A 57671-nucleotide genomic window follows, 5' to 3' on the forward strand; every position below is an offset into this window, starting at 1 on the left:
GCAGCTCTAACATAGCGAGTACGCCACTCGGTCGCAATCACCGAGTAACCTACATAACTTGCAATTGATACCGCTGTTAATACTGAGAACCATATACCGTAGTTAAACCATAAAATACCGATAACCAAACAAATTTCTAACAAGGTCGGTACAATATTAAACACCATAAAGCGCATCAAAAAGTTAATGCCAGACGTGCCTCTATCTATGTCTCTTGATAAACCACCTGTTTGCCTATTTAAATGAAAGTCTAACTCTAAACTATGAAGATGCTTGAAAACTGATAACCCAATACGTCTAATGGCCCGCTCTGTTACTCGACCAAATAAGGTATCTCTAATTTCTGCAAACAGCACGATAGAGAGCCTTACAGCACCATAGGCTGCTACTAAGCCAAAAGGAACAAGTAATACGTTATTTTCTAATTGCTTGTCCAAGGTATCGACTATGTCTTTAAGAACAAATGGTAGATAGACACTGGCTAATTTAGTTGCGATTAAACATCCAATGGCTAAGGAGATACGCCCTTTAAATTCCAACAGGTATGGAATAAGTGAAGAGAAAACCTGCCAATTAAATTTCTCTGGCTCTTGATGAGTAGTACTGGAACGACGCATATTAATCTATTTACTTGGCTTTTGGGCACTTTAACCAGTTGTTACAACAAACACAAGCCAAGCTAGTATTTCACTGATATGCTAAGTGCAAAGACTCATTAATAATTAGGAATGTTGTAACGTGCTGGCATTATTAAAAAATACCATCGACCGCTGTTTGTTCACCGCTGCATTTATTATCGGCGTCCAACTTCCTGCCTTTATTTACGCTTATAGCCAACGACTCGCTGGTCACTATGAGGAAGCAAAAGCTAACTTGGCCATGTATGAACAGCTCGCTCAGGCTCATTTTAATGGAGACATCACCAAACTTATCGAAACTTATCAACAAAGTGACGTAGCAGCTATTAACGAAACCGGCCATATCGTCCAACAGCTAGTAGAGAGAGTTGATTACCTCTATTCTCTAATTAGCCAAATCACCGTACCAGATTATATAACCCAAGTTCAGCATTTAGCGCTTTACTCAGATAAATCAATTGCGCAGCAAACACTAGCCGACTTTAAGATGTCAATTCCACTAACAATGGAGTCTCTTGTAACAGGCGCATGTTTTGCCGTCTTAATCAGTATTTTGTTTTACCTTTTCAACACCTTAATCGGCAAAATATTCAAGCGAAATCATGGTCGAGACAATATCGACTTGATAAAGGAATAACAATCGCTTTAATAATGATATTAGCCAGTATTTTAAACTGGGTATTTTTCTCGCATGTCAGCAACAGTCATTGTTAGAAAGGAATTTAGTGCGCTCATATCGATATCACTTAGTCGATTGATGTATAAGCAAGATTTGGAGATTTTCACTTTACCCAATTTCGCAAGATGCGCTTCGTAACCATCAAACCCTTGCATAATATATAAGGTCATCGATTGTTTGCGTGGAGAGAAGCCGGTTATCATCCATTGCTGTTCTTTGCCTTTGCTATTTCGGTAACTATAGCGATCAAATCCAACAATTGATGACCCCCACATTTGTGGTTCACATTGTGTGATATTTTTGAATAAGTCTAAAAGCATAAACGCGTCGTTACGACGCGTTTCATTTTCAACACTTTTGAGGAAAGCCTCGACGTCACCAGAATTGGGCGTCGTTTTTAAATCGCTCACGATTTTTGCTGGTAACAAGAAAAGGCTATCGAAATAACCTTTTCTTTGTTAGCTAACTAACCGTTGCCGTCTTCGACGCGACTTTTAAGTTTTTGACCTGGTCTAAACGTAACCACTTTACGAGCAGAGATAGGAATATCTTCACCTGTTTTAGGGTTACGACCTGGGCGTTCACTTTTTTCGCGTAGATCAAAATTACCGAAGCCCGACAGTTTCACCTGCTCACCGGATTCTAAAGTTTCACGAATTTCTTCGAAAAACTCTTCGACAATATCTTTCGCGTCACGTTTACTTAGGCCAACTTTTTCAAATAAATGTTCTGCTACTTCTGCTTTGGTTAGCGCCATTGCTTAATCCCTCAGTGATGCATTAAGTTCATCTTTTAACGATTCAACTACACGATTAACAACGTCGGAGATATCTTTTTCTTCAAGCGTCTTGTCATTATCTTGTAGCGTTAACGCAATGGCCAAACTCTTGTAACCGTTTTCAATGCCATTGCCTCGGTATACATCGAACAAGTTTAGATCAACTAAATAATTTCCGCCAACATTTTCAATGAGTTGTAACACTTTTTTTGCTTCAACTGATTCTTCAACGATAACAGCAATATCGCGTCTATTGGCTGGAAAGCGCGAAATATCTGAGGCTGTAGGAATTTCAAGTGCTGAAATTTCCGCCAAAGTTAATTCAAATAAAACCGTACGACCATTTAGGCCAAGTTTTCTTTCAATTTCAGGATGTAAGGTACCAAGGTAACCCACCAGAGTCTCACCACGGTAAATTGCAGCAGTTTGACCTGGGTGCATTGCACTGTGTGTTGCTTGCTCAAAACGATATTCACTAGCTGCTGCGGTACGTTGTAATAACGCTTCAACATCAGCTTTAATATCAAAGAAGTCAACCGTCGCTTTTTCCAAATCCCAGTGCTCAGCATGACGACCACCAGTGATAACACCAGCAAACATAGCTTGCTGACGAACACCATTCTCAGCGCTATTGTCAGGGATAAACCTAAGGCCTGTTTCGAACAAACGCACTCGAGATTGTTGACGATTTTGGTTGTAAACCGCTGATTGTAATAAGCCTGTAAATAGACTTACGCGCATTACTGACATTTCAGAAGAGATCGGGTGTGGAAGCACCATCACTTCTTGTTCAGGGTGCAAGATCTGTTGAACTTTCGGGTCAACAAAACTATACGTAATCGCTTCTTGATAGCCACGAGCAACTAAAGTCTGCTTAAGGCGTTTAAGCGGAAGATTCGCTTCCTTTTGCTCACGCATAGTCAAAGTAGCTGTTGGTGATACATTTGGAATATTGTTGTAACCAAATACGCGTGCTACTTCTTCCGTTAAATCTTCTTCAATCGAAATATCGAAACGGTACGCTGGAATTTGCGCAGTCCAAACGTCATTTTCAAACTGAACATCAAATCCTAAGCGCTCTAAGATTTCAGTCACTTTGGCATCTTCAATGTGGTACCCAATGCGACCATCAAGCTTATTGCGACGCAAAGTTACTTCTTTCGTTGCCGGAATGTGTTCTTCAGAAACCGCTTCAACGATAGGACCTGCTTCACCACCTACAATATCAAGTAATAACTGAGTTGCTCTTTCCATAGCATCGCGTTGCAATTGTGGGTCAACGCCGCGCTCGTAGCGATGTGACGCATCTGTGTGCAAGCCGTATTGACGTGCTTTGCCTAAAATCGCAAGAGGAGCGAAAAATGCACTTTCTAAGAAGATATCAGTTGAAGACTGTGTAACACCTGAGTGTAAACCACCAAAAATACCCGCCATTGCTAACGCTTTGTTGTCGTCTGCAATAACCAGTGTTTCTTCACTTAATGTCACTTCATTTTCATCAAGAAGTACTAGCTTTTCTTCTTTGTTAGCAAAACGAACATTAATATTGCCATCAATTGCTGACAAATCGAATGCATGCATTGGGTGGCCTTGCTCTAAAAGCACGTAGTTTGTAACGTCAACCACAGGGTCAATAGAGCGAACACCACAACGTCTAAGTTTCTCAACCATCCACAACGGAGTTTGCGCTTTGACATTAATATTCTTAATCACACGACCTAAATAACGAGGACATGCTTCAGGAGAAGACAAAGTAATATCACATGTTTCATCAATAGAAGGAGCCACTGCTGTAATTGCAGGCTCGTTAACTTCTAAACTATTTAAAACACCCACTTCACGCGCTAAGCCCTTAAGGCCTAAACAATCGCCACGGTTTGCTGTTAAATCTACATCGATAGTTACATCGTTAAGATCTAAATATTCACGAATATCGGTGCCAATTGGTGCGTCTAATGGCAATTCAATAATACCATCTGCAGATTCAGCTAAGCCTAACTCTGACTCACTACAAAGCATCCCGAAAGACGGCTGACCGCGTAATTTCGCTTTCTTAATTTTAAAGTTACCAGGAAGTACAGCACCTACCATAGCAACCGCAACCTTTAGACCTAAGCGACAGTTAGCGGCACCACATACGATATCTAAAAGTTCACCATCTTCAGATGCTGAACCAACATTGATTTTTGTTACTTGTAATTTGTCTGCATCTGGGTGTTGTCCACATTCAACAACTTCACCCACAACTACACCAGAAAACTCACCAGCGACAGGGTCAACACCGTCAACCTCTAAGCCAGCCATCGTAATTTGATGTGCTAATTCTTCAGACGAATTGGCAGGATTAACCCACTCACGTAACCAAGATTCACTAAATTTCATGTTGAGTTGTCCTACTTAAATTGTTTCAAGAATCGAAGATCGTTTTCGAAAAATGCACGTAAATCGTTCACGCCATAACGCAACATAGTTAAGCGCTCGACCCCCATACCAAAGGCAAACCCCGTGTACTCTTCTGGGTCGATTCCTACAGCTCTAAGGACATTAGGGTGAACCATGCCACAACCTAATACTTCTAACCATTTACCGTTTTTACCCATCACATCTACTTCTGCTGAAGGTTCAGTGAATGGGAAATATGATGGGCGGAAACGAATTTCTAAGTCTTCTTCAAAAAAGTGATGTAAGAAGTCGTGCAAAATACCTTTTAGGTGGGTAAAAGATACGTTCTTGTCTACCATCAAGCCTTCTACTTGGTGGAACATTGGTGTATGCGTTTGATCATAATCGTTACGATAAACCTTACCTGGAGAGATAATTCTCAATGGTGGTTTTTCCGCTTCCATCGTACGAATTTGTACTCCAGAAGTTTGCGTTCTCAATACTAACTTCGGGTTGAAGTAGAAAGTATCGTGATCTTGTCTTGCTGGATGATGCTCAGGAATGTTTAACGCATCAAAGTTGTGAAAATCATCTTCAACTTCTGGGCCTTGCTTAACTGAAAAGCCTAAATCACCAAAAAAGCTTTCAATGCGCTCAATTGTGCGTGATACCGGATGAAGACCACCGATTTCATCGCCACGACCTGGCAATGTTACATCAATTGTTTCTGCTGCTAGTTTCTTATTTAACTCTTCGTTGCGAAGAAATTCACCACGCTCGTTTAACAACTTTTGTACTTGTTGTTTTGCCTGGTTAATAACTTGGCCCGCTTTCGGCTTTTCTTCTTTTGGTAATTGGCTTAAACCTTTCATTAACTCGGTAAATTGACCTTTCTTACCTAAAAAGCTCACGCGAACTTGATCCAGCTCAGCAGGATCGGTTGCAGCAGCTATCGCTTGCTCTGCTTGCAAAATAATATCGTCTAAGTTCATGAGTTCCTCTGAAACAGCGCTAAAGCATCGTAAAACGTGCTTTGACTAGACTTATGGTGATTTTAAAAATGGGGTAAGATTCTACACAAAATATAAGTAGAAATGTAGTAAAAACAACAGATTTAACAAAATGGTCTAAATCTGTTGTTTTTGAGTGGTTAAAATTGAATTTTGGCGGTGCACCCAGAGTCAGATATACCCGCTTTTTTGTTGTCTTCTAGGCTAAATTGCCATCCGTACTTTTGACAAACATCTTTAACAATTAAAAGGCCAATGCCAAAACCTTCGTAGCCTCTAGACTGATTATTTAACCCGACACCGTTGTCAGTCACTTGAATACCCTCGGAAGTAACTGAACATGTTACTTTTCCGCCAATACTACTGTTAACCGCATTGATTAAAATGTTTTCAATCACTGCCCTCAATAGCAATGGCTCAGCATTCAATGAAAAATGCCCCTGAAGCTCATAAGATACCTCACATTGATTTCCTTGTGCCTTTAAGTCAATTCCTGTGGCGATATCGCTAATCAACGACTCTGAAACGTCAACACTGCCATTATCGTCAGTTTGCTCTCGAGCAAGTAATAAAAATGTACTTGTTAATTGTTCTAACTGTTCTACGGCGTTAGCAATTTGTTGATGTTGTTTATTTGTTTCAATAGATTGCTTCTTTAACACACTTAAACTGCCACGAATAACCATAAGTGGCGTTCTTATTTCATGGCTTACGTAACGAGTAAACGACTTCTCTCGGGCAATTAACTGTTCTATGTTTTTTCGGTATTGATTGATAGCATCTAGAGTTTGTTGTAACTCTTTAGATTCAATGTCGCCAAGATTAATCTCATCGAAATTATCTGGAGACATTGACTGAAGCCTTGCCGACAAAGACGCTAAGGGAACAGAAATTCGAGAAATTCTGTTGAGGATTAATCGAGCCATGATAAGACTGAACACTAACGCTAATAAGGTCAGGCTTAAAAACAAATAGGTAAACTCATCATCATTCCACTCGATTTCAGTGGTGTCTTCAACAACATATGCAACGATAGATTGACCATCGGCCAAGGTTAAATCTTCAGCAAAAATAACATATTCTTTGTCGTTTTCAGCATGATGTGTAGTTACCCCTCGCCAATCAGCACTAATAATTTCGTGGACAGCGTCAGGTAACAACGCATAGTCGTCGTAAACTTTAGTCAAAGGATCTACATCTATTTCGCCTTTTGCACCGAGCTGAAATATTTTTATATGCTCAGGCGCCACTATCATCATACGATTACTGGTACTTCTATCTTCAGAATAAAGTACGGTACTCACAATAGTTATGCCGTAAAAAATCAACAAAAAAGTAATGCAAAGAAAATAAACAGAAGCGACTAAACGTGCTAACGATTTAGGTTGTTTCATCATCTACTACCAGTTTGTAGCCTTTTTTAGGCACGGTTTTAAGCATGTCAAACTCAAAAGGCTTATCCAGCTTGGTTCTTAATTGATAGACGTGTTTACGCAAAACATCATCATCTGGCGGGTCATCAGGCCAAAGTTCTTCTTCCATCGCTTGACGCGATACCATATTGGGGAAGTTTTCCATTAAACACTTAAGAATACTAAAACAACTGTTATTTAGCGAAATGGGCTTTCCCTCTCGGGTCACTTCATAGGTTTTGCTGTTTAAGACTAAGCTACCACATGTTAGCTGACCGTCAGCGAAATTCGCTTGACTGCGTCGTAATACCGCCTCTATCCGGGCTTCTAATAGTTCTAGATCAAAAGGCTTAACAATATAGTCATCAGCTCCAGTTCTAAGACCGGTTAACATATCGTGATTTGTATCTCGTGCTGTTAGCATAATAATGGGGGTTGTTACCCCTTTTGCTCTCACTAAATCGCATAAGGTAATACCGTCAATGCCAGGAAGCATGATATCTAAAATGATACAGTCGAATTCTCCGGTTAATGCTAACTGAAGGCCCAAAGTACCATTGGCAGCATGATCTAGTTCAACATTGGATCCCTCAAAGTAATCATAAATAACTTGGGCTACTTCTGTTGTATCTTCAATTAAAAGTAACTTCACTTATACCTCTTGATAAAGCACAGGTTTAGGCCTAATACTGACATTCAAATAGTACCCGCTTTCTATTCTTACTCACTTCATGACAGTCTTGAGCAGTAAATGACGATATACTTTGTCGTTCTTTTAGACCAACGATCAAAAACATTTTGTTAGCGGTTCTCTTTACTTTATTGAGTTCCAGCAAAGAATCAACTTTTTGCGCTCGGCCTTGGCTGTAAAACTGCGCAGAGAATGGCAACTTTTGCCAATAAACAATAGGAACATCAGGTTGGCTTTTAATTGCAGCTAACGTGTCTTTTTCTGAAACTTTCGACCAACTGCCGGACGCGATATAAACAATGGCAAGAATTAGCACTAGAAGCGTGACTACACTGACAAAACCAACTCTGCTTTCACCTTGGTAAAATAAACAAATTAACAGGGCTAGCCCGCCAAAGCCTGGTAATACGTATATAGGCAAAATATTACCCGCCATAGTAAATAAGATCATTGGACTTACCATCCAACTTAACGCAAACCAAAATTTATTCCGCTGTTGAGTTAACACCCGACGCGTCTTGGTAACACGAAATAGCGACGCCAACAAAACAAATGACCATGGAAAAGCTGCTGCTAACCAATAAAGCCAAATCTTCCCTTTTGGTTCTGTATGGGCAGTTCCATATAAATCCCCTTGCCACCCGGGTTCAACAAAGCGGTAAAAGTGCTCACCTAAGATAAAATATTCGACAAAGCCTGGCGTTGCTTGTTCTGCGAGAATGTACCAAGGTAAGGCGATAACACTTAGAATGATTATCCCAGAAAACCAAGGTAATGTTTTTATTAACTCAAAAATCTGTTTCGTTACTACAGACCAGATAAAAACTGCAATCCCCACTAAAACAACGGCAACTGGTCCCTTTGCCAACAACCCTATACTTAAAGCGACGAAAAACAGATAACCTGCTAGCTTATCTCCTTGGCTAAATTGCCAGATACTTGTCATGGCTAATGTCATACTTAATAACAGTAAAGTGTCGGTCATTATCATCCCTGACGCGATAATAAAACCTAAACAACTGGCTAACACGACCACCGATAAAATGGCTTGCTTTTCACTCAAAAATTTTTGAGAAAACTTGAAAAAAATCAATAAAGTAAGAACACCTGCAAGCAGGTGTGGCAGCCTTCCGGAAAATTCAGATTCGCCAAATAAACTAAAACCAGCAGCAGTGATCCATGTATGTAACGGGGGCTTTCCCCAAAAAGGTAACTCATAGTTAAAATGGGGGGTTAGCCAATTCCCTGTTTCATACATGATACGAGCGATTTCACCATAGCGAGCTTCAGTCGTGTCATATAGTGGATAAAGCGCCAATGAAACTAGGCGTACAGCAACAATGCTGATAACAATAAATAGCAGTTTTTGCTGGTAACTTAACTTTCTAACCATGTTGCCTTACCTTGACAACATCACTTGAAATTTTAGCGGTTTTCTCTTCCATCACAATATAGGTCGGACGCTGTTTTGTTTCGGTAAAAATTCGACCGATATATTCGCCCATAACACCGATAGCCAGTAATTGGACACCGCCTAAAACAAGTTGAACAAGCATCAATGATGGATATCCTGCAACGCTCTCACCAAATATTAGCGTTTTGCTTAGAATTACCATACCGTAAACAAAGGCAATGGTTGATAATAACAGACCGCTCCAAATCGCGATGCGCAATGGCTTTACACTAAACGCAGTGATACCACTCAAACCTAATTTAACCAGTTGCCAAAAATTCCACTTTGTTTCGCCAGCAGCTCGTTCTGGACGGTCAAATAGCAAGGTTTTTTGTACAAAACCAGGCCAAGACATTAAGCCTTTCATATACCGATTTTTCTCTGGCATTTGCCTGATTTGCTCAATTACGTCACGCGAAAGTAAGCGAAAGTCACCAACATTTTCTTCCACTGGGCTATCAGCTAACCAGCTGAGTAATCGATAATAAATTTTTGCAGAGCCTTTTTTAAATGCTGATTCGCCATGCCTAGCTTTTCGCTTCATGTTTACTACGTCTACCCCTTGCTGCCAGCAATCAATCATCTCACTAATAAGTTCTGGCGGATCTTGTAAATCAGCATCAAGTAAAATAGCGGCATCCCCATGAGCAAGGTCAAAGCCGGCAGTCATGGCAGCTTCTTTACCAAAATTTCGACTAAGGTTAACGTTTCTTACGGTAAGATTTGGCTGAGGTAACAAGCTTTGCATTAACTGCCAAGAGCTATCTTTACTTCCATCGTTGATATAGAGCACTTCAAAATCAACTTCAGTAATCATGGATGTTGCACTTTCAAGCCTTTGGTGAAAAAGGTTTAGCACTTCTTGTTCGTTATATACGGGAACAATGATAGTTACCAAAGGACGAGACTCTTTGTTAAACAAGGCTAGTTTCATAACCACTCCAATACTAGATTTTGGATAATTGTGGCATGAGCGATGTCTATCAAATGTCACCCTAATTAGACATTTTTGAGACATTTAGTTTGTTAACTTAAATCACCTAAGTTTAACCTTTTACAATTTTATGGTCTCAAGATTTGCATTGGTGGGTGGGTGTGGTTTTATTGTCGATATTCTTACCTTCAATATATTAATATTCTTTGCGCTTGATGTGACGTTTGCTCGTATACTCGCGTTTTGGTGTGCTGCTAGCGTTACTTGGTATGGTCATCGCCATGTTTCTTTTAAGGTATTAACAGGGTCAGCATTCTACCAATGGCTAAAACACTTCAGCGTTTGTCATGTAACGGGGGCATTAAGCTTAGCGATTTTTTACTTAAGTTATGCAACCATTGGCATAAATTTAAGCTTGATCTTAGGTATTGCTGTAGCGACCATACTCAACTTTTTGGTGGGAAAATATTTTACCTTTAAACGCTCAAGTAAAAACATAGCAGTGGCTAACTAGGGCGTGTTGATCTTTCAGGGTTAAATTTTGTTCGAATTAAATGCATTTTTGTCGCGGCACTTGTGATACGCATAGTTATTCTGCGCACAAAACAAGTAACAATGAGAAAATGCATTTAAACGAATCCAGAGGACAGCATTTATCATGCCTTTCTACTGCGTTATCGCTTATTTAGGTGGAATAACCACATGACATAAGCTCTGTCTTGTATAAAAACATCATAAATTGCTGCAAAAATAGCCTCGAAAGATCAACACGCCCTAGCTACACTTTTCGAAATTTCCGCAGGGTGTGCCTTGATGAAACACCATTTGCCAGTGGTTATCATTCTTTTGCCATAACGAACATCGCTGTGAATAATGAGCAGCGTGCTCACCATGCTTTAACATTTTTGAACGATATAATAGCTGGGCACAATTGGGAGCAAGTTGTTTTAATTCGAATTGCGATGCACTAATTTTCGGCGGAACCTCGAGAGGCAAACGCTCAAGTACCTCTTTTTTACCAAACCGATAACCACTAGCGCCAATTTCTTGAAAGTCATCAGCAATAAGCTGGTCTAGCTTCTCAGATGATAATCGTACTTCTTGCGAAAATAGTGCTTTTTCCAAAGAAACAATCAAAGCGCTTAGTTCTTGTATATCAGTCATAAGTTTATCTCTGCTAGTTTTTATTGCGTTTAACGGCAATGACTATACTGACAATTATCATACTGGGTATCACTTGAATAATCGGCCCCCAAAAAAATTGCCCGACAAACGCTTGGATCCAATTATCAAAAATATCGTAATGAGTGCCGATATGCCACGTTTTGGTGATCCACCACAAAATAAACACGGGAATCCGTGAAATTAACGCTAAAATAAGTAAGCTCAATAGCAGCAGTTTATGTGGTGAAGGATATGAGTAATGTTTCGTTGCCCAATAAACCGAAACAGCAAGGGACCACCATAAAAGACCTATAGGAAACACAAGGTAATCTGGCACGCCTGCCAGTTCAAGTCCAAACCTAATCGGCGTAATTAATAAAGCAACAACGACAGGAAATTTGGCTAGATGCCATGCTTTTTTAAAAATATCCAATCGTTTACATCCTTTTTCGCCCACGTAGAATTAACAGCAATACATTTTATCGACTACTTATAATTAATGGAGTTTTGATGTTAAAGTCAATAAAAAGGATAAGGCGATACGTCACAAAATGTTTCGAATCGCCTTTGTTAACTTACTGATTAATAGCCTTTCTTTTGCATTCGCGCGCCAGACTGCACATCCTTGTACATTTTAGACAGCGCTTTGTCTTTTGCTCTTTTTTCTTGCAGCGAAGCACTATTTCTAAATTGTTCAGCTTTCAATTTAAGAAAGTTGTCAAACCTGCGTTGCTCTAACTCACCTACCTCAAGAGCCGCTCGAATAGCACAACCAGGCTCATTTTGATGAGAGCAGTTGTTAAATCGACATTGCGAAATCAAAAACTCCACTTCGGCAAAAGTTTGTTCAACTCCCTCAGCGCAATCAGCTAACTGCAGCTCTCTCATACCTGGGGTATCAAGCAATAACGTGCCGTTTGGCATAAAGTGTAAAGAACGAGAGGTTGTTGTATGCCGCCCTTTTGAGTCATCTTCACGTATACCCGACGTTAATTGCACTGTATCCCCCAATAAAGTATTGACCAATGTAGATTTACCCACACCTGAAGAACCAAGAAAAGTCAGTGTATTGCCCTGCTTGCACCATGCTTTTAAAGGTTCAATACTGGTTGAATCCATCGTATTTACGGCAAAAACAGGTAAATAAGGATCGAGCTTTTGTACTTGCTCCAATTGTTGTTGAAACTCATCGACAAGGTCGCACTTGCTAAGCACAATCACTGCCTCTATTTTCGCTTCGTTAGCAATAGCTAAGTAGCGTTCGATTCGATTTAAATTAAAATCATCATTTAACGAACATACGATAAACATAGTGTCGATATTTGCAGCGATTAACTGCTCTTCAACTTTACTGCCAGCCGCCTTTCTTGAAAGTAACGAACTTCGCTCTAAATACCTAACAAATTGATTGTTTTCATCTAGTAAAAGCCAATCACCCACTGTGAGTGAAGGGAGGTTTTTAGTGATAGCTAAATGAATTTTCTCCGTTTCTAGCTGAACCTGGTAGCCGCTCCGATGATGAGCGATAACTCTGCCAATAGCAGTTCCGTCCAGTTCATCCAGCGTTAGTTGCTGCTGAAAAAAACCTTTCCAACCAAGCTGACTTAACGAGATTGGCGACAAAGCTACTGTATTTATGTTTGTGTTTGAATATGTTGTATTCATTGTTATTCCCTAGTCACTGAATCAAGCGTTCAGTGTTATTGCAGGTAACCTGCTAATTAAATTTAGGGTAATGAAAAGCATTAGCCCCGGTTTGTGTTTAAGGAATACACACCGGTACTGACGAAAGGAAGAGTTTAAACGTTAGCGTTAGCAGCTAGGCGTTCTATAAATTAAAAAATTATGTTCTTTTTGAAAATTCTTAATATGAATTAACTCATTCCACTTATGCAGTAAGCCCAGTGTGGTTAGTTAATACAATCATCAATTTCTCCTGTCGGTATCTGTTTTCTTTAAAAATCAGTGTTTAGTGTAACACGGAAGTCACAATTGGCCACTGGTATATGGTGACAATTTGTTAACGCCCTCTACTAGCTCATTCAACTTGCGACAAAACTGCAGGTAATTTCAGGCCTATTATTTGGCAACTTTACCTAGGTTTTACTCTCCTTTACGTATTCTTTACATTGCTTTTATTAAGATAGAGAACAACTAGAACAAGTCATCAGTTTTTATGGAACAAGTATTTAAAACGATATTTAGTGCCCTATTGTCGTTACTAAGAGCACTTTAGCGATACCTGCGTTTACCATTAGCCGTTTGTTATCACGACTTCTTTAGCGTAGCTTTCGCGATCTATATCAATAACCTCGACGGTTAACGAGATATCCGATAATGGTAACGCTTTTAATTGGTTTAAGACTTCATTAGACAAAGCCTGCTTTTGTTCTAAGGTTCTTCCCGAAAGAATTTTTAACGCAACGTGAACAAAACGCTTTTCTTCTCCTCCTGAAACAAAATGTTCAACTGGCACAGCTCTTACTTTTATATCTTTGCCGCCTTCATTAAATAGATTCGACGCTAAAGTACCATCAAAAACCGCCTTTAAAATAGGCTCAGGTGACACATCTTTGGCATGTTCGATTACACAATGTGGCATGTAACATTATCCTTTTTCTTATAGGTTTTATTTCAACCTATTCGTACTTAAATTTGATCGCAGAAAACAAAAAAGCTCGGCGATAGCCGAGCTTTTAAGTGACACTCATTCAACTGAGTTTATCAAATTACTGATTAAAGTAAGCTTGATAATATTGTGTTGAATGTTTCGCTTGGACGCATTGCTTTGCTACCAAGTTCAGCGCTTGGTGCATAGTAGCCAGCGATATCTTGTGCAGGGCCTTGAGCATCATTTAACTCAGCAACAATTTTCTCTTCTTGCTTAGTTAATGCTTGTGCAACTGCAGTAAATGCTGATTTTAACTCTTCGTCATCACCTTGCTCAGCTAGTGCTTGTGCCCAGTATGTCGCTAAGTAGAAGTGAGAGCCACGGTTGTCTAACTCACCTACTTTACGAGATGGTGACTTATTCTCATCTAAGAATTTACCTGTCGCAGCGTCTAACGTATTTGCAAGAACTTGCGCTTTTGCATTACCGGTGTTGTTGCTTAAGTGCTCTAAAGAAGCAGCAAGTGCTAAGAACTCACCTAAAGAGTCCCAACGTAAGTGGTTTTCTTTTTCGAATTGCTGAACGTGCTTAGGAGCTGAACCACCTGCACCCGTTTCGAATAAACCACCACCGTTCATTAGAGGAACGATAGAAAGCATTTTAGCTGACGTACCTAGCTCTAAAATTGGGAATAAATCTGTGTTGTAGTCACGTAATACGTTACCTGTTACAGAGATAGTGTCTTCACCTTTACCACAACGCTCTAAAGAGTGCTTACACGCTTCTGTAGGCGCTAAAATACGTAGGTCTAAACCATCTGTGTCGTGGTTTGGAAGGTATGCGTTAACTTTCTTGATGATTTCTGCATCGTGAGCACGATTTTCATCTAACCAGAAAACTGCTGGTGTATTTGATAAACGTGAACGTGTAACGGCTAACTTAACCCAATCTTGAATCGGCGCGTCTTTAGTTTGACACATACGGAAGATATCACCTTCTTCAACATCTTGAGAAAGTAATTCATCACCTGTAGCAATATTTACAGAACGAATAACACCAGTGCCTGGTGCTACGAATGTTTTGTCGTGTGAACCGTATTCTTCAGCTTTCTTAGCCATAAGACCAACGTTAGGCACTGTACCCATAGTTGTTGGATCGAAGGCACCATTTTCACGACAGTAGTCAACTACTGCTTGGAAAACGCCAGCGTAGTTACGATCTGGGATCATAAACTTAGTATCTTTTTGCTTACCATCTGGGCCCCACATTTGACCAGAAGCACGAAGTGCCGCAGGCATAGAAGCGTCAATGATGATGTCACTAGGAACGTGTAAGTTTGTGATACCACGGTCTGAATCAACCATAGCTAGTGGTGGTTGAGTTTGGTAAACCGCTTGTAAATCTGCTTCAATTTCAGCTTTTTGTTCTGCTGGTAAACGATCGATTTTCGCGTAAACGTCACCGATACCGTTGTTTACATCAACACCTAATTGCTCGAAAGTTGCAGCGTGCTTAGCAAATACGTCTTTATAGTATACTTTTACAGCGTGACCAAAGATGATTGGGTCAGAAACCTTCATCATAGTCGCTTTCATGTGAAGAGAAAGTAGTACGTCTTCATCATTTGCTTTTGCTGTTTCAGCTTCAAAGAATTCAACTAATGCTTTCTTGCTCATGCGAGATGCATCGATAACTTCTTTATCTTCTAGAGCAACCTTATCTTTTAGTACTGTGATGTCGCCATTTTCAGCAACAAATTCAATACGCATGTCAGTAGCGCCATCAACTGTCATTGACTTTTCACTGCCGTAGAAGTCGCCTTCTGACATGTGAGCTACGTGAGACTTAGAATCTTTTGACCAAGCGCCCATTGAATGTGGGTTTTTCTTAGCGTAGTTTTTAACAGCACCTGGTGCACGACGGTCAGAGTTACCTTCACGTAATACTGGGTTAACTGCAGAACCTAGTACTTTTGCGTAAGTTAATTTAATTGACTCTTCAGCTTCGTTTTGTGGCTCTTCAGGAAAGTCAGGTAATGCATAACCTTTGTCTTGAAGTTCTTTAATCGCCGCTTTTAATTGAGGGATTGAAGCTGAAATGTTTGGTAATTTAATGATGTTAGCTTCAGGTGTTTTAGCAATTTCACCTAATTCTGTTAAAGCATCACCAATGCGTTGCTCTTCCGTTAAGTATTGTGGGAAGTTAGCAATAATACGACCCGCTAAAGAGATATCACGTGTTTCAACGTTGATCCCAGAAGAAGCAGTGAAAGCTTGAATAATTGGAAGTAATGAATGCGTTGCGAGCGCAGGCGCTTCATCAGTAATAGTGTAAATGATTTTAGACGATTCTTTAGTCATTTCTTGTCCTACTTGTGTCAGCGAGTAAGCAACAAAACGAATATAAATTCACTCATGTATTGTTTTTATTCAGATTGTTGATATAAATTGTTGCGCGCGAATAGTATAGGAATAACCCCTAGAACTCAAGTATTTGCTCTAAAGCAGACGTATCCACGGCATAAAAAAGCAACGTATCCTACCCTATTTAGGTGATTTTTGATAGTGCCTATCTTTGCAAGTAAGTGACTTACTATAGTTAACTCCTGTATTTTCAAATTTACTCAAGTGTTAAGAAATTCGAACAGTAGCGCTTTAATCATTTCAAATGATCCCATTTTCGAGATTTTTACATTGTTGTTACAGTTTCGAAAATGGGACTTAGGCTTTTACACACAGACAATAAACTATGTAACCAACTGTTATAAATAAACTTATTCAAGTTGGCACCATAATCGCTCTACCAGTTCAACATTAGATTAATGAGCGAATAGTAAATGGATATAGTGCGTAAATCCCCTACTTCCCGTAAAAAACTCCCGACAATTATTGGCGCATGCTTAGGCCTAGTAGGTTTAGTTTCTGCCGTGGTGTATGCCTTAGATTCAAAACACGTTGTTTCATCAGACAATGTTTTAGTCGATAGAGTACAACGTGGCGAGTTCTCTCTCGATATAAGAGGAATTGGTGTATTGGTACCCAAAGATATTTACTGGGTAGCAACTGAAGTTAATGGACGGGTCGATAAAATATTTATAAAAGCAGGCGCCGCGGTGAAAAAAGGCGATCCTATAATCTCCCTGTCAAATCCAGCTCTGGTGCAACAGCTTGAAGAAAGCCAATGGGAACTCGAAGAAATTAAAGCACAATTAAATGCGCAAACCGTTTCTTTAGAATCTCAAGTATTAGATCAAGAAACCTTGGTATTTAACTCAAAGCTAAACTATGAACGTGCACTGTTAACACTCAATGCTCAATTAACTTTAATAGACAATGGCACGGCTACCATTTCAAAAATTGAACATGAAGAAGTCAAAATTGAGGTAGAACAACTCCTTCAACGTTGGCAGTTAGAGAAAAAACGTTTTACTAAATCACAGGAAAACCTCACCGCGCAGAAAAAAGCTTTTGCCGCACGCTTAAATAGAATGCAGCGCAGTGTTGATCGCATGCAGCATTTAGTTGATAGCCTGCAAATTACCGCAAGCATCGACAGTATAGTGCAAGAAATGCCGCTAGAGCTTGGTCAGCAAATTGTTGCGGGTAGTAATATCGCTCGTCTCGCTAATAACGATGTTTATATTGCAGAACTTCGCGTACCAGAAAAACAAATTTATCAAGTTGCCCTTAATCAAGAAGTCACCTTAGACACTCGCACAAGCTTAATGTCAGGCTTAGTTCAGCGTATTGACCCTGCAGTCGTTAATGGCTCAGTTCAAGTAGATATCGAAATTCAAAGTGAGCTACCTAAAGAAGTTCGCCCAGAGCTAACCGTGGAAGGAGAAATTCACGTCGCTAAGTTAGACGACGCGCTATACATCAAGCGCCCCATGTTTGCTAAAGCAAATGATGCAGGTTCGGTGTATCTCGTTAACCCAGAAAATAACAATGTCACCCTGTCGCAAGTAACGTATGGACGTGCTTCGCAAACACATATCGAAATTAAAAATGGTCTTTCTGTAGGAGACAACGTGGTAATATCCGACGTGTCATCGTGGAAAGAAAAACAAATACAAGCAATACAATAAGGAAAGATGATGCAAAACGACGCAAAAAAAACACTAGTATCGCTAAATGAGCTAGACAAAGTTTTCTTTACCGATGACGTAGAAACTCACGCTTTATCGAGCATTGAAGTCAATATCAACAAAGGTGAATATGTTTCAATTTCCGGCCCTTCTGGTTGTGGTAAGTCAACCTTATTATCCATTTTAGGATTGCTCGATACCCCAACAAAAGGCAAATACATTCTGGCAGGTCACGATGTTAGTAATTTAGACAAAGACGAACGTGCTAGCATTCGAAACGAAAAAATAGGTTTTATCTTTCAGGCATTTAATCTTATTAGTGACTTAACCGTTGCAGAAAACGTTGAATTACCTCTTTCGTACCGTACCGATATTTCAAAGCAAGATCGTAAAAAGATGGTGCAAGAAGCACTGGAAAAAGTTGATATGCAGCACAGAAACAACCACTTTCCTTCGCAACTATCTGGTGGTCAACAACAACGTGTTGCAGTAGCAAGAGCCATCGCGGGTAATCCAGACATTATCCTAGCCGATGAGCCAACAGGTAATTTAGATTCTAAAAATGCAAGCTCTGTTATGGAATTGCTAGACAAATTACACCAAGGTGGCGCTACCATCTGTATGGTAACCCATGACCCTCGCTCTGCAAGCCGTGCTGAACGTAATATCGAGATCTTCGATGGAAAAGTTGTTGCCGATAAAACAACACAACAGCCAAGTGCTATCGCTATTTAAGTCGAGGTAAGTAAGTTATGTCTATAGAATTAAAATATTCGCTTAGGATGCTGCTTAAAAAGCCTTTCTTTACCGCACTTGCGGTAATGATAGTAGCGGTAGGCCTGGGCTTAACATTATATTGTTTTACGCTATTAAATAGCCTTGTTTTCAAGCCGCTTTACTTAAATGGTGAAAACCCGGTTATCGCCATTGAAGGTGAATTTGACCAAAACCATCTGTTTAGGCGCCCTGTCGACCCTTATCACGTAAACCTATTGGCGGATAAAACCGGCATATTTAAAGACTACGGTTTTTATACCGAAGGAACTACCTTCATTGGCGGTGCATCAAGCCGTCATAGTGCTTTATTTACCGCACAAAAAATGAATGCTAGTTACACCAGCTGGAATGTTTTTAACTTTGCTAACGTTCAACCATTACATGGTCGAGGTTTTATCGAAGATGACTTCGCTGAAGGTGCTGAACCTGTTGTTATATTGAGTTATGACGTATGGCAAAATTATTTTAATGGCGACCCTAACATTATCAATGAAGAACTGGCTTTAGATGCTTCACCCGGTCGTATTGTTGGTGTTATGCCACAAGGTTTTGCTTTTCCTGAACGTGCAGAAATATGGCAACCTGTTGGCAACAGTTACGTAAAGCCTGAGAAAGAATCCTACGGCAGCATGTACGTGTTTGCTCGACTAAATGATGGTAAATCGATGGCGCAATTGCAATCAGCGTTAGATGCTTTCAATAAAGAAGTCGCAGAAACCATTCCCGAAGATTTTCGCTGGAGAATTCCTGCTAACAATAACTATTTACAAGCTAAGCCATACAAACAAGCGAGTGTAACCCAGTATTACAACGTATTTATGGCGTTACTAGTCGTGGTATTTTTGATACTGCTTCTTGCCTGTATCAACGTTAGTAACTTATTGCTAGCTAGAGTAAATGAGCGAATTAAAGAGGTAGCTATACGTGTCGCTTTGGGTATTCCGCGTAAAAAGTTAATGCGCCAAATGCTTTGGGAAAGTGTCGTCATTTGTTTATCCGGCGGCTTGATCGCCATATTGTTTGCCGCATATGGTGTAGAGCTTACCAACCAAATGTTTAACAACGCCTTTGCCGTTAACAATGAGAAACCTTTTTGGTGGACCTTGTCTATCGACGGCACAGGTATCGCTATTTTAGTGGTTGCTGTTGCAGCAATGATCTTAATAACAGGCTTGCTACCTGCTATCAAAGCCATGTCTAACGACTTTAATGCAGTTATTCGTGATGGTACACGTGGTGCATTAAGTAAAGGTGCAGCAAGAACAGGTAAAGCACTGGTTATCTCAGAAATTGTTTTATCGTGTGTGGTATTGGTGATGGCCACAATACTGCTTTCAACAGGGTATTTTGCTAGCAAAGCAGACTACGGCGTAAAAACAGAATCACGCTTAACGGCTCAGCTACAACTACCACCAGAGAAATACCCTGTGCGCCGAGACACCGATGACGAACACAATGATCGCGTCTTACAAGCACAGACCTTCTATCGAATCAAAGACGCTATTGGCAGCATGCCAAACTTAAAAGCAAGCGCTATCATGAGCCAATTACCAGGCCGTGGTGAAGGTACAAGTTACTTTGAAATTGAAGGTCGCCCAGCTGAAGTATACAACGAGAACCCTTATAGCAACAATGAAGTTGCAACGGCAAATTCGTGGGATGCGCTAGGTATGACCATTATTCAAGGCCGAGATTTTGACCACAGAGATGCAGACCCAGAAGCACGTAGTATTATTGTGAACGAATCAATCGCCCGCGATTTCTTCCCTGACGGAGACGCCGTTGGCAAACGAGTACGCCGAGCAGGAAGAGATAACTATCGAGGCGAATGGTTTACGATTGTTGGTGTATCTTCTGACACATTCCATGGATCTGCAATGCGCTCATCTAGTGCGTCATACAATACTTATCATGCAATCGATAACTTTGGCAGCATGCGCCAATACATTGCTGTACATTACACGGGTAGTGAAAAAGAAGCGATTCGTGCTTTAGTACAAGCAGTAGCAAAAGTTGACCCAGATGTTGGCATTTACCACATCCAAAGCTATACCAACCTTATTCAACAACCTATGTTGCTGCTACTTTCGGTAAGTAAGATCTTTTTGTTCTGCGGTATTATTGCTGTGCTTTTAGCTGCAAGTGGTATCTATGCGATGGCATCGAACAATATTTTACAGCGCACACAAGAAATAGGCGTACGCAGAGCTGTTGGCGCTCCTGACGGCAAAGTAATGACTATGTTCTTAAAACAAGCATCGGCGCAGCTTACGATTGGATTAGTCATTGGGATCGTTTTATCAGTAGCTCTTATCAGCTATATGGCAAACACCATAATTATTAACCCACAAAGTTACGGTATCGCCTTAGTGGGCATTCCAGCCTTGATTATATTTATGGTATTACTTGCGACTTACATTCCAACAAAATCAGTGTTACGGTTAGAGCCAAGTGACGCTTTACATTATGATTAACAACCAGTTTTTACTTGTTGATTAATTGATAAATATGGGCGGCAATAGTCGCCCTTTTATTTAAGGACATAATCAATTTTTCATGAATAAGCTCCCTATTCCTATTTTAGTGGCAGATGATGACCCGAATATTCTATCTGCCATTCGATTAGCGCTTAAAAGCGAAAACTTTCAGGTGTCTACCGCGAGTAGCCCTCAAGAAGTTCTAACACTATTGGAAAGAAAATCATTTGCTTGCGCGTTGATTGACTTGAATTACAGTCAAGATACAACCTCAGGCATTGATGGATTAAAGTTAATAGAAGATATTCGTCACATAGATGAAAACATGTCAATTATCGCTATTACAGGCTATGGCAGTATCGACATTGCTGTTGAGGCGATGAAAACTGGCGCTAACGATTTTATCGAAAAGCCATGGCGAAATGCCCAGCTCATCACACGTATTCATCAACAAATTTTTCAATATGAAAAAGCGTTAGAGCACACAAGATTACAGCAAGAAAATAATTTATTGCGGGGCTCCGATAACCAACACGTGATCGCGGAATCAAACGTAATGACTGAATTATTAGCGCAGCTTGAACGCATCGCTAAAAGTGATATGAACGTCTTGTTTACTGGCGAAAATGGTACAGGAAAGTCTATGCTTGCTAAGTACTTACACGACCATTCTATTCGCAAAGAGCATAGCTTTCTGTCCGTTAATATGGGAGGAATCTCAGAAACGCTTTTTGAAAGTGAAATGTTTGGTCACGTTAAAGGTGCATTTACCGACGCTAAAGAAGATCGCATCGGTCGCTTTGAATTAGCAAAACAAGGTACCCTTTTCTTAGATGAAATAGCCAATATTCAAATAAAGCAGCAAGCTAAGTTATTACATGTTTTAGAAGAGCGCATATTTGAGCGGGTTGGTAGTACTGTTACTCAGCAGGTAGACGTAAGACTCGTTTCTGCAACCAATGCGGATTTGTCTGAAATGATCAATCAAGGAAATTTTAGGCAAGATCTCCTGTATCGACTAAATACCATGGAAATTCGTATTCCAGCGTTAAGAGAACGCCCAGAAGATATTTTACCATTGGCCAATTTTTTCATCGTAAATTTCAGCCAAAAATACCAAATGGCACTAAAAACACTGACTCCTACGGCTGAACAGCAATTACTGCATTATGCATGGCCAGGAAATATTCGAGAGTTAAGTCACACCATAGAGCGTGCCTTGTTTTTATCAAACAACCACGAGATAAACTCGCACGATTTAGCCTTGCCAGAAACAGCAATTGAGCATTCAATAGGTGCTGAAGATGAAAACACGTTAAGTCAGATCGAAAAAAGAGTTATTGTTGAACGACTGGCTAAGTTTAATAACGACCCTGTAAAAACAGCAGACTCGCTAGGTTTAACGCGAAGCTCATATTACCGTAGACTAGAAAAACACGGACTCAATAATCAGTAATGGCTAAATCACCGCTTGCCAACACATTTGAAAACAATATCGCTTTAACGAGTTTAAAGATTTCGTTAGTGCCTTTATTGATTTTAATTTTGGTGATGTTTTTCAGTGATATTTCTATTTACTTAAAAATAATGATTGCCATTTTGTGCTTTACTACCGTCGCCATTGGTAACTTGATTATTTGGCGTAAAGTACGTAATCAATTAAGAACCACCACTAATATCATTGAAGCGATAGTACTCGGCGATACCACAATGCGCGCCAGTAGCAAAATAAAGCAAGGCGCACTAGCGGAATTAAATACGGTGATAAATGGTGCCGTAGAAAAACTCGCGGAGCAAAGGCTTGTCTCAAAAGAGCACCATATTGCCATGTCTAAAGTGCTTGAGCACATTCCAGTTGCTGTACTTTGTATTGACCACAATCGAGTAATTACCTTAATAAACCCAATGGCTCAGCGCCTGTTTGACGTTAGCGCTGATTATATTGATATGCCTGTAAAATCGTTAGGGATAGGTAATGATGTTCTCGAAGAAGATCGTCAGCAAATAGTGGAACTTAATACTAGCATAAGTAAAAAAGTTTATTTACATACCGAGAGTTACCGGTTACATGGCAAAGAACACAAGCTTATTTTCATCAATGATGTCGAGAAATTACTTCAAAACGAAGAGCGAAATGCTTGGCAAAGGTTGCTAAGAGTGCTCAGCCATGAAATTAACAACTCATTGGCACCTATTGCATCTATTGGTGAGTCACTAAGTGCACTTGCTCAAAGCGCAGATTTAGATGATGAAACAAAGCAAGAACTAACCGGTGGGTTAGCAATAGTAACTGAACGAGCATTATCGTTAAATCACTTTATTCGAGAATACCAAAACCTAGCTAGACTTCCTGCACCAATTAAAGCGCCTTTTGCTATAAAGCCTTTTATTGATAAACACATCGAGTTGTTTCCCGAATTCAGTCAGGTTTCCACCCATGGACAACAAGTCGATATCTATGCTGACGAGGAGCAATTATCGCAAGTTTTAGTCAATTTATTAAAAAACGCATTACAAGCCTCAACCAAAGAAAAACAATTAGACGTTCATTGGCAGTCCTTAAACAACGTACTGCATATTAACATCGAAGATAAAGGACAAGGTATCGCAAATACCGATAACTTATTCGTGCCGTTTTACACCACTAAGCCAAATGGTAGCGGCATTGGCTTAGTATTAAGTCGACAAATTATGTTTAATCACAGCGGCAATCTAACACTGACGAATAAGAAAGGTGGCAAAGGCGCAATCGCCACGTTAACCTTACCCACACACTCAACAGCAAAGCTATAACCCGTAAAAAACGCTAAATATTTTTCTCAGTATTTATTACAATAGCGAGATAAAAACTAATATTCGTCACGCTATGAGTCAAAATTCGGCAGATTCAAATAATCGTTCAGCTAATAAAACTTCTCGAAAAAGAGTAACCAGCAAGCCTAATCGTAGTTCGAAGAATCCAAGTGGACGAGCTAATAGCAAGTTCTCATCCAAGCACAAAGCCAAACCTCGTCCAGCGCCTGAGGACAGAAAAGTAGTGTTGTTCAATAAACCATTTGATGTACTTTGTCAGTTTACAGATGGTGAAAAGCGCCAAACCTTAAAGGATTTCATTCCAATAAAGGATGTATACGCCGCAGGTCGTTTAGACAGAGACAGTGAAGGACTTTTGCTACTCACTAATGATGGTAAGTTACAGCACCAATTAGCAAACCCAGAAAAGAAAACAGAAAAGACTTATTGGGTTCAAGTAGAAGGAACGCCAGATGAAGCTTCCTTACAGGCGCTCCGTAATGGAGTTGAGCTAAAAGACGGGTTAACAAAGCCAGCAAAAGTAAAAATAATTGAAGAACCCGATATTTGGCCGCGTAATCCCCCTATTCGCGAACGCGCTAGCATTCCAACGACTTGGTTAGAAATCAAAATTACCGAGGGAAAAAACCGCCAAGTAAGGCGCATGACCGCCCATATTGGCTTTCCTACCTTACGACTCGTGCGCTACGCAATAGGTAAATATACACTAAATGGTATTAACAACGGTCAATTCAAAGAGATAAGCACGCATGGTAAATAATGTTCCTAATCCTCATGGTGAAACACAGTTCAAACCCAATACCACGGTTGCTATCGTAGTTTGTTGCCAAAATAAATACTTATTAGTTGAAGAAAAAGAGTTGGGTAAACAAGTTTTTAACCAGCCCGCAGGTCACTTAGAAGAAAAAGAAAGCTTGATAAAAGCAGCAAAACGAGAACTTTTAGAAGAAACGGGACTCGCACTGTCACCCGATTACTGCAGCGGTATCTACTATTTTCATCGTCCTGCGCTTAACCTCTACTTTCTTCGTTTTTGCTTTGTTATTGAGTTAGACGATTTTCCAAATTGCCAACCGCAAGATGAAGAGATAATCGCTTGTCATTGGCTAAGCTATGAAGAAATAGTCGAAAAGGAGAATTGCTTAAGGAGCCCTATGGTTTTAACCTGTATTAAAGATTATTTAAATGGGCAACGAATTGAGCTTAGCGCCATTCAGTCAAACTTATAACGTTTTGCGCTATAAATTTTGCAAAAACCGTTCGTTTTTCCCTTTAAAATTAAAGCTACCACCCCCATTAACGAATACCTAACTAGCCTAGTTTTTAGGCTAAACCTTTATTCGATTTTGGGCGTGCTATTTTTGTAGATAAATGCTACAATCTCGCGCCTTTTTTTAAGTGAGTGAGACCAGTAATTCTATATGAGCACTAGCATTTTAACCGCCAACTCTCCTGATACCAGACCAGCAAGCGACATTCGAGTGATCGTCGGTATGTCTGGTGGTGTTGATTCATCTGTATCTGCCTACCTATTACAGCAACAGGGATTCCAAGTTGAAGGTTTGTTCATGAAGAACTGGGAAGAAGACGACACTGACGAATATTGCGCTGCGGCAGAAGACTTAAAAGACGCTCAAGCCGTGTGCGATAAACTCGGTATAAAACTTCACACCATTAACTTTGCCACGGAATACTGGGACAACGTTTTCGAATACTTCCTTGAAGAATACAAAGCGGGTCGTACGCCAAACCCAGATATCATGTGTAATAAAGAAATTAAATTTAAAGCATTCTTAGAGTTTGCTTGTGAAGATTTGGGTGCAGATTACATTGCAACTGGCCACTATGTTCAGCGCGATTATCGTGACGGACAATGGTCGATGATTCGTGGCAACGACGATAACAAAGATCAAAGCTATTTCTTATACACGCTCAGTGACAAACAAGTAGGTCAAACGTTATTCCCTGTCGGCAATATAGAAAAGCCTGAAGTACGAGCGATTGCGGAAAAAGCTGGCTTGTTAACCCACAACAAGAAAGATAGCACAGGTATTTGTTTTATCGGTGAGCGCAAGTTCAAAGATTTCTTACAGCAATATTTACCAGCACAGCCAGGTAAAATTGAATCCGCCGAAGGCGATGTCATTGGTGAGCACGACGGACTCATGTACCACACCTTGGGGCAACGTAAAGGCCTTAAAATTGGTGGTCTAGCTAATGCAGGTGATGAACCGTGGTACGTTGTCGAAAAAGATTTATTGCGTAATGTATTAATTGTTGGTCAAGGCCATAACCACCCTCGCCTATTTTCTAACGGATTAATTGGCAACCAATTACACTTGGTTAGTCGCAAACCATTAGAAGAGCCAATTAAATGTACGGTTAAAACACGCTACCGTCAGCAAGATGTTGCTTGTACCTTGTCACCGAATCCGATTGTAGAAGGCGAAGAGCCAACGTTTACTGTAACATTTGACCAAGCACAAAGCTCAGTAACACCGGGGCAATCAGTCGTATTTTATCAAGATGAAGTTTGTTTAGGCGGCGGCATCATTAATACCCTTATCCGATAGTTAGCGAATTAACAAAAACTATGCAAGATTTTAGAGAACAAACTGTTACCTTAGCTGCCATTTGTCAGGTTGCCAAACTGGTTCAGCGATTAGCCAGAAGTGGCAGCATTGAAGACGAACAGTTATCCATGCTTTTTAACAGTGTTTTAAATACATCGCCAAATAATACGTTGGACGTATACCAAGGTGACTTAGCCAATTTAACTTTAGGCCTAAAAACTTTAGTTGATCACTTGGGTAATAATAGTCAGCAAAAAGATCCAGAGATCACACGTTATGTAGTGAGTTTGCTCAGCTTAGAACGACGTTTAACAAAAACGCCAAAGAAAATGGCAGAACTCGGTGAACGTATAGAGCAATGCCATCGTCAGTTAGATCACTTTGATATAACCAGTGACACATTAATTTCAGCCTTAGCAAGTATATATAGCGATATTATTAGCCCGCTTGGCACACCAATTCAGGTAGCAGGTAATCCAGACGTGTTAAGGCAAACAGCGAACCAGCACCGTGTTCGTGCTTTATTGCTAGCAGGTGTGCGTTCAGCGGTGCTTTGGCGTCAAGTAGGCGGCAAGCGCAGAAACATATTATTCTCACGTTCAAAAATAGTTGGATGTGCAGAGCAGTTACTTAAACAAATTTAAGATAGATTCAGGAAAAGACTATGGAACTTTCAGCATTAAGTGCAATTTCACCTGTAGATGGCCGTTATGGCAGCAAAGCAAAATCGCTTCGCCCTATTTTCAGTGAATTTGGATTAATCAAATACCGTGTAACCGTTGAAGTACGTTGGTTACAAAAACTAGCGGCAACTGACGCAATCAGTGAAGTACCGGCCTTTTCAGCGGAAGAAAATGCGCTATTAGACGCTATTGTTGCTAACTTCAACGAAGAAGATGCAAATCGCGTTAAAACAATCGAAGCAACAACGAATCATGACGTTAAAGCGGTAGAGTATTTCCTAAAAGAGAAAGTAGAAAGTAACCCAGCGTTAAATGCTGTTTCTGAATTCATTCACTTTGCATGTACATCAGAAGATATCAACAACCTATCTCATGCGTTAATGTTAAAAGAAGCACGTGAGTTAGTAGTTCTTCCTGTAATGGATGAAATTCTTGCTGAAGTGAAAAAGCAAGCAAACGAATACGCGTCAATTCCTATGATGTGTCGTACACACGGCCAGCCTGCTTCTCCTAGTACTATGGGTAAAGAATTTGCGAACGTTTACGTGCGTTTAAAGCGTCAACGTGACCAAATCGCAGCAGTAGAACTACTGGGTAAAATTAACGGTGCAGTTGGTAACTACAACGCTCACCTTTCAGCTTACCCAGAGTTAGATTGGCACCAGTTCTCTGAAGAGTTCGTAACGTCTTTAGGTATTACTTGGAATGCATTTACAACACAAATTGAGCCGCACGATTACATCGCTGAGCTTTTCGATGCGGTTGCTCGTTTCAACACAATCTTGATTGACTTTGACCGTGACGTTTGGGGTTACATTGCATTAGGCCACTTCAAGCAAAAAACCATTGCGGGTGAAATCGGTTCATCTACCATGCCACACAAAGTTAACCCGATTGATTTTGAAAACTCAGAGGGTAACTTAGGTATTGCAAACGCAATTTTTGTTCACTTAGCACAAAAACTTCCAGTATCTCGCTGGCAGCGTGACTTAACTGATTCAACGGTACTACGTAACCTAGGTGTGGGTTTTGCTCACTCATTAATTTCTTACCAAGCAACGCTTAAAGGTTTAAGCAAGCTTCAAGTAAATGAAGATAGCTTATTAGCTGAGCTAGATTCAAACTGGGAAGTTTTAGCAGAACCTGTGCAAACAGTTATGCGTCGTTACGGTATTGAAAAGCCATACGAGAAACTAAAAGAGCTTACTCGTGGTAAGCGTGTAGACGGTGAAGCAATGCGTAACTTTATCGATAACCTAGAATTACCAGAAGAAGCTAAAGCATCACTACGTGAAATGACACCAGCGAGCTACATCGGTCGCGCAGTTTCATTTATCGCTGAGCTTGACTAATATTTTGTCTAGTTAAATTAACTAGCGAATCAAAGAGGAACCTTAGGGTTCCTTTTTCATTCTACAAGGAATAACTATGATGCAAATCAATTGGGGAGATTTAACCCCAGAACGTTTCATGGCAGAGTACTGGCAAAAAAAACCACTGCTCATCAAACAAGCCATTCCTGATTTTCAAGGCACGATTGAAGCCGACGAACTCGCTGGTTTAGCCATGGAGCAGGAAATAGAATCACGCATTATCCAACATGATAATAACGACAACTGGCAAGTACACCACGGCCCTTTCGAAGAGTTTTCTCAGTTTGGTGAAGACAATTGGACCTTGCTTGTGCAAGCCGTTAACAACTGGTCTAGAGAAACCAATGAACTTATTTCTTTGGTTAATTTCATTCCTCGTTGGCGCATTGACGATGTCATGGTGAGTTTCTCCACACCTAATGGCGGTGTTGGTGCACACTTAGATCAATATGACGTGTTTATATTACAAGGCGAAGGCAGAAGACGTTGGCAAGTAGGTGCGCCAGATGCAAGTTTGCAAACATTACTACCGCATCCAGACCTTAAACAAGTATCAGCTTTTGCGCCTATTATTGATGAAATAACTGAGCCAGGTGATTTATTGTATATTCCACCTAACCACCCTCACAACGGTGTATCAATAGAAAACTCACTGAATTTTTCTATTGGCTTTCAAGCGCCAAGCAGTCAAGATTTATGGTCATGTTTTGCCGATGTGCTGATCGATCAGAATTTAGGTGAACAGCGCTTTGGCGATCCTTCGCGTACGGTTTCTCAAACACCGCAAGAGTTAGCCGCTGATGATACAGATGCGTTACGTGAATTCATGGCGAAAGAACTCAATAATCCAGATATTTTTCAGCAAACCATTGGCAAGTTTCTTACACAAAGCCATCACGCATTAGAGTTGCTTGTGCCGGTAGAGCCTCTTTCAAAAGAGCAAGTAGAAGAAATTTTACAAACAGAAGAATTGCTTCTATCACCAGTATCAGGAATAAAATCCCTTGTACATCATGTACCTAACAGTAAGCTTTTTATTAATGGCGACGGCTTTGACATTGACCAAGCAACGTTAGCTTTCGCGACGCGACTTTGTTCAAGTGAACCTTTGACAATAACTGAAGCAAAAAGTTTCATGACTTGTTTGAAAAACGAACAATTGTTAACTACTGTATTAAATAAGGGTTACTGGTATATAGAATAATGTCATGACGTTCAGTATTAGCCGAGTTTCTTGGGAGCAAGCTGCTCCTTTGCTAAAAACGGTACGAGAAAAAGTATTTATATGTGAATGGCGCATTCCAAAACATATAGAGTTTGATAAAAAAGATCGTTTTGCTTTCCACCTATTGGTTTGTGACGACAAAACTCAAGAACCCGTGGCAACTGGGAGAATCCTAGCTACTGGCGAAATTTCTCGAATAGCGGTACTGATGTCATATCGTAAACACCAAGTAGATCATCTCGTTGTGCAAGGCCTTTTAGCTATTGCCAACGAGCTAAATTTAGATGAAGTGTTTATCTATAGTCCACTAGAAAACGTCGATTATTATCGACGTTTTAATTTTTGCCCTGAAGGCGCGGTGTTTATGGAAGCCGGAATGCCTAGGCAACGTATGTCTTGTCAGTTAGATAAAATGGCGAATGCTGATTATTGCTATACCCATTAACTATAAAAAATCAGGCAGGACAATGCCAAGCTAATTTAACTTCTCAAGCAAACATAAACAGCTTTAACTCCAAAGCTCATCTTTATCGAACATATCGTATAAACCCTCTGCGCGGGAAATAAGGTATTTAGCAAACTCTTTTTGCGAGCTATCGTTACTTGCCATCAGATTTTCTGCTTGCATCTGCCATTTAAACGAAAAATGGCGTGCAGCGTCACGCGCACTTGGCGCAACAGTGGTTGCGGCATAATCAGAAGGAATATCTCCTGTTACTACCCAAACACTAGATTCGTCTAATAAGTTCATTTTCCAAATAGACATTACCGGTGCTAGAAATCGACTCTCTTTATCATTGATGCTTTTTACCACCATCCCCTTAGAGCCTAGATATTTGTTAGCTGCTTCTAGTTGTTCTTTGACCCAACTTTTTTCTGTATCTGACATTACTGCTTGACTTGTCATTGTTTTATCTCGTTGTACTACTTGTCATCTAGAAGATTAACTAAAACCACTCCATCTAACAACTCCGAGCTCTTACCCATGCTTACGTTAAAAATACGTAAACTAATCAAAAACTTATTGTTATTTTTTTCAGCGATAATTTCAAACGCAGTTCGGTCGATTTAGGTCGTAAACAAAGGTGGTCGACCTGCCTTAGAATTAATCGTAATAATTTGTCTATACCACTAGCGAAAGGCTTTCCGAAATGATATTGTGCGCGCCAAGAAATATTACAAACACTATTACAAACAATATTTCATTCACAATAATAATAATTATAAAACAACTAACTTAAATACATACACGGAGATCTAGCTGTGGCCTTTTTTGATAAAGTTGATTTTGACAATCATGAACAAGTCGTATTTTGTAGCGACGAAAAAACGGGTTTAAAAGCAATAATTGCTGTGCATAGCACAGCTCTAGGTCCTGCGGCAGGCGGCTGTCGTTTTTGGGATTACAATAGTGATGAAGAAGCACTTACCGACGTTTTACGTCTGTCTAAGGGCATGACATACAAAAACGCAATGGCAGGCCTAAAATTAGGTGGCGGTAAAGCAGTCATTATCGGTAACCCGAAAGAATTAAAATCTAAAGAATTGTTTGAAGCATTTGGCCGCGCTGTGAACAATGTTTCGGGCCGTTACTATACTGCCGAAGATGTAAACATCACCACAGGCGATATGGCTATCGTCAACACTGTAACAGAATTTGTTGCAGGCTTAGATGGAAAAAGTGGTAACCCTGCTCCATTTACCGCGTTAGGTACTTTCTTAGGCATTAAAGCTGCTGTTAAATTTAAGTTAGGTAAAGACGACTTAACCGGCATTCGCGTTGCTGTTCAGGGTTTAGGAAGCGTTGGTTACGACCTATGTGCAAAGTTATATGCCGCTGGAGCAGAATTAGTTGTTACTGACATTAACCAAAGCGCTTTAGACCAAGCTGCAACTGAGTTTGGTGCTAAAGTAGTAGGTTTAGACGAAATCTACAGCCAAGATGTAGACGTTTATTCTCCTTGTGCACTAGGTGCCTCTGTAAACGACGAAACTATTGGCCAACTAAAAGCAAGTATTATTGCTGGTTGTGCAAACAACCAATTAGCTAAGCCGGAGCACGACTTAAGGCTAAAAGAAGAAGGTATTTTATATGTGCCTGATTACGTGATAAACGCTGGTGGTATCATCAATGTTTCGTTAGAAATTTACCCTGAACCATATTGCGCCGAAGAAGCAACTAAATTGGTTGAGAATATTTACGATACATTAATGAACGTGTTCACGACAGCTCAAGCACAAGATAAACCAACAGGTGAAGTAGCAGACGCTATGGCTCGTGACATTATCGCCAAAGCTGCTCAATAAACGTTATCTTTCAATAAAAGATCATTTAAAAGCCGCTAACACTTAGCGGCTTTTTTGATCTTCAGTGAGCAATATGAATGTACAAAAAAAAGGTGACCTAAGTCACCTTATAAAGTTTTTGGATGGAAACGTGTTTGCCAAGTCACTACTTGACGATATCGAATCTAGCAACATTTTGTTACAAGCACTAGGTCAATATTTTGATAATATCTAGTTAACCACGAGTTAATCACAATTAATTCTATAAAAACAGTCACTTAAGTGTTTTAGACTAAATTCCCATACACAGCGTATAAAAACCACTTTTTTAATTACTTTTAACTATATAAAAATTATCTTCTATAACGCTTTCACTAACACTTCTACAGGATGCTGGGACTTTCTGCTCCCTAAACGCTTTAACTGGCTTCGGCAAGAATACCCCGTTACCACCAACTGCTCATCAGAAACCTCACTCACTTTCGCTTTCCAACTCATATCAAAAAGTTGCTTTGAATTATCTAAATTAGAGGCTTCATGGCCATATGTACCAGCCATCCCACAACAACCTACCGCTTGTTTTTCTAGTGACAACCCAAAGTGTTTAAAGATATTCACCCATTGTTGCTCACTGCCAGCAAGCGCTGTTTTTTCCGTACAGTGGGCAAACAATTTGTAGATTTGGCTGCTATTTTGTTCAAATTGTTTATTTTCTGATTTATGCTGATCGATCACCTGAATCAACCACTCATGCGCAAGCATTACTTCAAAATGTCCTCTTTTTTCCCCTAGAACACTTTGATATTCGTCGCGATAACAAAGAACAGTCGAAGCATCTAGACCTATCATTGGAATGTCTAGATCGGCTAGTGAATTTAAAAACTGCGCGGTAGTGCTAGCAGTTTTTGCAAAGCGCTTTAAAAAACCTTTTACATGCTGTGCTTTACCATTCGGCGTAAAAGGTAAAAGAACAGGCTCTTTACCTAGCTTTTTCACCAGTTGCATCATGTGCTCAACCACGCCTGCATCATAAAATGATGTGAAAGGGTCTTGGACGATAAACACATGTTCTTTACGTCTTTCGATAGGCATTTGTTGAAACTTATCAAGTGAAAAGCTGACGTAGCCTTGAGACTTGTTTCTTTGTGCCAAACTAGGCACCGACAGTAACGGGGTATCTACATAGCCAAACGCTTTTTGAGTTGCCTTTTCAACAAATGAATTCTCAATAATCGCATTGGAAAACTTCGGTGCTTTCGCCATAAGTGGCGCAATTTTTTCAACATTAGCAACCAGATGATCTTTAGCTGGGCGAAAATAACTTGCATGGTAAAGCTGTAAAAATCGTGCTCTAAAATCTGGTACATCTACCTTAATAGGACATTGGCTCGCACAAGCTTTACAAGCTAAACACCCAGACATAGCCTCCATCACTTCATGAGAAAAGTCCTCTTTTCTCGCGGGTGAAAGCGAGTTTCTTACTTTATCGAGTAACTGCTTTACTGACCAACCAGAGACATTTTTCTCTAGACTAAGAACATCAACGCCTTTATTTTGCAATAACCGTAACCATTCACGCATCAAACCAGCGCGACCTTTAGGCGAGTGTCGGCGATCTCGAGTCACCTTACTAGACGGGCACATAGGGCTTGTCGTATCGTAGTTAAAACATAAACCATTGCCGTTACATGACATAGCCGCATCAAACGAGTCTTTCACTTGGATAGGTATCTGACGATCAAATGTCCCTCTTTTTACACCATCTACAGAGACTAAGGATTCACTTGACTCTAACGGTGTACAAATTTTTCCAGGATTCATTTTATTTAGCGGGTCAAACGCAGACTTCACCTTTCTTAATTCAGTGAATAGTTCTTCACCAAAGAATTCTGGCCCATATTCACTTCTATATCCTTTGCCATGTTCACCCCACATTAAACCACCGTACTTAGCCGTTAAAGCAACCACTTGGTCTGAGATGACACGCATTAGTTTTTCTTGTTCTGGGTCACACATATCAAGTGCAGGCCTAACGTGTAAAACACCCGCATCTACGTGACCAAACATGCCGTAGTGCAAACCATGAGAATCTAGTAACTCACGAAACTCAGCGATAAAGTCAGCAAGTTTCTCTGGCGGCACAGCTGTATCTTCGGCAAAAGCCAATGGCTTTTGGCTACTGTCGCTTTTTCCTAACAAACCAACCGCTTTTTTACGCATTGCGTAGATTTTACCAATACTGGCAAGATCCGATGTAACTTGATACCCAATAACGCCTGTTTTATTTTCAATATCTTTATCTAACTGACGTGTTAGTTCGTCAATTTGATCTTTGAGTTTTTCGACACTTTCGCCGTTATATTCAACAACATTAATACCGTCCATCACCTGCCCTGGCACTTCGGTAATCAAATCTTTAACTGAATGCCAGATAATATCTTCACGAGCGAGGTTTAAAACTTTACTATCAATTGTTTCTACTGACGTTGCTTTAGCTTCAACTAAAGTAGGCGAATGTCTAAGAGCTGAATCAAAGCTGTCGTATTTAATGTTGATCAATGTTTTAGCAGGAGCTATTGGCGTAAGATTTAACTTAGCTTCACACACAATAGCCAAGGAGCCTTCTGAACCAGTGATTAACCTTGAAACGTCAACCGTTTGCAGATCATCTGATACGGCATGTTCTAAGTCATATCCTGTTAAAAAGCGATTTAATCGAGGAAATTTAGCTAAAATTTGCTCTCGTTTTTCAACACTGGTCGCGATAACCTGTGCGATGATCTTACCGTAGCTACTTTTTCCCAAAGCTAACTCTTTAGCTTCTTCCATCGAAATCGGTTGAGTAGCCAGTAATTCACCATTAGCTAAAACAGATTCTAATGCCAGTACATGATCTGAAGTTTTACCGTAAATTAACGAACCCTGTCCTGAAGCGTCGGTATTAATCATACCGCCTATAGTAGCTCGGTTACTAGTTGATAGGTCTGGCGAGAAGAAAAAGCCATAAGGCCTTAGAAAGTCATTCAGCTGATCTTTTACCACGCCCGACTCAACACGCACCCAACCTTCTTCAACGTTAATCTCAAGTATACGATTCATATACTTTGACAAATCAACCACTATACCTGGAGTTAAGCTTTGACCATTGGTACCTGTGCCACCACCACGGGCTGAAAACTTAATATCATTAAACTTTGCTTGGCTAGCTAATGCGGTAATCGCTTGCACATCTTGTTTAGTGCGAGGATGCAATACTAATTGAGGTAATTGTTGGTAAATACTGTTGTCTGTTGCTACCGCCAAACGAGCACTGTATTTTTCGCTGATTTCACCGGTAAAAGATTGTTCTTTCAACGCTTGCGAAAATTCAACGTAAAGTGGTTCAAGTAATTCTTGTGGAGATAATTGCGGTAACATAAAGCACATGGTTAAAATTTAACAATTGCCCGAGTATACCACGGCGATTTCGAATGTTTACTCTAGTTTTAACTTTGATTAATAACTTTTTTGACTATGTTTTTAATTACTCAAAGAAATAAACAAGGGTATTTATATATTTATTCTAGAAATTAGTGCCTTTTAAACCGCATCAGCCCGACACTAAAGACTTAAATAAGAATAGTTATACAGAAGCAATCGCTATAAGGTTTTTACTACTTAACAGTGTAGCGAGCTATGAACATTTTTACCGTTTGTTCAATAATGAAAGCTTCTTGCTCTTCTGTCGGTACATCGAAGTTATATAAATGCGGATAGAATACAAACGACTTCAACTGATAAACAAATTGCTTACTGGCAAATTCAACATCTTCTATTGATAACCAACCAGCCTTTTTAGCATCTAAAAGAAAGGTTTCAAAATAACTACTGCAACCTACTTTCATGCTAGATAAACTCGCTGAAAGCTCGGGATCTTTCATCATTTGATCTAATGCCATTTTGGCGATACGGATAAATTGAGCAGACTTTAGTAAATCAACTTCAGAGCGTGCTATCGCTGTTAATTGTGCCTCTAAACTCTGATTTTTATCAAACTCAACGACTTGAGTATTAGTCAGCTGTTCTTTATTCGACGCAAGTATCGCTGCGAATAACAGACCTTTATGCTCGAAATGATTATATAGAGTGCGTTTGGAAACATTCGCCACTTGAGCGATTTCAACCATGCTAGTGTGTTCAACGCCCTGCTCACAAAACAACTTTTCTGCAGCCGTTAAAATGTCTAATTTTTTACGTTCTGATAATTTCATTCGCACCTCTTAACAACCGGCATATTATAGCGCTTAAAAAAATAAAGTTACACACCATTGTTTACTTTTTTGTAAACATGTGAAAAAATGCACACCACTGTTTACTTTTTTATATAGAGTTGTCATTTATGAAGTGGTTATCCGCTTTTTTACTGATATTAATTTCAATTGCCCTTGGAGGTTTTACCGTGAATCAAGACTTAGCTTCTACTTCCCCAATTAATGTTGAAGAGAACGATCACTTTGCCAATGGTAAATTTCGTAATACTGAGCCAATGATGAACCAGTCACTGTCAAAGACTTTAGAAATTGCAATTCGCTTCTTCTCAAAAGACAGTAAAAAATCAGTTCCCCAAGTAGAAATCCCAATGGAATCGTTATCAGCAGCGTCACTAGAAAAGCTGCCGTCAGACAATGTTTTCATGGTAAAACTTGGCCACTCTTCAGTGCTGTTAAAGGTTTACGGTGAATACTGGCTATACGACCCCGTCTTCTCAGATAGAGCTTCGCCATTTAGTTTTATGGGGCCAAAACGCTTTCATGACACCCCTATCTCCATTGAAGAATTACCTGCCATAGATCGCGTATTTATCTCGCACAACCATTACGATCATTTAGATAAAAAAGCGGTTAAAGCACTAGAAAGCAAAACAAAGCATTTTTATGTACCACTTGGCGTTGAAGCCGATTTGGAAAGGTGGGGAATTCCTAGCGACAAAATATTACGCTTCGACTGGTGGCAAGAACAACGCATTGGGGAAACACTCATTGCTTTTACGCCAACCAAACACTTTTCGGGTCGTTCATTAACCGATGGCAATAAAACACTTTGGGGCTCTTGGGTAGTAAAAACGCCTAAAGCTAGTTTGTACTTTAGTGGTGACTCAGGTTATTTCGATGGCTTCAAGAAAATTGGCCAAAAGTATGGCCCTTTTGATTTAACGCTAATTGAAACAGGTGCTTACGATAAAGACTGGGCCGATATACACATGACACCAGAGCAAAGTGTTCAAGCGCATATCGATTTGCAAGGCAAACATATGATGCCAATTCATAACGGTACATTTGATTTGGCATTCCATGATTGGCAAGAGCCTCTCGAATTAGCTTTTACCGAAGCACAAACCAAAGGGGTAAACATTGTAACTCCATTGGTGGGTACCCTTTTCGCAGTAGAGAAACCAGAAACCAAGGAAACCTGGTGGCGCGAGTTGATCTAAACGGTGATTAGCGAAACCAATTAATTCAGAAGTAAAGAATCCACTCGCATAGCAGGTGGCTTTGACACGGCTCCCTAGAAGGGAGCTACTTTCTTTCGAGCATTGATTCGTCTCAAAGTAAAATTCTTTCAAGCTTCTTGTTAACTTAACACTATATTGTCGGTGTGCCGACAGCACGTTAGAGGGAAAAATCGATTGTTTCCCTCTAACTTTTCGGTAACTGCTCCTGCGTTGCTCTACCACCTACATCCATGTAGGCGCCCTCATCGCCCGACTCAGCGAAGTCAAACACCAAATATTTTAACCGTCAGGCCTACCTGACGAATGCTCGTCCAACCGCGCGTCAGTGTCAGCCATCCATGGCTGACAGGCGTGGCGGTCTTAAAAATATTTGCTGTTATCGCTTCAACGGGAACGGGTATTCGTCATACCAATTGAGAAGAAAAAAACTGGCTCTACCCAGAACTTAAAGGATTACTTTTGGACTTAGGCTCTTTACGAGCATAGCCCCAGCTGAACGATCACCAACTCCATAGGAGGTGGTTTAAAACTGACAACAAAAAAGCCTCGCTAAGCGAGGCTTTTTTATTCAATACTTTTCAGTTCAAATAAGTACTCGAACTTACTTATTTTCTCCTGCTAGATATAACCATGTTGGTAATACAGTGTCAGGGTTAAGTGAAACACTATCGATACCTTGGTCAACTAACCATTTAGCGAAGTCTTTGTGATCTGATGGGCCTTGGCCACAGATACCAACATACTTGCCACGTGCTTTACACGCTTGAATAGCCATTTCCAATAACTTCTTGATCGCTGGGTTACGCTCGTCAAATAAGTGAGCAATAAGCCCTGAATCGCGGTCAAGACCTAGCGTTAGCTGGGTTAAATCGTTTGAACCAATAGAGAAACCGTCAAAGTAATCTAAGAACTGGTCTGCTAATAATGCGTTCGAAGGAAGCTCACACATCATGATAATACGTAAACCGTTTTCACCACGCTTCAAGCCATGTTCTTCTAAAATTTCAATGACTGCCGCAGCTTCTTCTAATGTACGAACAAACGGGATCATAATCTCAACATTGGTTAAGCCCATGTCGTTACGAACACGTTTGATTGCTTCACACTCTAGTGCAAAACACTCTCTGAAATCTTGAGAGATATAACGAGAAGCACCACGGTAACCAATCATTGGGTTTTCTTCTTCTGGCTCGTAATGCTCACCACCAACTAAGTTAGCGTATTCATTCGACTTAAAGTCAGACATACGAACGATAACTTTTTCAGGCGCATATGCCGCAGCAAGCGTTGCTATACCTTCAGTTAATTTCGTTACATAGAATTCTACCGGGCTGCTGTAGCCTGCCATGTAATCGCGAATTTCATCTTGAAGGTCTGCAGGTTGCTTCTCAAAGTTAATTAACGCTTTCGGGTGAACACCGATCATTTTGTTAATAATAAACTCTAAACGCGCAAGACCAATACCTGAATGCGGTAAACGAGCAAAAGCAAATGCACGATCTGGGTTACCTACATTCATCATTATCTTCAATGGTAGATCTGGCATCTTATCTACTTCAGACGTTGTTACTGTGAATTCAAGCTTGCCTTGGTAAATAAAGCCAGTGTCACCTTCTGCACAAGAAACCGTGACTTCGTCACCTGTTGCAATTTTGCTAGTTGCGTCACCACAACCAACTACCGCAGGAATACCCATTTCACGCGCAATAATTGCCGCGTGACATGTACGACCACCACGATTTGTTACGATAGCTGAAGCCTTTTTCATAATCGGCTCCCAATCAGGGTCTGTCATGTCGGTAACAAGTACATCACCCGGTTGGATTTTATCCATCTCTTCAAGAGACGCTAAAACTTTTGCTGCACCACTACCAATTTTGTGACCAATTGAACGACCTTCACAAATAACGTCAGCAGTAGCTTGTAACTGGAATTGCTCCATTACATTTGCACTTTCACGGCTACGAACGGTCTCTGGACGTGCTTGTACTATGTACAACTTGCCATCTAAACCATCTTTAGCCCACTCGATATCCATTGGACGTTGGTAGTGTTTCTCGATGATTACAGCTTGTTTAGCTAATTCTTGAACTTCTGCGTCAGTTAACGAGAATTCATCTGATACTTTGGCATCAACATCAACAATTTCAACTTGCTTACCGTGCTCTTCCGATTCTGCGTAAACCATTTTAATGGCTTTGCTACCAATGTTACGACGCACAACCGCAGGGTTGCCTTTTGCTAATGTTGGCTTGTGAACATAAAACTCATCTGGGTTTACTGCACCTTGCACAACCATTTCACCTAAACCGTAGCTAGATGTAATGAACACTACATCTTCGAAGCCAGATTCTGTGTCGATTGAAAACATAACACCACTTGAAGAAATGTCGCTTCGTACCATGCGCTGGATACCAGCTGACAACGCAACACCTCTATGGTCATAGCCTTGGTGGACACGGTATGAAATTGCTCGGTCGTTAAACAAAGAGGCAAATACGTGCTTAATCGCTGTCATTACAGCGTCTAAGCCACGAACATTTAAGAAGGTTTCTTGCTGACCAGCGAAAGACGCATCAGGCATATCTTCAGCAGTAGCTGAAGAGCGAACGGCAAAAGAAGCTTCGTCAGAGAATTCACCTGCTAATTTTGCATATGCGTCTTCAATGTCTTTTTGCATTTGAGGTAAGAAAGGTGTGTCAATAATCCATTGACGAATTTGGCTACCGCAATCAGCTAGTGCGTTTACATCACTAACGTCTAAGGTATCAAGTAGCTTGTAGATTCGGTCGTTTAAGCCACTTTGCTCAAGAAATTCATTAAAGGCAAATGCAGTAGTTGCAAAGCCATTGGGTACTTGCACTCCAACGTTTGCAAGGTTTGAAATCATTTCACCTAACGATGCATTTTTACCACCTACGCGGTCAACATCGCCCATTCCTAATACGTCATACCATAGGACATTTTCTTGCACAGCAATTTCTCCAAATGAGATAAAAAACTAAGTATAGTTGTAGTTAAAAAACTCGTGGCATTTTACACATAGCCAAAGCGAACTAAAAGTATTATTGTAAACTTTCACATTAAATTACAGAATAAGATATTAACAAAAGGAACTTCAATGAGAACAGCATTTTATATATCGGATGGTACAGCGATTACCTCCGAAGTGTTTGGCCATGCCTTGCTGTCGCTATTTCCTGTGGACTTTCACCACGACACTATTTCCTTTGTCGAAACTGTTGAGCAAGCGATAGAAGCCAGAGAAAAAATCAACCGTGCCGCCAAGCACTCTGGCGAGAAGCCCTTAGTATTTCATACGTTTGTTAACCCAGAAATTAGAGAGATTATCGATCAATGTGATGGCATAATCTACAATTTTCTTGAACACTTTGTGTCGCCTTTAGAACAAGAGCTTGGTGTAAATGCTAAACCTAAAGCACACCGTACTCACAGTATTCATGAAAATAGTTATGACAATCGTATCGACGCCGTAAACTATTCACTCGCTAATGATGACGGCTCTAATATTACCAATTACGAACAAGCAGACTTAATTTTAGTGGGCGTATCTCGATCCGGTAAAACACCCACTTCTCTTTATTTAGCCTTGCAGTATGGTATTAAAACCGCCAACTACCCTTTTATTGACGATGACATGGAAGATTTATCGATTCCAGATTTTCTTAAACCGTATAAAAAGAAACTGTTTGGTTTAACCATTGACGCTTCACGATTAATGGATATTCGCGATGGTAGACTCGCAAATAGCCGCTACTCGTCTTCTCGTCAATGTCGCATGGAAGTACGCGAAGTTGAAAAACTTTATAAAAAAGAACGTATACCATTTATTAACACCACCAAGCTGTCAGTAGAGGAAATAACAGCAAAAATTTTAGCTGAAACAGGCTTACAACGTCACAAGTACTAAAATTCATTAATTATTCTGCTTTGATTGTTCCCTTAGGCGCTTAATTTCGGTATGTTAGCGCCTATCTATTAAAGGGTGGTTGGCTATGATCGCCCTATTCAAAATTGCAGAATAATTATGACCATCAAAACGGATGAATTTAGAACGACGCTAATAGAGAATTTAGTGTCTCCAGATGAGTTAGCGCAACAGATTCCTCTTCATGATGAAACCGCTAATTTTATTATCGAAAGTCGCCGACAAATCGAAGATATTATTGAAGGCAAAGACGACCGACTTCTTGTTGTAATAGGCCCTTGCTCTATACACGATACGAAAGCTGCGATTGAATACGCTCAGCAGCTAAAAACCTTACACGACAAATACAAAAACGATTTGTATATTGTGATGCGTGTTTATTTCGAAAAGCCTCGCACAACAGTAGGCTGGAAAGGATTAATCAGTGATCCCGATTTAGACAAATCTTTTAATGTTGCGAAAGGCTTAAATTTAGCGCGTCAACTGTTACTCGATATCAATGAACTTGGCCTTCCAGCTGGAACAGAGTTCCTTGACATGGTAACAGGTCAATACATATCTGATTTGATCAGCTGGGGAGCAATTGGCGCTCGCACTACAGAAAGCCAAGTGCACAGAGAACTGGCTTCGGCACTTTCTTGCCCTGTAGGCTTTAAAAATGGTACAGATGGCAATATTCAAATCGCTATCGATGCTATTAAAGCATCAAGTGTTCCGCACGTTTTGTATTCGCCTGACAAGCGCGGGCAAATGTGTATTTACAAAACGCATGGTAACCCACATGCTCACGTTATTCTTCGTGGAGGCAAAGAGCCAAACTATCACGCTACTGATATAAAGAGCACTCAAGAGAAGTTAAATGCTAGTGAAATCAACGCTGGTATTATGGTGGATTGTAGCCATGGCAATAGCTACAAAGATCACACCAAACAAATAAATGTGGCGCAATCTATTGCAGAACAAGTAGCCAGTGGCGAAAAAGGCATTTCTGGTGTGATGATTGAAAGCTTCTTAAAAGCTGGAAATCAGAAAGTGGTTGATGGCAAAGCTGAGGTATACGGCCAAAGCATTACCGATGCTTGTGTTGATTTAGCCACCAGTGAAGAGATGCTAGCTATTCTAGCTAATGCTGTTAAATCTAGCCGCGGTTAAATGTATAAATTTGTATTGGTGATACACTAAAGGTCACCAATACAAATAAATTCAGCTATACTTGCTAAATATCTGACCACAATAATAAAAGTCATGTTTAGCGCTATACCAGTTTCTGCATTTATTCTCCTTGCTCTACTCCTTGGACTTATCATAGGCCATGTATCAGGCTCGGTTTACCCTTTAATAGACAATACCGCAACAGGGTTTATTACCTTGCTGCAAATGACAGCCCTTCCCTACATATCGCTTTCGCTAATGGTAAGTATTGGCAGCTTATCACCTAGTAAAGCAGGCAGGTATGTCAGCCAAGCCTTACTATATGTCGCTTTATTGGCCTTAATTACGCTTACAGTTATATTTCTGACGCCGTGGGCTTTTCCTGATTGGCAGAATTCCGATTTTTATAGTGCAACCGCAATCAAAGCGCCGGAAACAGTCAATTTCGTCAACTTATTTATCCCAGCAAACCCATTTTCGGCATACGCGGAAGGTGTTATTCCATCGGTCGTGTTATTTAGTGTTTTTATTGGCATAGGGTTAATGCAAATTCGTTCAAAGCGAACAACTATTACGACCCTGTCTCAGCTTCAATCGGCAGTTGCAAACGTTAGCGGTATAGTAATGCGTTTCGCGCCTTTAGGCGTTTTTGCAATTGCATGGCGAGCAAGTGCAACGATTCCAACGGAACAAATTGAAGGATTAACGGTTTATATTATTTCTGCTTTGTTTGTAGTGTTTGCGCTAGTAATTGTGGTGTTACCTTTGTTGACCGCTGCCTTAACGCCATTTAGCTATGGTCAAATCATAAAAGCATATCGCTCCGTATTATTAACGGCACTAGCAACAGGCAGTTTCTTTGCCATGATCCCTGCGATTGTAGAAAAATCAAAAGAACTTATTGAGGAGTATCGCTCACAAGCAGGTGAAGAAAAACATATAGGTGAAATGCTGGTACCAATAACGTTTAGCTTACCTGTTGGCGGCAAACTATTGGTACTTCTCTATTTATTGTTCGCCGCTTGGTTTTCAGGTTCTCAGCTGTCATTTTCTGATCAGTTGCAATTAATTTATCAAGGCATACCGCAATTGTTTGGTACGACAACATTAGCTATGACCCACTTGCTTGATATGCTGAGCTTGTCAACAACAATGTTTGATATGTTTATTACAGCAGAGAATCTTCTTGTCGGACGAATTAGCTCAGTTCTTTCGGTGATGTTTTCCGGTGTACTCACGATTTTGGTTTATTGTGGGCTGACTAAATCGATAAAGTTTGACCTAAAGAAAACCGCCAAACTTTCTTTAATAGTACCTATAGTCACCTTTATTTGCTTGTATGGTTTACACACAGGATTTGGGCAAATGAATTTAGAATACAAAGGGTATGCTAAATTTATTGAGCGAGATTTTATTCGCCCTCAACCTCAGAGTAGCTATTTAAAAGAAGCGCCTGCTAATGCCGCAATAATACAGCCCTTTAGAGGCGTGTTAGAAAGAGTACAAAAACGTGGTTTGCTTAGAGTGGGTTACTTTCGTGATGACCTACCTTACGCATTCCATAATAAAGAAGGAAAGTTAGTCGGCTTTGACATCGAAATTTTAAATATGCTTGCTAACGATTTATCGGTAGATATTGAGTTTGTCCGAATTTTCCATCAAGAAGCGGCGGCGCTGTTAGCATCTGGATATTTAGACTTAACAACTGGCATTCCACTTATTCCTGATAACATGAGTAAATATACCTTGAGTGAACCCTATTCCACCCAAGAAATTGCTTTTCTTATTAAAGACTCAAGGAGAAAAGAATTTTCTCAATGGGATGATATTACCAATAGAGAAGATCTTATTATTGGTATACCTGAAACCTTCTTCTACAAAGACGCGGTAAGCAAGTATTTCAACAAAGGAAAAGCCTGGGAGATATCTACGCCAAGGCTGTTTTTCAAAGAGGAATACCAGCATATAGATGCGCTGCTCTTTGGTGCCGCAGCAGCATCAGGATGGACACTGCTTTACCCTGAGTACAGTGTTATTGCGCCAAAGCCGCGTGTTGAGCCTATTTTTATGGCATTCCCTATCAATAAAAATGATCACAATTTCGAGCGATTTATGAGAAACTGGATCGCAATGAAAAAACAAAATGGTAGCTTAGAAAAATTATTCAGCTACTGGATAGAAGGTAAAACAATTTCACCATGACATTTTCTAAAATTAAAGCGGCATTGTGTTGCGCAATCTTAGCCGCCTGCTCAAGCCAATATCAGGTTTCTACTAATTTAGACAAAGAAAATTTCTACAATGCTTTTGCACCAGCTAAAGTCAGTATTTTTGAATCTGAAAGTGACTTTGTAAACCGCTACAAATTTTTAGGTGGTGTTGAAGGTGAATCATGTCAAGCTAAAGCACACCATGAAGAACCAAATGAAATTGAAGCGCGAACACAAGCAAGACTTAAAGCGTTTGAATTAGGGGCAAATGCAATCGTCTTTTCCGGCTGCAGCTTGGCTATTGAAGATGAAGCAGATCGTAAATGCGTACGCACCAAGCTTTGTTATGGGAAAGCCTATTTCGTTGAAAATATAGAAAATACCGAAAAACAGAAAGGTTAGCGCCTTGGAATTCGCGTTTTCTCCCATTGCATTTATCGAATCACCTTATAAAGAAAAGTTTGCCATCCCACGTCAACCTGGTTTAGTGCCAGCTGCAACAGGAAAAATAGTTTTTACTGGCGAAGCGAACAACCCTGAAACTGTTCGAGATATTAAGCAATATAGCCACCTGTGGGTCATTTTTGTTTTTCATGGCACACAGGCGCATGGCTGGAAGCCTCTCGTTCGCCCTCCTAGATTAGGTGGTAATGAAAAAACGGGTGTTTTTAGCACTCGAAGTACTTTCAGACCAAATGCTATCGGCATGTCTGTGGTTACACTTGACGAGGTTGTTTGGCAAAATGGACAGTTAACCTTGTCTATATCAGGTCTAGATTTGCTCGATGAGACACCAGTATTAGACATTAAACCTTATGTTCCATATTCTGATGCCCTGCCTGATGCAGCGGGCGGAATGGCTCAATCTGCACCAGATACAGAGCTTTCTGTTGAGTTTGATAATACTGTAGAAGCCATATTGAAAAAACATCTAAAAACGTTTCCTCAATTAAAAGCATTAATTACTCAAATTCTGAGACAAGACCCCAGACCCGCGTATAAAAAAGGAAAAATCGACGACAAAATCTACGGTATGAAACTGTATGATTTTAATATTATGTGGCGTCTGATTTCCGCTAATACTATTGCGGTAACTGAGATACAATATCTCTCATAAAGATTCAACTCCTCACACTGATAAGAGCATACAATGCAAACTAGGCCAATGATCGAACTTCCTCTGCTAGCAGCAATTTGGGGGGGCTCCTTTTTATTAATGAAATACGGCGTACCTGAATTTGGTGCCACTGGCTTTATGGCGACACGTACTCTGGTTGCAGCCTTACTATTATTGTTTTTTTTAGCTGCCAAAAAGCAAGTTTCAGAACTGTGGCAAAACAAATTTCACTTATTTGTGCTTGGTAGCTTTAGTACGGCAATTCCTTTTGTTTTATTTGGCTGGGCAACGCTAACATTAAGTGCAGGGACAACATCTGTATTAAATAGTACCACCCCAATGTTTGGTGCTTTAATCGCCTATTTTTGGCTCAAAGACAAGCTTTCATTTAAACAAGTTTTAGGCCTTGCCATCGGTTTTTCAGGGGTATATGTACTTGTCCAAGATAAGATACAAGCAGGAGATGCGGCCGTCGTTTTGCCCACTTTAGCGGTACTACTAGCTACTTTCTGCTACGGTGTGGCTGCTAATTATACAAAGAAGTACTTAAGCCACTTAGGGTCATTAGCCCTAGCCACTGGTAGCCAAGTTGCTGCCAGTATCAGCTTAGTACCAATCGCGTTGTTTTATTTACCTGATGCAATTCCTAGCGAACGCGCTATTTGGTCTGCGCTAGCGATTGGTGTTATCTGTACTGGTTTTGCCTACATCATTTTCTTTCGAATATTAAAAGGAATGGGGCCAACTAATGCCATGTCAGTTACATACCTTATTCCATTATTTGGTATTTTTTGGGGCTATATGTTTTTACAAGAGCCAATTAGCATCAATATAATTGCTGGTGGCCTCCTCATTCTATTTGGTATAGCGTTAACAACCGGCGTATTAAACCCCAGAAAGATGCTAAGAAAAAAGCCAGCTTAATGCTGGCTTTTTCATCATAAAAATTAGCACTAATTCTTAAAAACTTTGCCAGACTTCATAACAAAATCAACATCCATTAGCTCTTTAATATCTTTTAACGGATTGCCATTCACGGCAATAATATCGGCAAACTTTCCATTTTCAATGGTGCCTAAACTAGCACTTTTCCCGATCAAATCTGCACTGTGAATGGTTGCAGATTTAATCACCTCTTGCGCTGACATTCCCGCTTGGTGCATCAAAAATGCCTCTTTACCATTGGTACCATGTTTAGAGACGCCACAATCTGTGCCATACGCAATTTTCACCCCTGCTTGATGCGCACGTTTGAATGCTTCAATCATATCGCCGCCAACGCGAATCGCTTTTGCTTTGATAGGCTCAGACATAAAGTTAGATGTTTTGGCCATGTTGACTACTGTGTCACCCGCCATCAAGGTAGGTACTAAATAGGCGCCAGTTTTCTTAAACAACTTAATGCTTTCTTCATTTGCATAACTACCGTGTTCAATACTATCTACACCGGCACGAAGTGCGGCATTAATACCCGCAGCAGCATGAGCATGGCTAGCAACTTTTCGACCTAAAGAATGAGCCGTATCGACCACTTCTTTTAACTCATCGTCTGTCATTTGCTGTCCAGTACCTGTGTTGGTGTCAGATAGCACACCGCCAGTACTGGTAATCTTAATAACATCGGCACCGTATTTTATCGCGTGGCGTGTCGCTTTACGGCAGTCATACGGACCATCACAAATAGTTTCTGGCGTTCTCATTTTTAATAAATCTGGACGCATACCATCAACATCACCATGTCCGCCCGTTACAGCCACACTAGAGCCAGCGGCAATAATTCTAGGGCCAGCAATGTCACCGCGTGCAATACCATCACGTAGCGCGTAACTCTGTTCTGGCTTGCTACCTAGATCACGTACCGTAGTAAAACCAGCCATTAAGGTTTTGTTTGCGTAACTAACACTTTTAACCAACTTATCAGCATCTGAAAGGCGTAAACTTTCACTGTCATTTTTAGGCCCTAACTGCCCTTGTAAATGAACATGCATATCCATGAGCCCAGGCAATACAAACGCGTTTTTTAGATCGATTACTTTTGCTTTTTCACCTTTTTTAAGCGAGATATAACCAGATTTAACGGCGACGATCTTATCGTTTTCAATGACAATAGATTGTTTGGTTAAAGGTTTTTCACCTGGTACCGCTAATAACGAGCCAGCGTGAATAATAGTGGTTTGTGCCAAAACACCGCTTGATATACCTGCTAACATCAAGCAAGTCGTTATGGGGGTTAACTTTTTCATGGGAGAATTCCTTTGCTATTATTATTTTATTCACTCTACCATAGCAAGGAATGTTAAGAAGGCAAACTCACAGCACTCTTTCAGGGTACATTGTAAACAGTTTGCCTTTATAAGATATACTTATTTGTACTAGTGTTGATGACCACCAACACCATGAGCATGGCCGTGCTCAATTTCTTCTTCAGTGGCATCACGTACATCAACAACTTCAACGTCGAAGGTTAACGTTTTACCAGCAAGTGGGTGGTTAATATCCACTTCAACCATAAAGCGACCTGCTTTAATAACAGTTACCTGACGTGCACCCTGCTCTGTTTGAACAACAGCGGTCATACCTGGCTTCCACTTTTTAGCGCCTTGCAAGTGTTTTACAGGCACGCGTTGTGTCGCATTTTCGTCACGCTCACCATAACCTTCTTCAGGAGAAACAGTTGCCGTAAATTTGTCACCTGCAGCCTTATCCGTTAATGCTTTTTCTAATCCAACGATCATATTTTTATGGCCGTGAAGGTATGCAACAGGATCTCCTTCATGAGAAGACTCAACTTCAGTACCTGATTCATCTTTTAATGTGTAGTGAAATTGCACTACTTTGTTGTCAGAAATGTTCATGACTATTCCTAGTTTTTGCTTGTAATACTTGGGGGTATATTTGGCGCGAGATTGTACCAAACCTAACAAGTAAAGGCTAAGCAAGAACTAATAAAATAACGACACTGGCAATAATTAATCCCATACCAATATATTCTTTTAACGTGATTTTCTCTTTAAATATGCGATAAGTTAATATTAGGGTAATAAAGAACTCTACTTGCCCTAACGCTTTAACGTACGCCGCATTTTGAAAACTTGCACCGGTAAACCAGCCAATTGAACCTAAAACACTGGTAACCCCGACAAACAAACATAGTCGCCACTCTTTTGCCATGACACTGAACTGCCCTTTATCTTGCCACCAGATATAGATAACAGACAGCACAGATTGCAACGTGATCATAAAAACAAGTGTCACAGCAGCGCTAATCATCAAATCAGTATTTAACGCAAGACTAGATTCACGAATGAGTAAAGTGGTTATCGCTAATCCTAAGCCCGACGCCAAACCATAGCCAGCACCAGGGTTTTTAAAAACATCGTTAAATGTAAACTTAACTTTTGAAACGATTATTACCCCGATTACACCTATGACAACTGAAAACCAGCCCCAAAAGCTTAATGCAACAGAAAAAACCAGAGCACCAACAATAGCCACTTGTATTGCTTCGGTTTTAGCGAGGCTAGTCGCAACTGCAAAATTTCGGTATCTAAAGGCTGCTACTAAACATGCAGTACCAATTATCTGCATGACACTGGCAATAGAAGCATAGGTAAGAAAGGTGGTATTTAGTTCAGGGATAGACTGTTCGCGAGCTTGCAATAAAAACCATAGGTAACCGAAGGCAAAAGGTAAAGCGTATAAATAGCGGACGCCTGTTGTCGCCATTGCAGAAAGTTTATTAGAAAGCTGCTTTTGTCCGGCAGTTCTCACCGCCTGCATAAAAGCGGCAAGCAAAGTAAAATAAATCCACGTTTCCAATGTTTAGTCCTTTAGGAGTGAAAGTGGACGTCATTTTACCTGTTTACTGCCATTAATTGCATGATTTTTAAAGTGCTTTGGGTTATAGCTAATATCATTAAAATCAATACTCCTAGTTAGACTTACCGTCGATAACCTTTTGGCGCTCTAATTCGTAATCTTCATAAGACGTTGGCTTTTCATTCAAGCATTTATCCATATCTTGAGCATTTTGCGCTTCTTTAATGCAGTCGTTTTTGCGATGGCCCTGTCCAGAATTGTACAACTCTTTCGATGTACATGCCGACGCTACCAACACAATTATCGAAACGACTAAGCCAGTTTTAAGTTTGTTCACCTTTTGCTCCCTAATTCCAATCACAGTTGCTCGTGTAGCAGTGAATTCAAACAGCGACTCGTAGACACGCCGTCAGCTACATAAGACAGTTATTTCAAATGACAGTTATAGGACGATTCTCAGGCAATATAGTTCACAAAGATTTAACAACTATAAGTATTCGATGTTGAATTTAGCAAGGTGACAGGCGCAATTTATTAGGCTTGTTGCTCAAGTTGGTCAAACAAACCATCTATATTTTGTTCTAAGGTGTTTACTCTCTTTTTATCTCCAGCGCTTAATTTTTCGTAACCTGAAGCCAAAATATCGTCTATTCTCGACATTAATTTATCTACTTCTTTTGGCTTTACATCACTTTTAACCGTATCAAAGAGTGCGTTGAGAGAGTTGTTAAGTAGCTTAAGTTCTTCTTTCTGTTGAGCAGTCAGTTGTGCAGTAATTAATTCGTCTATTTTTTGATATGTATTGTCTATCTCGTGATCGACACCGTCCACTTGCTGCTCTTCCAACGCAAGTAAGGAGTCCAGTTGATTTTCAAGAGTAGCGATTTTTTCCTTTTCCTCTTTCGACAAAGACTTTTCAGCCGCTTCAAAAATACTGTCTAATCTATCAAATATTTCATCCGCTGCTTTTTCTTGAGCTGAGTTAGGCTCTGCCCCTGCAAACAATGAGTCGAGTTTTTGATAACTTTCATTTAATTCTTTTTTTTGTTTATCCGTTAGCTTGGTCATATAGATACTATCTATCTGATCGAATAGTGACTCTATTTTCCCTGCAGTTCTTGCACTGTCTGAAATTGAGAGCTGATTATCATTTGCTTGTTGAGCTAGCGAACTATTAGACAATGAATTAGTTTGCAAGCTTTTAACCGTGCTAGCGCTAGCATCAGACTTTTTAGATTGAACAAACAAACTTTGCTGCTGTTGATGAATTTTCATTATTAAGCCCTTACATCTTTTTAGAAGAGAAATTAGACTAACAATGAAACGAGCTAAACATTGTATCGGCTTGTATCAATGTAAAGAAATTGGCTTATAAATAGCGAGCTAAAAAAGTTGTAAGCCCTTATACGGTTTAATTTTTAAAGATTCTAACCTGTCTTGAAGATGACCCACATGCAGCTCAAGTTTATTACCGTTAGGGTCTAAAAAGTATAACGACAAACCCTCACTTTTATTTTCTTTCCAAATTTGAGCGCCAGCAGCTAGTATGGCATTTTTCATTTTGTCAAAGTCGGCTTTTTCTACATTTAACGCAATATGGCTATAGTCTTCACTCGGTTTTACGATATCAACAGATAAACAAAACCAAAGTTCACCGATTGTTAAGTATGCGCCATTCTCCCACTTGGCATGTGCTTTAAACCCTAACACTTGAGTATAAAAGCTAAAAGACTTCTCTAAATCGTTAACAGCAAGAGTAATATGATTGATTGCAGTGATCATAATGTTTAAGTGAACTCTTTGGTCATAAACATGCTGAAAGGATCTTCTTGATAATCACCAAACGGTTTGCATTCAACAAAACCAAATGATTGGTAAAGTTTTTGTGCGGGTATAAAAGCTTCAGCGGTTCCCGTCTCTAAACTAATCTTTTTAATATGACTTTGCTTTGCATGTTCAATAATATGGTTAAGCATCTTTGCAGCAACACCTTTTCTTAGAAATTGCTTAGCAGTGCGCATTGATTTAATTTCAACATGCTCGGCATCAAGCACTTTAAGAGCGCCAACACCCGCTAACTCATCTCCTTGCCACATACTCCAAAAAGTAACATTGGGAAGTTCCAAGCGTGACAAATCCAAAGCATGTACGCTTTCAGGAGGAGAATGTAACAACATGTCTTGATGGTGTTCTTCTAGCAAAGCTATTACAGCAGCATTTGTTAAACCACCTAATCTTATTTCCATTTTTACTCTTACTTTTACAAAAAGGCTTAAACTAACCAATTAACGGCTTAAAGCCACCAAAAATCATTCGACTTGCTTCAAATACCGGTCGTTCTTCATTTTCAAACAATGGCGCTAATATAGTTGCCATTCTAGTGTCCGTAGCAACTTTTCCATTTGCTATATCTCTTATTTCTTTTGATGGAAAACTAACCCAGCCTATCACGACCACTTCATCTTCTTTAACTTTCGCAGCCTCTTCAAAGTGGCGCACTCCTTCAAGGCTAGCATTATCACTTATAAACTCTTGATAACTAAGTGCTCCATGCTCTTTCCAGATCTCTGCTACTTTTTCTGATACCGAGGCATAACTTTCAATGTTTTCAAAAGAAATAGGAAAAACAAAGCTATCTATATAAACGGACATTTTACTCTCTCGAATAAGTTGCTTAGGTAGTAACTATCTTAATCGACTTTTGACTGCCATCAACTTTTAACCCACCAAAGGGAATTTTCTTGCTTAAAAGATACGAGCCCTTTGGGTGAAGTGATGGAAACAACACCTTTCTCGAAGGTTGCAGAATTTATTTGATAATGATTTCTACGTTGGTAAAACGGAAAAATGCCAACCACATTTTGCAGGTATTCTTTAGTAGACGTTGGATCACCATTTACCCGAGTGCAATTAATAAAAACGATAAACTGCGCAGAATTATTGCCTCCGGAAAACCCTTCCATATAAAACGAAAGTAAATTAACACAAGCATTCTTAGCGCTTCTTAATTCTTTAGTTGCTATCGACTTTTGAACCACTGACGCAAAACCGTCAGTGTATAAGCTTGCAATGCTGTCAATTTGTTTCGAAAGCTTAGGTGGAATTTCTGCTGAAAAACATCCGAAAGACACTAAGAAATTCAATAAAATAATTAACTTTTTCATTAAAGAATTGCTCCTAAGGTGTTACGGATTTATAACTGGCAGAAATACTGACGAGTAGCCATTTACCACTAGCTTTAGACCACACTTGTGTGCCTCCGCCTGCGCCAGTAAAAGATTGACCCGTTTTAAGTAGTACTGTTTGCTGATATTCATTAATTAAAATTGCGGTATTCGCATCAATAACGGAAACTTTTACATTAGTAAACACTAAAGATTCAACACGCTGAAGTGCATGGAAACTTGGTTCAATGAAAGCTTTAAACTCTGCGAATGAGTTCCAGTTTGTGCCATCGCCATTTAAACCAACAAACGCTTTACTATCGATAAAAGCAAAATATCCATCGATATCTATCTTGCTTGCAGCGTCAGCTAGCCCTTTAAAAGAAGCCTTCACTTCTTGTTCTATTTGATTGATCTGTTCAGTTTTCAATTGCGTTTTCTTTGCTTGGGCAACTTGGCTCGATATTGACAATAAAACAACGGAAACAGCTACTAAAGCCACTGTTTTTATAACGTTTAAAATATTCATACTAGGAAATTACAACCTATAGGTTCGGAAATTGGTATTTACGGCGAACTTCATCGACTAAACGAAAGCGAGAAGACTTTTGCCTTTCGTGTGGCGCAAACTTAGAACTGACTTGATCTAGCAAATTTACAGCCGCATTTAACTTTTCTCGCTGTTTTTCATCTAAGTTATCATCAGTCATTAACTCGTTAATTTCTAATATAGCAAGCTCCTTAGAGGCTATATCTTCAGGTAACCCTGACTTGGTGCACAGTCCATAGATGCCATCAATGAAATGCATCCATTCATCTTCAATATGCTTAGGTAAATTGTCATTTACTTTTACATCAGATGAGTTGTGCCCGAGTGCTTTTAGCAGTGTAATTTGCTCTTGATAGCGTTTCGCAAACAGTGAAAATATCGCGTCTTTTGACTCCAGAGATTGGACTAATGTGATCCATGAAGCATAGCCTTTTGCGTAAAATTCAATGTCATGTTTCTCTTGATGTAAACCAAAGAAAGAGTCACAGGAGCTTTGCACGTTAAGTTTGTATGAGCATTGAGGCATAACGCCTTGCTGTTGAAAAAGATTAAACTCCTGTTCAGTGACTTTAGTGACAGACAAAAGTTGTTCTTTTGTATAAAAGTTATCTAAAAGATAGCTAATTAATTCCAATGAAAAATTACCTCATTTCATTCTGTTAAATAAATTGTTGTCTACGAATAGATAAGATCGCCAAAACCCCAGATTAAAGTACCAACAACTACCAATAAATGAGAGATATAAGCTTTATGTTGATGCCATTTAGATGGGGACAAAATTTTAGAGTCGGCGCCAGTTTCGAGTGTTGAATACAAAAGGGAAAGCTCTAGTTTTAATAGAGAATATTCACTCATAGCGCCAAATAGCACCACCATAGCCCCCATCCTAGCAAACCACATAGGTTCAGTCGTTAACCCGAGAACAAAACCAAGGGCTAAAGATATGACGGCTAAAACAATAAATAAAAGTGGTGCTCTTCTGATACTCAAAGTAATCCCTAATGCCAATTTAATGTAGTTGGTATAAATTAAATCAGTTCTTAGAAAACAACTGTACCTAACACCACACCTAAACTAATCACTATTGATACGCCACAAATAATTAATACCAACTTTAATTGGCCCTGCTCTTCACTCTTTGCTGATTTTTCTGAATCATTGTTGTTTTCCATGTTTCTTCCTTAGGTCATTTGTTCTTGTTTTTATCCTTTCAAGAATAACTGGAAATTGTTACAAGTTAAACGCTTATTATTTAAACGAGTAAAGTTCGATGTGGTGCTAACTAGTTGGAAGCCAAGCTTTTCAAGTACTCGTTCAGAACCTGGGTTGTTTTCCAAGACTTGAGCACTAAGCGTTGATAAAGCCAATTCGTTTTCAGCTATTTCGATAAGCTTAGATAAACAATAACTCGCAAAACCTTTCGACGTACTGTTTTGGGCAACTCGATATCCAACAAAACCACTTTCTTGATCAACGTCTTTCAAATTTGCTCTTGCGACAATACTGCCACTTTCATCAATAAGTACCCCTGAATATCCTTTACCGTCAGCCATTTGTTTAACGAGTGATTCAATATGGCTATGTACACCACTTTCGCTATAGAATTCTTCTGGCCTAGCGGCTATCAAGGATTCAAACCAATCTTTGTTTTCCTTTTCGAATGCCAACAACGCTGGCCCATGATTAAAAGTTAAGGTTTCAAATTGCATAATAGGTGTGTTCTCAATACTTACTTCTATCGAAAGGAGCAGGTAAATTCAAAATTATCAGAAACAGTGATGATAGCACGCTTATTAATTTCATTTTGTGTTACATAACCGCACGAGCCTTGATACGACAGTCCGTTATCTAAAGTAAAAAAGTAATGATACTCTCCATCGTTTTGCGATAAAGAGTAATAAATAGTATTGCTGTGGCCTTGTTCAATTCTACCAAAATCGAGAGTATTGTTTGGCAGGATTACAGTAACGGATTCAATGTTAGCTGTTGAATTATTTTTAACCGCTAAATTTGGCATAATGAACAAAACAATCTGATGAATAACAACAACTAGCACAAATAAAACGATCGTGGCTTTTGCAAAGACTCTAACATAAACGTTTGATAACAAAGTGGGCTGGTAAAGCATTGTTCGTCCCTTTTCTACCCGTAAACCCTGAGTCTAGATTACCTTACTCGACACAGCGAGTTAAGCCCTTTTTCTGCCAATATTAATCACGCGTTTATCTTCTCCAATAGTGTGTTTTGCTTTAATAAACCAACTTGAAAATAACACTTTAACAAGCCAATAAAACATAACAACAATCATCAAATAAATCGGTAAATCTTCAGGGATATAATCAGACCACACGTTTGACGTGTTTGCGACAAAAGACATCACAGCTCCTAACATGGCATAACACATGCGCCACAAATGTCTGGCAATACGATGAGCACCAGAAATGCCGCCGCGTACAATCATATTTAAATCGAGTAAGGCTGCAATTAGAGCTACGCTTCCAAAAATAGTATACATGGTCGTCATAAAACCAGGTTCAGACGTAAAAGCCACATAGAAATATCGAGAACATATCAAAGAAATGGCGATAAAGGCTAAAATGTCGAAAAGACCGGTTTGCTTCGGTGGCCTCATTGCCACAACCCAGCCTGTAGCAGCAAAATAGATGGATGCGAAAGCAATAACCGGGTCTTGAGCAAGAAACGCAGCACTACCAGCCATTAACAGTAAAGAAAAAAAGAAGACATTTCCCGCTATTCGATGAAGCCTTCCTCCTTTGGTAAAGATTAACGCCCCTACGCCAGAAATAAACAGGATCGTCCCTGCAATAATATGAAAAACAAGCACTGCAATTCCCTTTAAGTGTTTTTATTTAATCATATAATTCGACTGTTTAAATAACAATCAGGCTGTTCAAATTCATTGGTTACAAATCAAATGCAAAATGCCATGTTCGTAAATTAATCTTTCCTAACCTTGTCAAAGCGCTCGATTAAATCTTCACTTTGGCAATAGCCTATGGTTAACGTGTGCGCTCGATTACTTTCGTCAATGTAAAACAAAGCGGGAAAACCACTTACTCCAAGTCTTTGAACTAAGTGCAAATGACCTTGAAATCTTTGTTGCGTCTCAGGCGCATGAATAATTTTTTCAAATTGACTTTCATCCAATCCTATAGCACCTGCGCAGTTAATCAGTACCTCAATCAATGAAGGGTTTTTAGCATCCAAGTAATAAGCAAACTGGATTGCTTTAACCATAGATTGAGCACTATTTTCACTAAGCGCTTCGGCCGCAATAACTGCTCGACATGCTGGATAAGTCGAACGATAAGGCGTATTTAACTGCCAAAAGTCATGATTAAAGGAAACCTGAGCACGTTGTTCGATTTGGTGCCAGTAGCCCGCTATGGTTTCTCGAAGAGTTTGCTCCATGGGTAGGTCTGAATCTGGTGCAAGCCCTCCCATTATCCATTCCACTTTTGCAGCTGGATACTTTGCTAAGAAGCTTTCTAACTGAGGTTGAAAGCCATAACACCAGCCACACATAGGGTCGACAACATATAAAAATTGCATAGTCACTCTTATTCACTATCCGTGAAAAATTCTAACTTAAATAAGAACTATGGTACCAAAAGTAATTAATGATTTAGCCTAAAAGCTGAAGGTCTCATTAGCTCTTTCAGCTTTTAGCATTTGATTAATTAATCTTTTGACACAAGAGAGTTTACCTAACTCTTGATTAATTTAAGTCTCCTAAAGGAATGACTTGCAAGATATCGGAGAAAATAAACAGCGTATTATTGTCCGGTGTCACCCTTAAGTAACCACTGTCAGGAATTTCTTGCGAATAGATAACTTTTGCATCACCTTGCTCGTCTATTTCAGTCAAATCAAAGATGACAAGCTTTTTCTCTCCACGGAATTGACTATATGTAGCGTAACCGCGAGTACCTTCTAAGTTCATCGTCGCTGATTCGATTTCGACATTTTCCCCATAGGTATGTGGTAACTTAGCTAATACCATTGAGTTACTATCAACAAGCTGGTAAACATCGTTATACAACAAGTACTGCGTACCTTGCTTGTTCAACGTTATATTATGCGAACTCCAAGAATCGCTAACAGTCTTCATTCGAGCGGTTATTGGGTTGTATTCCACTACTTTTCCGTAT

59 protein-coding genes (2 of these 59 only partly in view) are annotated in these 57671 nt (G+C 39.9%); 23 read left to right on the forward strand and 36 right to left on the reverse strand.

Annotated features, from left to right (window positions below):
- Nucleotides 1–617, reverse strand: the 5' portion of a protein-coding gene (locus ACOB80_RS07675; protein ID WP_473165220.1) for an ABCB family ABC transporter ATP-binding protein/permease. The gene continues 1171 nt to the left of window position 1, outside the view; the window shows 617 of its 1788 coding nt (coding positions 1–617); the start codon lies at nt 615–617; its stop codon lies off the left edge, out of view.
- A gap of 121 nt (nt 618–738) precedes the next feature.
- On the opposite strand from ACOB80_RS07675, the gene ACOB80_RS07680 reads away from it, so the two are divergent.
- Entirely contained in the window at nt 739–1275 is a 537-nt protein-coding gene (locus ACOB80_RS07680) for a DUF2937 family protein (protein ID WP_473165221.1), read from the forward strand.
- 32 nt (nt 1276–1307) lie between these two features.
- Here the strand turns inward: ACOB80_RS07680 and ACOB80_RS07685 are convergent, their stop codons facing one another.
- From ACOB80_RS07685 to ACOB80_RS07720, 8 genes are all read right to left on the reverse strand, one after another.
- Nucleotides 1308–1727, reverse strand: coding sequence for a DUF1801 domain-containing protein (locus ACOB80_RS07685; RefSeq protein ID WP_473165222.1), 420 nt, complete (start codon nt 1725–1727; stop codon nt 1308–1310).
- A gap of 56 nt (nt 1728–1783) precedes the next feature.
- A complete protein-coding gene (locus ACOB80_RS07690) occupies nt 1784–2074 on the reverse strand; it encodes an integration host factor subunit alpha (RefSeq protein WP_473165223.1) in 291 nt (96 codons plus the stop codon).
- Nucleotides 2075–2077: 3 nt separating this feature from the next.
- The gene (gene pheT, locus ACOB80_RS07695) at nt 2078–4477 is read right to left on the reverse strand and encodes a phenylalanine--tRNA ligase subunit beta (protein WP_473165224.1); all 2400 of its coding nucleotides are present in this window, start codon (nt 4475–4477) and stop codon (nt 2078–2080) included.
- Between the two features lie 11 nt (nt 4478–4488).
- Entirely contained in the window at nt 4489–5469 is a 981-nt protein-coding gene (gene pheS / locus ACOB80_RS07700; RefSeq protein WP_473165225.1) for a phenylalanine--tRNA ligase subunit alpha, read from the reverse strand.
- 158 nt (nt 5470–5627) lie between these two features.
- A complete protein-coding gene (locus ACOB80_RS07705; RefSeq protein ID WP_473165226.1) occupies nt 5628–6884 on the reverse strand; it encodes a sensor histidine kinase in 1257 nt (418 codons plus the stop codon).
- A complete protein-coding gene (locus ACOB80_RS07710; protein ID WP_473165227.1) occupies nt 6868–7551 on the reverse strand; it encodes a response regulator transcription factor in 684 nt (227 codons plus the stop codon). The genes ACOB80_RS07705 and ACOB80_RS07710 overlap by 17 nt, the downstream gene beginning before the upstream one ends.
- 31 nt (nt 7552–7582) lie before the next feature.
- Nucleotides 7583–8983 carry an ArnT family glycosyltransferase gene (locus tag ACOB80_RS07715; protein WP_473165228.1) on the reverse strand — a complete coding sequence of 467 codons (1401 nt, stop codon included), beginning with the start codon at nt 8981–8983 and terminating at the stop codon, nt 7583–7585.
- The gene (locus tag ACOB80_RS07720) at nt 8976–9977 is read right to left on the reverse strand and encodes a glycosyltransferase family 2 protein (protein WP_473165229.1); all 1002 of its coding nucleotides are present in this window, start codon (nt 9975–9977) and stop codon (nt 8976–8978) included. Before ACOB80_RS07720 ends, ACOB80_RS07715 begins: the two co-directional genes overlap by 8 nt.
- A gap of 130 nt (nt 9978–10107) precedes the next feature.
- On the opposite strand from ACOB80_RS07720, the gene ACOB80_RS07725 reads away from it, so the two are divergent.
- Nucleotides 10108–10491 carry a GtrA family protein gene (locus ACOB80_RS07725; RefSeq protein WP_473165230.1) on the forward strand — a complete coding sequence of 128 codons (384 nt, stop codon included), beginning with the start codon at nt 10108–10110 and terminating at the stop codon, nt 10489–10491.
- 260 nt (nt 10492–10751) lie between these two features.
- Here the strand turns inward: ACOB80_RS07725 and ACOB80_RS07730 are convergent, their stop codons facing one another.
- The 5 genes from ACOB80_RS07730 to ACOB80_RS07750 form a co-directional block, all read right to left on the reverse strand.
- A complete protein-coding gene (locus tag ACOB80_RS07730; RefSeq protein ID WP_473165231.1) occupies nt 10752–11141 on the reverse strand; it encodes a nuclear transport factor 2 family protein in 390 nt (129 codons plus the stop codon).
- A 13-nt stretch (nt 11142–11154) separates the two neighbouring features.
- On the reverse strand, nt 11155–11574 hold the full coding sequence (locus ACOB80_RS07735; RefSeq protein WP_473165232.1) for a hypothetical protein: 420 nt from the start codon (nt 11572–11574) through the stop codon (nt 11155–11157).
- Between the two features lie 149 nt (nt 11575–11723).
- On the reverse strand, nt 11724–12806 hold the full coding sequence (gene rsgA / locus ACOB80_RS07740; protein WP_473165233.1) for a ribosome small subunit-dependent GTPase A: 1083 nt from the start codon (nt 12804–12806) through the stop codon (nt 11724–11726).
- 589 nt (nt 12807–13395) lie between these two features.
- Nucleotides 13396–13743, reverse strand: coding sequence for a 5-carboxymethyl-2-hydroxymuconate Delta-isomerase (locus tag ACOB80_RS07745; protein WP_473165234.1), 348 nt, complete (start codon nt 13741–13743; stop codon nt 13396–13398).
- A 134-nt stretch (nt 13744–13877) separates the two neighbouring features.
- Complete coding sequence (locus ACOB80_RS07750; RefSeq protein ID WP_473165235.1) at nt 13878–16112, reverse strand: NADP-dependent isocitrate dehydrogenase; 2235 nt, start codon at nt 16110–16112, stop codon at nt 13878–13880.
- Nucleotides 16113–16588: 476 nt separating this feature from the next.
- Between ACOB80_RS07750 and ACOB80_RS07755 the strand changes: the two genes are divergently transcribed.
- The 12 genes from ACOB80_RS07755 (at nt 16589) to ACOB80_RS07810 (ending at nt 30206) form a co-directional block, all read left to right on the forward strand.
- Nucleotides 16589–17839, forward strand: coding sequence for an efflux RND transporter periplasmic adaptor subunit (locus ACOB80_RS07755; protein ID WP_473165236.1), 1251 nt, complete (start codon nt 16589–16591; stop codon nt 17837–17839).
- 9 nt (nt 17840–17848) lie between these two features.
- On the forward strand, nt 17849–18574 hold the full coding sequence (locus ACOB80_RS07760) for an ABC transporter ATP-binding protein (RefSeq protein WP_473165237.1): 726 nt from the start codon (nt 17849–17851) through the stop codon (nt 18572–18574).
- A 17-nt stretch (nt 18575–18591) separates the two neighbouring features.
- Nucleotides 18592–21090: an FtsX-like permease family protein gene (locus tag ACOB80_RS07765; RefSeq protein WP_473165238.1), complete on the forward strand. Its 2499-nt coding sequence runs from the start codon at nt 18592–18594 to the stop codon at nt 21088–21090.
- Between the two features lie 82 nt (nt 21091–21172).
- Entirely contained in the window at nt 21173–22549 is a 1377-nt protein-coding gene (locus tag ACOB80_RS07770; RefSeq protein WP_473165239.1) for a sigma-54-dependent transcriptional regulator, read from the forward strand.
- Entirely contained in the window at nt 22549–23886 is a 1338-nt protein-coding gene (locus ACOB80_RS07775) for a sensor histidine kinase (RefSeq protein WP_473165240.1), read from the forward strand. Before ACOB80_RS07770 ends, ACOB80_RS07775 begins: the two co-directional genes overlap by 1 nt.
- 73 nt (nt 23887–23959) lie before the next feature.
- Entirely contained in the window at nt 23960–24667 is a 708-nt protein-coding gene (locus tag ACOB80_RS07780; RefSeq protein WP_473165241.1) for an rRNA large subunit pseudouridine synthase E, read from the forward strand.
- Nucleotides 24657–25136: an NUDIX hydrolase gene (locus ACOB80_RS07785; protein WP_473165242.1), complete on the forward strand. Its 480-nt coding sequence runs from the start codon at nt 24657–24659 to the stop codon at nt 25134–25136. Before ACOB80_RS07780 ends, ACOB80_RS07785 begins: the two co-directional genes overlap by 11 nt.
- Nucleotides 25137–25328: 192 nt before the next feature.
- The gene (gene mnmA / locus ACOB80_RS07790; RefSeq protein WP_473165243.1) at nt 25329–26480 is read left to right on the forward strand and encodes a tRNA 2-thiouridine(34) synthase MnmA; all 1152 of its coding nucleotides are present in this window, start codon (nt 25329–25331) and stop codon (nt 26478–26480) included.
- 20 nt (nt 26481–26500) lie between these two features.
- Nucleotides 26501–27124: a high frequency lysogenization protein HflD gene (gene hflD, locus ACOB80_RS07795; protein ID WP_473165244.1), complete on the forward strand. Its 624-nt coding sequence runs from the start codon at nt 26501–26503 to the stop codon at nt 27122–27124.
- A 20-nt stretch (nt 27125–27144) separates the two neighbouring features.
- Entirely contained in the window at nt 27145–28515 is a 1371-nt protein-coding gene (gene purB, locus ACOB80_RS07800; protein ID WP_473165245.1) for an adenylosuccinate lyase, read from the forward strand.
- Between the two features lie 76 nt (nt 28516–28591).
- Nucleotides 28592–29740, forward strand: coding sequence for a JmjC domain-containing protein (locus ACOB80_RS07805; protein WP_473165246.1), 1149 nt, complete (start codon nt 28592–28594; stop codon nt 29738–29740).
- 4 nt (nt 29741–29744) lie between these two features.
- Nucleotides 29745–30206 carry a GNAT family N-acetyltransferase gene (locus ACOB80_RS07810; protein WP_473165247.1) on the forward strand — a complete coding sequence of 154 codons (462 nt, stop codon included), beginning with the start codon at nt 29745–29747 and terminating at the stop codon, nt 30204–30206.
- A 63-nt stretch (nt 30207–30269) separates the two neighbouring features.
- On the opposite strand, the gene ACOB80_RS07815 is transcribed toward ACOB80_RS07810, so the two are convergent.
- Nucleotides 30270–30668 carry a DUF4826 family protein gene (locus ACOB80_RS07815; RefSeq protein ID WP_473165248.1) on the reverse strand — a complete coding sequence of 133 codons (399 nt, stop codon included), beginning with the start codon at nt 30666–30668 and terminating at the stop codon, nt 30270–30272.
- Nucleotides 30669–31024: 356 nt separating this feature from the next.
- Between ACOB80_RS07815 and ACOB80_RS07820 the strand changes: the two genes are divergently transcribed.
- Together ACOB80_RS07820 and ACOB80_RS07825 are read left to right on the forward strand one after the other, a co-directional pair.
- Complete coding sequence (locus ACOB80_RS07820) at nt 31025–32068, forward strand: Glu/Leu/Phe/Val family dehydrogenase (RefSeq protein WP_473165249.1); 1044 nt, start codon at nt 31025–31027, stop codon at nt 32066–32068.
- Between the two features lie 73 nt (nt 32069–32141).
- Complete coding sequence (locus ACOB80_RS07825; RefSeq protein ID WP_473165250.1) at nt 32142–32282, forward strand: hypothetical protein; 141 nt, start codon at nt 32142–32144, stop codon at nt 32280–32282.
- Nucleotides 32283–32407: 125 nt separating this feature from the next.
- On the opposite strand, the gene ydiJ is transcribed toward ACOB80_RS07825, so the two are convergent.
- Together ydiJ and ACOB80_RS07835 are read right to left on the reverse strand one after the other, a co-directional pair.
- Nucleotides 32408–35464, reverse strand: coding sequence for a D-2-hydroxyglutarate dehydrogenase YdiJ (gene ydiJ, locus ACOB80_RS07830; protein WP_473165251.1), 3057 nt, complete (start codon nt 35462–35464; stop codon nt 32408–32410).
- 236 nt (nt 35465–35700) lie between these two features.
- Nucleotides 35701–36297, reverse strand: coding sequence for a TetR/AcrR family transcriptional regulator (locus ACOB80_RS07835; RefSeq protein WP_473165252.1), 597 nt, complete (start codon nt 36295–36297; stop codon nt 35701–35703).
- A 128-nt stretch (nt 36298–36425) separates the two neighbouring features.
- Here ACOB80_RS07835 and ACOB80_RS07840 point away from each other — a divergent pair, with 128 nt between their 5' ends.
- Nucleotides 36426–37517 carry an MBL fold metallo-hydrolase gene (locus ACOB80_RS07840; protein WP_473165253.1) on the forward strand — a complete coding sequence of 364 codons (1092 nt, stop codon included), beginning with the start codon at nt 36426–36428 and terminating at the stop codon, nt 37515–37517.
- Nucleotides 37518–38139: 622 nt separating this feature from the next.
- Here ACOB80_RS07840 and ppsA read toward each other — a convergent pair.
- Entirely contained in the window at nt 38140–40512 is a 2373-nt protein-coding gene (gene ppsA / locus ACOB80_RS07845) for a phosphoenolpyruvate synthase (protein ID WP_473165254.1), read from the reverse strand.
- 147 nt (nt 40513–40659) lie between these two features.
- Between ppsA and ppsR the strand changes: the two genes are divergently transcribed.
- The 6 genes from ppsR to ACOB80_RS07875 all read left to right on the forward strand — a co-directional run bounded on the left by ppsR (nt 40660) and on the right by ACOB80_RS07875 (nt 46890).
- Complete coding sequence (ppsR, locus tag ACOB80_RS07850; protein WP_473165255.1) at nt 40660–41469, forward strand: posphoenolpyruvate synthetase regulatory kinase/phosphorylase PpsR; 810 nt, start codon at nt 40660–40662, stop codon at nt 41467–41469.
- A 117-nt stretch (nt 41470–41586) separates the two neighbouring features.
- Nucleotides 41587–42639: a 3-deoxy-7-phosphoheptulonate synthase gene (locus ACOB80_RS07855; protein ID WP_473165256.1), complete on the forward strand. Its 1053-nt coding sequence runs from the start codon at nt 41587–41589 to the stop codon at nt 42637–42639.
- 93 nt (nt 42640–42732) lie between these two features.
- The gene (locus ACOB80_RS07860; protein ID WP_473165257.1) at nt 42733–44841 is read left to right on the forward strand and encodes a cation:dicarboxylate symporter family transporter; all 2109 of its coding nucleotides are present in this window, start codon (nt 42733–42735) and stop codon (nt 44839–44841) included.
- Entirely contained in the window at nt 44838–45251 is a 414-nt protein-coding gene (gene rcsF, locus ACOB80_RS07865; RefSeq protein WP_473165258.1) for an Rcs stress response system protein RcsF, read from the forward strand. The genes ACOB80_RS07860 and rcsF overlap by 4 nt, the downstream gene beginning before the upstream one ends.
- Before the next feature lie 4 nt (nt 45252–45255).
- Nucleotides 45256–45966, forward strand: coding sequence for a tRNA (N6-threonylcarbamoyladenosine(37)-N6)-methyltransferase TrmO (gene tsaA, locus ACOB80_RS07870; protein WP_473165259.1), 711 nt, complete (start codon nt 45256–45258; stop codon nt 45964–45966).
- A gap of 33 nt (nt 45967–45999) precedes the next feature.
- Complete coding sequence (locus tag ACOB80_RS07875) at nt 46000–46890, forward strand: DMT family transporter (RefSeq protein WP_473165260.1); 891 nt, start codon at nt 46000–46002, stop codon at nt 46888–46890.
- 29 nt (nt 46891–46919) lie between these two features.
- On the opposite strand, the gene ACOB80_RS07880 is transcribed toward ACOB80_RS07875, so the two are convergent.
- The 18 genes from ACOB80_RS07880 to ACOB80_RS07965 all read right to left on the reverse strand — a co-directional run.
- Nucleotides 46920–48209 (reverse strand): metal-dependent hydrolase family protein, encoded by a 1290-nt coding sequence (locus ACOB80_RS07880; protein WP_473165261.1) that lies wholly within the window; start codon nt 48207–48209, stop codon nt 46920–46922.
- 129 nt (nt 48210–48338) lie between these two features.
- On the reverse strand, nt 48339–48821 hold the full coding sequence (locus ACOB80_RS07885) for an FKBP-type peptidyl-prolyl cis-trans isomerase (RefSeq protein WP_473165262.1): 483 nt from the start codon (nt 48819–48821) through the stop codon (nt 48339–48341).
- 76 nt (nt 48822–48897) lie between these two features.
- Nucleotides 48898–49785, reverse strand: a complete 888-nt coding sequence (locus tag ACOB80_RS07890) for an EamA family transporter (RefSeq protein ID WP_473165263.1) — start codon at nt 49783–49785, stop codon at nt 48898–48900.
- Between the two features lie 112 nt (nt 49786–49897).
- Nucleotides 49898–50122, reverse strand: coding sequence for a hypothetical protein (locus ACOB80_RS07895; RefSeq protein WP_473165264.1), 225 nt, complete (start codon nt 50120–50122; stop codon nt 49898–49900).
- A gap of 197 nt (nt 50123–50319) precedes the next feature.
- Nucleotides 50320–51060 (reverse strand): hypothetical protein, encoded by a 741-nt coding sequence (locus ACOB80_RS07900; protein ID WP_473165265.1) that lies wholly within the window; start codon nt 51058–51060, stop codon nt 50320–50322.
- A 108-nt stretch (nt 51061–51168) separates the two neighbouring features.
- A complete protein-coding gene (gene fos, locus ACOB80_RS07905) occupies nt 51169–51567 on the reverse strand; it encodes a fosfomycin resistance glutathione transferase (RefSeq protein WP_473165266.1) in 399 nt (132 codons plus the stop codon).
- Between the two features lie 5 nt (nt 51568–51572).
- The gene (locus ACOB80_RS07910) at nt 51573–52031 is read right to left on the reverse strand and encodes a GNAT family N-acetyltransferase (RefSeq protein WP_473165267.1); all 459 of its coding nucleotides are present in this window, start codon (nt 52029–52031) and stop codon (nt 51573–51575) included.
- A gap of 31 nt (nt 52032–52062) precedes the next feature.
- Nucleotides 52063–52437 carry a DUF1428 domain-containing protein gene (locus ACOB80_RS07915; RefSeq protein ID WP_473165268.1) on the reverse strand — a complete coding sequence of 125 codons (375 nt, stop codon included), beginning with the start codon at nt 52435–52437 and terminating at the stop codon, nt 52063–52065.
- A 59-nt stretch (nt 52438–52496) separates the two neighbouring features.
- Nucleotides 52497–52949, reverse strand: a complete 453-nt coding sequence (locus ACOB80_RS07920; protein WP_473165269.1) for a hypothetical protein — start codon at nt 52947–52949, stop codon at nt 52497–52499.
- Nucleotides 52950–52962: 13 nt separating this feature from the next.
- Nucleotides 52963–53478 carry a YybH family protein gene (locus ACOB80_RS07925; protein WP_473165270.1) on the reverse strand — a complete coding sequence of 172 codons (516 nt, stop codon included), beginning with the start codon at nt 53476–53478 and terminating at the stop codon, nt 52963–52965.
- Between the two features lie 16 nt (nt 53479–53494).
- Nucleotides 53495–54133 carry a DUF6058 family natural product biosynthesis protein gene (locus tag ACOB80_RS07930; protein WP_473165271.1) on the reverse strand — a complete coding sequence of 213 codons (639 nt, stop codon included), beginning with the start codon at nt 54131–54133 and terminating at the stop codon, nt 53495–53497.
- 41 nt (nt 54134–54174) lie between these two features.
- A complete protein-coding gene (locus ACOB80_RS07935; protein ID WP_473165272.1) occupies nt 54175–54489 on the reverse strand; it encodes a hypothetical protein in 315 nt (104 codons plus the stop codon).
- A gap of 50 nt (nt 54490–54539) precedes the next feature.
- Nucleotides 54540–54671, reverse strand: coding sequence for a hypothetical protein (locus ACOB80_RS07940; RefSeq protein ID WP_473165273.1), 132 nt, complete (start codon nt 54669–54671; stop codon nt 54540–54542).
- A gap of 30 nt (nt 54672–54701) precedes the next feature.
- Nucleotides 54702–55208, reverse strand: a complete 507-nt coding sequence (locus ACOB80_RS07945) for a GNAT family N-acetyltransferase (protein WP_473165274.1) — start codon at nt 55206–55208, stop codon at nt 54702–54704.
- Nucleotides 55209–55234: 26 nt separating this feature from the next.
- Nucleotides 55235–55627 (reverse strand): hypothetical protein, encoded by a 393-nt coding sequence (locus ACOB80_RS07950; RefSeq protein WP_473165275.1) that lies wholly within the window; start codon nt 55625–55627, stop codon nt 55235–55237.
- Nucleotides 55628–55687: 60 nt separating this feature from the next.
- Nucleotides 55688–56344: a hypothetical protein gene (locus ACOB80_RS07955; RefSeq protein WP_473165276.1), complete on the reverse strand. Its 657-nt coding sequence runs from the start codon at nt 56342–56344 to the stop codon at nt 55688–55690.
- A 113-nt stretch (nt 56345–56457) separates the two neighbouring features.
- A complete protein-coding gene (locus tag ACOB80_RS07960; RefSeq protein ID WP_473165277.1) occupies nt 56458–57072 on the reverse strand; it encodes a DsbA family protein in 615 nt (204 codons plus the stop codon).
- Nucleotides 57073–57238: 166 nt separating this feature from the next.
- Nucleotides 57239–57671 carry the end of a hypothetical protein gene (locus ACOB80_RS07965; RefSeq protein WP_473165278.1) on the reverse strand. The gene runs 1562 nt beyond the window's last position, so only the last 433 of its 1995 coding nucleotides appear in the window; the start codon falls outside the window, past its right edge; its stop codon occupies nt 57239–57241.

The organism is Thalassotalea coralli, assembly GCF_055786205.1.

Coding starts and splice junctions, on each gene's coding strand:
- ACOB80_RS07690 (WP_473165223.1), bottom strand. CDS start 2,074: ATGGCGCTAACCAAAGCAGAAGTAGCAGAACATTTATTTGAAAAAGTT.
- pheT (WP_473165224.1), bottom strand. CDS start 4,477: ATGAAATTTAGTGAATCTTGGTTACGTGAGTGGGTTAATCCTGCCAAT.
- pheS (WP_473165225.1), bottom strand. CDS start 5,469: ATGAACTTAGACGATATTATTTTGCAAGCAGAGCAAGCGATAGCTGCT.
- ACOB80_RS07705 (WP_473165226.1), bottom strand. CDS start 6,884: ATGATGAAACAACCTAAATCGTTAGCACGTTTAGTCGCTTCTGTTTAT.
- ACOB80_RS07715 (WP_473165228.1), bottom strand. CDS start 8,983: ATGGTTAGAAAGTTAAGTTACCAGCAAAAACTGCTATTTATTGTTATC.
- ACOB80_RS07720 (WP_473165229.1), bottom strand. CDS start 9,977: ATGAAACTAGCCTTGTTTAACAAAGAGTCTCGTCCTTTGGTAACTATC.
- ACOB80_RS07725 (WP_473165230.1), top strand. CDS start 10,108: ATGGTCTCAAGATTTGCATTGGTGGGTGGGTGTGGTTTTATTGTCGAT.
- ACOB80_RS07730 (WP_473165231.1), bottom strand. CDS start 11,141: ATGACTGATATACAAGAACTAAGCGCTTTGATTGTTTCTTTGGAAAAA.
- rsgA (WP_473165233.1), bottom strand. CDS start 12,806: ATGAATACAACATATTCAAACACAAACATAAATACAGTAGCTTTGTCG.
- ACOB80_RS07745 (WP_473165234.1), bottom strand. CDS start 13,743: ATGCCACATTGTGTAATCGAACATGCCAAAGATGTGTCACCTGAGCCT.
- ACOB80_RS07750 (WP_473165235.1), bottom strand. CDS start 16,112: ATGACTAAAGAATCGTCTAAAATCATTTACACTATTACTGATGAAGCG.
- ACOB80_RS07755 (WP_473165236.1), top strand. CDS start 16,589: ATGGATATAGTGCGTAAATCCCCTACTTCCCGTAAAAAACTCCCGACA.
- ACOB80_RS07760 (WP_473165237.1), top strand. CDS start 17,849: ATGCAAAACGACGCAAAAAAAACACTAGTATCGCTAAATGAGCTAGAC.
- ACOB80_RS07765 (WP_473165238.1), top strand. CDS start 18,592: ATGTCTATAGAATTAAAATATTCGCTTAGGATGCTGCTTAAAAAGCCT.
- ACOB80_RS07770 (WP_473165239.1), top strand. CDS start 21,173: ATGAATAAGCTCCCTATTCCTATTTTAGTGGCAGATGATGACCCGAAT.
- ACOB80_RS07775 (WP_473165240.1), top strand. CDS start 22,549: ATGGCTAAATCACCGCTTGCCAACACATTTGAAAACAATATCGCTTTA.
- ACOB80_RS07780 (WP_473165241.1), top strand. CDS start 23,960: ATGAGTCAAAATTCGGCAGATTCAAATAATCGTTCAGCTAATAAAACT.
- ACOB80_RS07785 (WP_473165242.1), top strand. CDS start 24,657: ATGGTAAATAATGTTCCTAATCCTCATGGTGAAACACAGTTCAAACCC.
- mnmA (WP_473165243.1), top strand. CDS start 25,329: ATGAGCACTAGCATTTTAACCGCCAACTCTCCTGATACCAGACCAGCA.
- hflD (WP_473165244.1), top strand. CDS start 26,501: ATGCAAGATTTTAGAGAACAAACTGTTACCTTAGCTGCCATTTGTCAG.
- purB (WP_473165245.1), top strand. CDS start 27,145: ATGGAACTTTCAGCATTAAGTGCAATTTCACCTGTAGATGGCCGTTAT.
- ACOB80_RS07805 (WP_473165246.1), top strand. CDS start 28,592: ATGATGCAAATCAATTGGGGAGATTTAACCCCAGAACGTTTCATGGCA.
- ACOB80_RS07810 (WP_473165247.1), top strand. CDS start 29,745: ATGACGTTCAGTATTAGCCGAGTTTCTTGGGAGCAAGCTGCTCCTTTG.
- ACOB80_RS07815 (WP_473165248.1), bottom strand. CDS start 30,668: ATGACAAGTCAAGCAGTAATGTCAGATACAGAAAAAAGTTGGGTCAAA.
- ACOB80_RS07825 (WP_473165250.1), top strand. CDS start 32,142: ATGAATGTACAAAAAAAAGGTGACCTAAGTCACCTTATAAAGTTTTTG.
- ydiJ (WP_473165251.1), bottom strand. CDS start 35,464: ATGTTACCGCAATTATCTCCACAAGAATTACTTGAACCACTTTACGTT.
- ACOB80_RS07835 (WP_473165252.1), bottom strand. CDS start 36,297: ATGAAATTATCAGAACGTAAAAAATTAGACATTTTAACGGCTGCAGAA.
- ACOB80_RS07840 (WP_473165253.1), top strand. CDS start 36,426: ATGAAGTGGTTATCCGCTTTTTTACTGATATTAATTTCAATTGCCCTT.
- ppsR (WP_473165255.1), top strand. CDS start 40,660: ATGAGAACAGCATTTTATATATCGGATGGTACAGCGATTACCTCCGAA.
- ACOB80_RS07855 (WP_473165256.1), top strand. CDS start 41,587: ATGACCATCAAAACGGATGAATTTAGAACGACGCTAATAGAGAATTTA.
- ACOB80_RS07860 (WP_473165257.1), top strand. CDS start 42,733: ATGTTTAGCGCTATACCAGTTTCTGCATTTATTCTCCTTGCTCTACTC.
- rcsF (WP_473165258.1), top strand. CDS start 44,838: ATGACATTTTCTAAAATTAAAGCGGCATTGTGTTGCGCAATCTTAGCC.
- ACOB80_RS07875 (WP_473165260.1), top strand. CDS start 46,000: ATGCAAACTAGGCCAATGATCGAACTTCCTCTGCTAGCAGCAATTTGG.
- ACOB80_RS07880 (WP_473165261.1), bottom strand. CDS start 48,209: ATGAAAAAGTTAACCCCCATAACGACTTGCTTGATGTTAGCAGGTATA.
- ACOB80_RS07885 (WP_473165262.1), bottom strand. CDS start 48,821: ATGAACATTTCTGACAACAAAGTAGTGCAATTTCACTACACATTAAAA.
- ACOB80_RS07900 (WP_473165265.1), bottom strand. CDS start 51,060: ATGAAAATTCATCAACAGCAGCAAAGTTTGTTTGTTCAATCTAAAAAG.
- fos (WP_473165266.1), bottom strand. CDS start 51,567: ATGATCACTGCAATCAATCATATTACTCTTGCTGTTAACGATTTAGAG.
- ACOB80_RS07910 (WP_473165267.1), bottom strand. CDS start 52,031: ATGGAAATAAGATTAGGTGGTTTAACAAATGCTGCTGTAATAGCTTTG.
- ACOB80_RS07915 (WP_473165268.1), bottom strand. CDS start 52,437: ATGTCCGTTTATATAGATAGCTTTGTTTTTCCTATTTCTTTTGAAAAC.
- ACOB80_RS07920 (WP_473165269.1), bottom strand. CDS start 52,949: ATGAAAAAGTTAATTATTTTATTGAATTTCTTAGTGTCTTTCGGATGT.
- ACOB80_RS07925 (WP_473165270.1), bottom strand. CDS start 53,478: ATGAATATTTTAAACGTTATAAAAACAGTGGCTTTAGTAGCTGTTTCC.
- ACOB80_RS07940 (WP_473165273.1), bottom strand. CDS start 54,671: ATGGAAAACAACAATGATTCAGAAAAATCAGCAAAGAGTGAAGAGCAG.
- ACOB80_RS07945 (WP_473165274.1), bottom strand. CDS start 55,208: ATGCAATTTGAAACCTTAACTTTTAATCATGGGCCAGCGTTGTTGGCA.
- ACOB80_RS07950 (WP_473165275.1), bottom strand. CDS start 55,627: ATGCTTTACCAGCCCACTTTGTTATCAAACGTTTATGTTAGAGTCTTT.
- ACOB80_RS07960 (WP_473165277.1), bottom strand. CDS start 57,072: ATGCAATTTTTATATGTTGTCGACCCTATGTGTGGCTGGTGTTATGGC.